The 51,470-nt window shown below is 67.6% G+C and carries 58 protein-coding genes and 1 tRNA gene; 30 read left to right on the top strand and 29 right to left on the bottom strand.

Translation table 11 applies throughout. From position 1 onward, the window contains the following. On the top strand, positions 1-206 hold a 206-nt coding region (locus tag ACZ5ZX_RS40525; RefSeq protein ID WP_465507308.1), incomplete at its 5' end, for a hypothetical protein. A 214-nt stretch (positions 207-420) separates the two neighbouring features. On the opposite strand, the gene ACZ5ZX_RS40520 is transcribed toward ACZ5ZX_RS40525, so the two are convergent. The 6 genes from ACZ5ZX_RS40520 to ACZ5ZX_RS40495 form a co-directional block, all read right to left on the bottom strand. Continuing rightward, on the bottom strand, positions 421-1,005 hold the full coding sequence (locus tag ACZ5ZX_RS40520; protein WP_465507307.1) for a hypothetical protein: 585 nt from the start codon (positions 1,003-1,005) through the stop codon (positions 421-423). A gap of 796 nt (positions 1,006-1,801) precedes the next feature. Continuing rightward, positions 1,802-2,497 carry a hypothetical protein gene (locus tag ACZ5ZX_RS40515; RefSeq protein ID WP_465507306.1) on the bottom strand — a complete coding sequence of 232 codons (696 nt, stop codon included), beginning with the start codon at positions 2,495-2,497 and terminating at the stop codon, positions 1,802-1,804. An 873-nt stretch (positions 2,498-3,370) separates the two neighbouring features. Continuing rightward, on the bottom strand, positions 3,371-4,390 hold the full coding sequence (locus ACZ5ZX_RS40510) for a hypothetical protein (RefSeq protein WP_465507305.1): 1,020 nt from the start codon (positions 4,388-4,390) through the stop codon (positions 3,371-3,373). A 366-nt stretch (positions 4,391-4,756) separates the two neighbouring features. After that, the gene (locus tag ACZ5ZX_RS40505) at positions 4,757-4,897 is read right to left on the bottom strand and encodes a hypothetical protein (RefSeq protein ID WP_465507304.1); all 141 of its coding nucleotides are present in this window, start codon (positions 4,895-4,897) and stop codon (positions 4,757-4,759) included. Positions 4,898-5,320: 423 nt separating this feature from the next. Continuing rightward, positions 5,321-5,752, bottom strand: coding sequence for a hypothetical protein (locus ACZ5ZX_RS40500; RefSeq protein WP_465507303.1), 432 nt, complete (start codon positions 5,750-5,752; stop codon positions 5,321-5,323). Positions 5,753-6,027: 275 nt separating this feature from the next. Continuing rightward, positions 6,028-6,104, bottom strand: a tRNA-Leu gene (locus ACZ5ZX_RS40495). 171 nt (positions 6,105-6,275) lie between these two features. Here ACZ5ZX_RS40495 and ACZ5ZX_RS40490 point away from each other — a divergent pair. After that, complete coding sequence (locus ACZ5ZX_RS40490; RefSeq protein ID WP_005157321.1) at positions 6,276-6,887, top strand: ANTAR domain-containing response regulator; 612 nt, start codon at positions 6,276-6,278, stop codon at positions 6,885-6,887. Positions 6,888-6,941: 54 nt separating this feature from the next. On the opposite strand, the gene ACZ5ZX_RS40485 is transcribed toward ACZ5ZX_RS40490, so the two are convergent. Next, positions 6,942-8,159: an alkaline phosphatase gene (locus tag ACZ5ZX_RS40485; RefSeq protein WP_465507302.1), complete on the bottom strand. Its 1,218-nt coding sequence runs from the start codon at positions 8,157-8,159 to the stop codon at positions 6,942-6,944. A gap of 238 nt (positions 8,160-8,397) precedes the next feature. On the opposite strand from ACZ5ZX_RS40485, the gene ACZ5ZX_RS40480 reads away from it, so the two are divergent. From ACZ5ZX_RS40480 to ACZ5ZX_RS40455, 6 genes are all read left to right on the top strand, one after another. Next, complete coding sequence (locus ACZ5ZX_RS40480) at positions 8,398-8,862, top strand: Asp23/Gls24 family envelope stress response protein (RefSeq protein ID WP_465507301.1); 465 nt, start codon at positions 8,398-8,400, stop codon at positions 8,860-8,862. A 41-nt stretch (positions 8,863-8,903) separates the two neighbouring features. Further along, a complete protein-coding gene (locus ACZ5ZX_RS40475) occupies positions 8,904-9,080 on the top strand; it encodes a hypothetical protein (protein ID WP_465507300.1) in 177 nt (58 codons plus the stop codon). A gap of 5 nt (positions 9,081-9,085) precedes the next feature. After that, complete coding sequence (locus ACZ5ZX_RS40470) at positions 9,086-9,472, top strand: Asp23/Gls24 family envelope stress response protein (RefSeq protein ID WP_465507299.1); 387 nt, start codon at positions 9,086-9,088, stop codon at positions 9,470-9,472. Beyond that, positions 9,469-9,996, top strand: a complete 528-nt coding sequence (locus ACZ5ZX_RS40465; RefSeq protein WP_465507298.1) for a DUF6286 domain-containing protein — start codon at positions 9,469-9,471, stop codon at positions 9,994-9,996. Before ACZ5ZX_RS40470 ends, ACZ5ZX_RS40465 begins: the two co-directional genes overlap by 4 nt. Further along, positions 9,993-10,559: an alkaline shock response membrane anchor protein AmaP gene (locus ACZ5ZX_RS40460; protein WP_465507297.1), complete on the top strand. Its 567-nt coding sequence runs from the start codon at positions 9,993-9,995 to the stop codon at positions 10,557-10,559. Before ACZ5ZX_RS40465 ends, ACZ5ZX_RS40460 begins: the two co-directional genes overlap by 4 nt. A gap of 70 nt (positions 10,560-10,629) precedes the next feature. Further along, positions 10,630-11,565 (top strand): SDR family NAD(P)-dependent oxidoreductase, encoded by a 936-nt coding sequence (locus ACZ5ZX_RS40455; protein ID WP_465507296.1) that lies wholly within the window; start codon positions 10,630-10,632, stop codon positions 11,563-11,565. On the opposite strand, the gene ACZ5ZX_RS40450 is transcribed toward ACZ5ZX_RS40455, so the two are convergent. The 5 genes from ACZ5ZX_RS40450 to ACZ5ZX_RS40430 all read right to left on the bottom strand — a co-directional run bounded on the left by ACZ5ZX_RS40450 (position 11,562) and on the right by ACZ5ZX_RS40430 (position 14,334). Next, complete coding sequence (locus ACZ5ZX_RS40450) at positions 11,562-12,281, bottom strand: anti-sigma factor (protein ID WP_465507295.1); 720 nt, start codon at positions 12,279-12,281, stop codon at positions 11,562-11,564. The two genes, ACZ5ZX_RS40455 and ACZ5ZX_RS40450, sit on opposite strands and share 4 nt — an antisense overlap. Beyond that, positions 12,278-12,874 (bottom strand): ECF RNA polymerase sigma factor SigK, encoded by a 597-nt coding sequence (gene sigK, locus ACZ5ZX_RS40445; RefSeq protein WP_465507312.1) that lies wholly within the window; start codon positions 12,872-12,874, stop codon positions 12,278-12,280. The genes ACZ5ZX_RS40450 and sigK overlap by 4 nt, the downstream gene beginning before the upstream one ends. 195 nt (positions 12,875-13,069) lie before the next feature. After that, positions 13,070-13,276: a CsbD family protein gene (locus ACZ5ZX_RS40440; RefSeq protein ID WP_016335858.1), complete on the bottom strand. Its 207-nt coding sequence runs from the start codon at positions 13,274-13,276 to the stop codon at positions 13,070-13,072. Between the two features lie 98 nt (positions 13,277-13,374). Further along, positions 13,375-13,791, bottom strand: a complete 417-nt coding sequence (locus ACZ5ZX_RS40435) for a VOC family protein (RefSeq protein ID WP_465507294.1) — start codon at positions 13,789-13,791, stop codon at positions 13,375-13,377. A gap of 42 nt (positions 13,792-13,833) precedes the next feature. Continuing rightward, a complete protein-coding gene (locus tag ACZ5ZX_RS40430; RefSeq protein WP_465507311.1) occupies positions 13,834-14,334 on the bottom strand; it encodes an ATP-binding protein in 501 nt (166 codons plus the stop codon). Positions 14,335-14,518: 184 nt separating this feature from the next. On the opposite strand from ACZ5ZX_RS40430, the gene ACZ5ZX_RS40425 reads away from it, so the two are divergent. Then, complete coding sequence (locus ACZ5ZX_RS40425; protein WP_465507293.1) at positions 14,519-15,130, top strand: LysE family translocator; 612 nt, start codon at positions 14,519-14,521, stop codon at positions 15,128-15,130. 11 nt (positions 15,131-15,141) lie between these two features. Beyond that, the gene (locus ACZ5ZX_RS40420; protein ID WP_465507292.1) at positions 15,142-15,792 is read left to right on the top strand and encodes a B3/B4 domain-containing protein; all 651 of its coding nucleotides are present in this window, start codon (positions 15,142-15,144) and stop codon (positions 15,790-15,792) included. Here ACZ5ZX_RS40420 and ku read toward each other — a convergent pair. Together ku and ACZ5ZX_RS40410 are read right to left on the bottom strand one after the other, a co-directional pair. Continuing rightward, positions 15,779-16,741, bottom strand: a complete 963-nt coding sequence (gene ku / locus ACZ5ZX_RS40415) for a non-homologous end joining protein Ku (RefSeq protein WP_465507291.1) — start codon at positions 16,739-16,741, stop codon at positions 15,779-15,781. The two genes, ACZ5ZX_RS40420 and ku, sit on opposite strands and share 14 nt — an antisense overlap. Before the next feature lie 62 nt (positions 16,742-16,803). Next, entirely contained in the window at positions 16,804-17,082 is a 279-nt protein-coding gene (locus ACZ5ZX_RS40410; RefSeq protein WP_465507290.1) for a YggT family protein, read from the bottom strand. 431 nt (positions 17,083-17,513) lie between these two features. On the opposite strand from ACZ5ZX_RS40410, the gene ACZ5ZX_RS40405 reads away from it, so the two are divergent. From ACZ5ZX_RS40405 to ACZ5ZX_RS40390, 4 genes are all read left to right on the top strand, one after another. Continuing rightward, on the top strand, positions 17,514-20,447 hold the full coding sequence (locus ACZ5ZX_RS40405; protein WP_465507289.1) for an AfsR/SARP family transcriptional regulator: 2,934 nt from the start codon (positions 17,514-17,516) through the stop codon (positions 20,445-20,447). An 80-nt stretch (positions 20,448-20,527) separates the two neighbouring features. Then, on the top strand, positions 20,528-20,650 hold the full coding sequence (locus ACZ5ZX_RS40400; protein ID WP_465507288.1) for a hypothetical protein: 123 nt from the start codon (positions 20,528-20,530) through the stop codon (positions 20,648-20,650). A 110-nt stretch (positions 20,651-20,760) separates the two neighbouring features. Next, the gene (locus tag ACZ5ZX_RS40395) at positions 20,761-21,783 is read left to right on the top strand and encodes a SagB/ThcOx family dehydrogenase (protein ID WP_465507287.1); all 1,023 of its coding nucleotides are present in this window, start codon (positions 20,761-20,763) and stop codon (positions 21,781-21,783) included. A 179-nt stretch (positions 21,784-21,962) separates the two neighbouring features. After that, positions 21,963-22,214 carry a hypothetical protein gene (locus tag ACZ5ZX_RS40390; RefSeq protein WP_465507286.1) on the top strand — a complete coding sequence of 84 codons (252 nt, stop codon included), beginning with the start codon at positions 21,963-21,965 and terminating at the stop codon, positions 22,212-22,214. A gap of 379 nt (positions 22,215-22,593) precedes the next feature. On the opposite strand, the gene ACZ5ZX_RS40385 is transcribed toward ACZ5ZX_RS40390, so the two are convergent. The 4 genes from ACZ5ZX_RS40385 to ACZ5ZX_RS40370 all read right to left on the bottom strand — a co-directional run bounded on the left by ACZ5ZX_RS40385 (position 22,594) and on the right by ACZ5ZX_RS40370 (position 25,387). Further along, entirely contained in the window at positions 22,594-23,814 is a 1,221-nt protein-coding gene (locus ACZ5ZX_RS40385) for an HNH endonuclease signature motif containing protein (RefSeq protein ID WP_465507310.1), read from the bottom strand. Between the two features lie 170 nt (positions 23,815-23,984). Continuing rightward, entirely contained in the window at positions 23,985-24,572 is a 588-nt protein-coding gene (locus ACZ5ZX_RS40380; RefSeq protein WP_465507285.1) for a DUF305 domain-containing protein, read from the bottom strand. A gap of 47 nt (positions 24,573-24,619) precedes the next feature. Further along, positions 24,620-24,997, bottom strand: a complete 378-nt coding sequence (locus ACZ5ZX_RS40375) for a DUF6153 family protein (RefSeq protein ID WP_465507284.1) — start codon at positions 24,995-24,997, stop codon at positions 24,620-24,622. Between the two features lie 18 nt (positions 24,998-25,015). Continuing rightward, the gene (locus tag ACZ5ZX_RS40370; protein WP_465507283.1) at positions 25,016-25,387 is read right to left on the bottom strand and encodes an ArsR/SmtB family transcription factor; all 372 of its coding nucleotides are present in this window, start codon (positions 25,385-25,387) and stop codon (positions 25,016-25,018) included. 75 nt (positions 25,388-25,462) lie between these two features. Between ACZ5ZX_RS40370 and ACZ5ZX_RS40365 the strand changes: the two genes are divergently transcribed. After that, positions 25,463-26,449, top strand: coding sequence for a cation diffusion facilitator family transporter (locus ACZ5ZX_RS40365; protein ID WP_465507282.1), 987 nt, complete (start codon positions 25,463-25,465; stop codon positions 26,447-26,449). Further along, positions 26,446-27,384: a winged helix DNA-binding domain-containing protein gene (locus ACZ5ZX_RS40360; RefSeq protein WP_465507281.1), complete on the top strand. Its 939-nt coding sequence runs from the start codon at positions 26,446-26,448 to the stop codon at positions 27,382-27,384. The genes ACZ5ZX_RS40365 and ACZ5ZX_RS40360 overlap by 4 nt, the downstream gene beginning before the upstream one ends. On the opposite strand, the gene ACZ5ZX_RS40355 is transcribed toward ACZ5ZX_RS40360, so the two are convergent. Then, entirely contained in the window at positions 27,377-28,534 is a 1,158-nt protein-coding gene (locus ACZ5ZX_RS40355) for an epoxide hydrolase family protein (protein WP_465507280.1), read from the bottom strand. The two genes, ACZ5ZX_RS40360 and ACZ5ZX_RS40355, sit on opposite strands and share 8 nt — an antisense overlap. 68 nt (positions 28,535-28,602) lie before the next feature. On the opposite strand from ACZ5ZX_RS40355, the gene ACZ5ZX_RS40350 reads away from it, so the two are divergent. Beyond that, positions 28,603-28,995 carry an NUDIX hydrolase gene (locus tag ACZ5ZX_RS40350; RefSeq protein ID WP_465507279.1) on the top strand — a complete coding sequence of 131 codons (393 nt, stop codon included), beginning with the start codon at positions 28,603-28,605 and terminating at the stop codon, positions 28,993-28,995. A gap of 5 nt (positions 28,996-29,000) precedes the next feature. Here the strand turns inward: ACZ5ZX_RS40350 and ACZ5ZX_RS40345 are convergent, their stop codons facing one another. Continuing rightward, complete coding sequence (locus tag ACZ5ZX_RS40345; RefSeq protein WP_465507278.1) at positions 29,001-30,209, bottom strand: MFS transporter; 1,209 nt, start codon at positions 30,207-30,209, stop codon at positions 29,001-29,003. An 80-nt stretch (positions 30,210-30,289) separates the two neighbouring features. On the opposite strand from ACZ5ZX_RS40345, the gene pdxR reads away from it, so the two are divergent. From pdxR to ACZ5ZX_RS40325, 4 genes are all read left to right on the top strand, one after another. Then, the gene (pdxR, locus tag ACZ5ZX_RS40340; RefSeq protein ID WP_465507277.1) at positions 30,290-31,717 is read left to right on the top strand and encodes a MocR-like pyridoxine biosynthesis transcription factor PdxR; all 1,428 of its coding nucleotides are present in this window, start codon (positions 30,290-30,292) and stop codon (positions 31,715-31,717) included. A gap of 155 nt (positions 31,718-31,872) precedes the next feature. Then, positions 31,873-32,316: a single-stranded DNA-binding protein gene (locus tag ACZ5ZX_RS40335; RefSeq protein WP_465507276.1), complete on the top strand. Its 444-nt coding sequence runs from the start codon at positions 31,873-31,875 to the stop codon at positions 32,314-32,316. A gap of 27 nt (positions 32,317-32,343) precedes the next feature. After that, a complete protein-coding gene (locus tag ACZ5ZX_RS40330; RefSeq protein WP_465507275.1) occupies positions 32,344-32,652 on the top strand; it encodes a cupin domain-containing protein in 309 nt (102 codons plus the stop codon). A 92-nt stretch (positions 32,653-32,744) separates the two neighbouring features. Continuing rightward, positions 32,745-33,371: a TetR/AcrR family transcriptional regulator gene (locus tag ACZ5ZX_RS40325; protein WP_465507274.1), complete on the top strand. Its 627-nt coding sequence runs from the start codon at positions 32,745-32,747 to the stop codon at positions 33,369-33,371. Here the strand turns inward: ACZ5ZX_RS40325 and ACZ5ZX_RS40320 are convergent. The 3 genes from ACZ5ZX_RS40320 to ACZ5ZX_RS40310 all read right to left on the bottom strand — a co-directional run bounded on the left by ACZ5ZX_RS40320 (position 33,361) and on the right by ACZ5ZX_RS40310 (position 36,585). Further along, positions 33,361-34,311, bottom strand: coding sequence for a hypothetical protein (locus ACZ5ZX_RS40320; protein WP_465507309.1), 951 nt, complete (start codon positions 34,309-34,311; stop codon positions 33,361-33,363). The two genes, ACZ5ZX_RS40325 and ACZ5ZX_RS40320, sit on opposite strands and share 11 nt — an antisense overlap. Positions 34,312-34,506: 195 nt before the next feature. Then, a complete protein-coding gene (locus tag ACZ5ZX_RS40315) occupies positions 34,507-35,376 on the bottom strand; it encodes a hypothetical protein (protein ID WP_465507273.1) in 870 nt (289 codons plus the stop codon). Positions 35,377-35,397: 21 nt separating this feature from the next. Beyond that, complete coding sequence (locus ACZ5ZX_RS40310; protein ID WP_465507272.1) at positions 35,398-36,585, bottom strand: OmpA family protein; 1,188 nt, start codon at positions 36,583-36,585, stop codon at positions 35,398-35,400. A gap of 290 nt (positions 36,586-36,875) precedes the next feature. Here ACZ5ZX_RS40310 and ACZ5ZX_RS40305 point away from each other — a divergent pair, with 290 nt between their 5' ends. Genes ACZ5ZX_RS40305 through ACZ5ZX_RS40295 form a run of 3 tightly spaced genes read left to right on the top strand, consistent with a single transcriptional unit; the run spans position 36,876 to position 39,862 of the window. After that, a complete protein-coding gene (locus ACZ5ZX_RS40305; RefSeq protein WP_465507271.1) occupies positions 36,876-38,366 on the top strand; it encodes a PfkB family carbohydrate kinase in 1,491 nt (496 codons plus the stop codon). After that, positions 38,359-38,958, top strand: coding sequence for a GTP cyclohydrolase II (locus tag ACZ5ZX_RS40300; RefSeq protein ID WP_465507270.1), 600 nt, complete (start codon positions 38,359-38,361; stop codon positions 38,956-38,958). The genes ACZ5ZX_RS40305 and ACZ5ZX_RS40300 overlap by 8 nt, the downstream gene beginning before the upstream one ends. 22 nt (positions 38,959-38,980) lie before the next feature. Continuing rightward, on the top strand, positions 38,981-39,862 hold the full coding sequence (locus tag ACZ5ZX_RS40295) for a hypothetical protein (protein WP_465507269.1): 882 nt from the start codon (positions 38,981-38,983) through the stop codon (positions 39,860-39,862). 26 nt (positions 39,863-39,888) lie between these two features. Here ACZ5ZX_RS40295 and ACZ5ZX_RS40290 read toward each other — a convergent pair whose 3' ends face one another. Further along, complete coding sequence (locus ACZ5ZX_RS40290; protein WP_465507268.1) at positions 39,889-40,434, bottom strand: hypothetical protein; 546 nt, start codon at positions 40,432-40,434, stop codon at positions 39,889-39,891. Positions 40,435-40,491: 57 nt separating this feature from the next. Continuing rightward, on the bottom strand, positions 40,492-41,004 hold the full coding sequence (locus tag ACZ5ZX_RS40285) for a mycothiol transferase (protein ID WP_465507267.1): 513 nt from the start codon (positions 41,002-41,004) through the stop codon (positions 40,492-40,494). Between the two features lie 99 nt (positions 41,005-41,103). Here ACZ5ZX_RS40285 and ACZ5ZX_RS40280 point away from each other — a divergent pair, with 99 nt between their 5' ends. Both ACZ5ZX_RS40280 and recQ read left to right on the top strand, forming a co-directional pair. Then, positions 41,104-41,454, top strand: coding sequence for an ArsR/SmtB family transcription factor (locus ACZ5ZX_RS40280; RefSeq protein WP_465507266.1), 351 nt, complete (start codon positions 41,104-41,106; stop codon positions 41,452-41,454). Between the two features lie 10 nt (positions 41,455-41,464). Beyond that, positions 41,465-43,300: a DNA helicase RecQ gene (gene recQ / locus ACZ5ZX_RS40275; protein ID WP_465507265.1), complete on the top strand. Its 1,836-nt coding sequence runs from the start codon at positions 41,465-41,467 to the stop codon at positions 43,298-43,300. On the opposite strand, the gene ACZ5ZX_RS40270 is transcribed toward recQ, so the two are convergent. Beyond that, positions 43,297-43,515: an antitoxin gene (locus ACZ5ZX_RS40270; RefSeq protein ID WP_016335889.1), complete on the bottom strand. Its 219-nt coding sequence runs from the start codon at positions 43,513-43,515 to the stop codon at positions 43,297-43,299. The two genes, recQ and ACZ5ZX_RS40270, sit on opposite strands and share 4 nt — an antisense overlap. A gap of 162 nt (positions 43,516-43,677) precedes the next feature. Here ACZ5ZX_RS40270 and add point away from each other — a divergent pair, with 162 nt between their 5' ends. Beyond that, positions 43,678-44,652 (top strand): adenosine deaminase, encoded by a 975-nt coding sequence (gene add / locus ACZ5ZX_RS40265; RefSeq protein WP_465507264.1) that lies wholly within the window; start codon positions 43,678-43,680, stop codon positions 44,650-44,652. Between the two features lie 48 nt (positions 44,653-44,700). Beyond that, positions 44,701-45,522, top strand: coding sequence for a lytic transglycosylase domain-containing protein (locus tag ACZ5ZX_RS40260; protein WP_465507263.1), 822 nt, complete (start codon positions 44,701-44,703; stop codon positions 45,520-45,522). Here ACZ5ZX_RS40260 and ACZ5ZX_RS40255 read toward each other — a convergent pair. Genes ACZ5ZX_RS40255 through ACZ5ZX_RS40245 form a run of 3 tightly spaced genes read right to left on the bottom strand, consistent with a single transcriptional unit; the run spans position 45,519 to position 49,216 of the window. Next, complete coding sequence (locus ACZ5ZX_RS40255) at positions 45,519-46,871, bottom strand: vWA domain-containing protein (protein ID WP_465507262.1); 1,353 nt, start codon at positions 46,869-46,871, stop codon at positions 45,519-45,521. The genes ACZ5ZX_RS40260 and ACZ5ZX_RS40255 overlap by 4 nt on opposite strands. Beyond that, a complete protein-coding gene (locus tag ACZ5ZX_RS40250; RefSeq protein ID WP_465507261.1) occupies positions 46,868-47,749 on the bottom strand; it encodes an AAA family ATPase in 882 nt (293 codons plus the stop codon). The genes ACZ5ZX_RS40255 and ACZ5ZX_RS40250 overlap by 4 nt, the downstream gene beginning before the upstream one ends. Positions 47,750-47,770: 21 nt before the next feature. After that, a complete protein-coding gene (locus ACZ5ZX_RS40245; RefSeq protein WP_465507260.1) occupies positions 47,771-49,216 on the bottom strand; it encodes an MFS transporter in 1,446 nt (481 codons plus the stop codon). A 62-nt stretch (positions 49,217-49,278) separates the two neighbouring features. Here ACZ5ZX_RS40245 and ACZ5ZX_RS40240 point away from each other — a divergent pair, with 62 nt between their 5' ends. Together ACZ5ZX_RS40240 and mgrA are read left to right on the top strand one after the other, a co-directional pair. Continuing rightward, positions 49,279-50,250 (top strand): helix-turn-helix transcriptional regulator, encoded by a 972-nt coding sequence (locus ACZ5ZX_RS40240; RefSeq protein WP_465507259.1) that lies wholly within the window; start codon positions 49,279-49,281, stop codon positions 50,248-50,250. Beyond that, on the top strand, positions 50,247-51,278 hold the full coding sequence (gene mgrA, locus ACZ5ZX_RS40235) for an L-glyceraldehyde 3-phosphate reductase (protein ID WP_465507258.1): 1,032 nt from the start codon (positions 50,247-50,249) through the stop codon (positions 51,276-51,278). Before ACZ5ZX_RS40240 ends, mgrA begins: the two co-directional genes overlap by 4 nt. The last annotated feature ends 192 nt before the right edge of the window (positions 51,279-51,470 follow it).

Here is a 51,470-nt window from a genome sequence, read left to right as displayed (position 1 = left end):
GAATCGGCGTCGGCGAACCAGGCATGATCGGATTCACGCTACCGGAGATCCGACGCCTGCTCACCAAACTCATCCCGCGTGTCACCGACACCGCCGAACACATCTGGCACTGGTCACACTTCCGCCGCCGACGACAACACCAAGCCCGCCTCGGCCACTACAAACGACGCGGCTACCCACTCACCAAACTGCCGTTGCAGTACTAAGGGTGCTTAGTATGCGCAGGTCAAGCCCCTAGGACAAGTGGTCATCAGTCGCCGGATACAACAACCTGGCCGGCGTCGACCAGGTCTTCACCCTGTTCGCCAGGGGCAATCAGGTCCTGACCGACTTCATAGCCGTGCAGGCGACGCTGAGTGCAACACTGATGGGCATGCAACGGCAACTGTGAACACCCCCGGAACCGCCAGAGAGATGCCTTCAGGGAATGATCGAACCGAACCAGGGTGTCAATCCGACGACAAGGATCAGCAAGGTATACACCCAGAACGAGCGATCGACAGGCACTTCCTTGGGGGCTTGCGCAGGAAGATCGACGGCGTGTGCGGCCGCCATGGCTTCCTGCAGCACCTGCTGGTGGCGGTCAGCCCTGCAGGCGTAACGAGGGAACAGTTTCGATAGCAGCCATGATTGATCGAACTCCCAGGACACGGTTTCCACGCTCGTGATGAGGTTGATTCGGTTGCCTGCTACCTGGATGTCGTTGATGTCATGCCAGTTGATATGTCGATTGCGAAAGGCATAGACCAAGTCGACACCGTGAGAGTTCCATGTCAGGCGTGCGCGCAGGCCGCCTCGTCGGATGAGTTCCAGTAGCACCACTGCCAACGTGAGCGATATCAGGAGAGGCGGAACCGCAAGTCCCTCGAGAGCGTGATCATAGGGAACGTACGAAGCCAAGATGGCGACGATAGCGGCAGCCAGCCAGTTGATGAGCCGGCTTCTCCTGATCTGACCGTTGATGTCCATACCAAGGTTCAATTCGCACCCTACCGACGTGATCATCCTTACGTCGGTGCTCGGGGTGTTCGACCGCGTCGAGCACCCCGAGCACCGATTCGTCATGTTACCTGCCGAGTCTTGCGACGAAGACCTACCTGAAGGCGATACTCAGGTCTCCGCTTACCGGTAGCGGTTCTTGAATTTGACCTGTTTCCGGTGCCGGAAGTACCTGCCTACCACCCATAAGCGGGACGGGCTGAAGCTCCTCTTGGCGTTGCCATACCTGGATACGAAGCCACCACGGGCTCCATGGCTCGCAGCGACGGGGAATTTGACTTGTGCGAACCGGGAGATCCCGAATCCCATCGCTCCGCATACGGCGTCACCGAGAATATGCCGGACCGGGCTTTCGCTGCGGTGGTTCGCTGCCCAGTTGGCGGCACCGAGCCCGGCTCCGGCCAGTGCCCCGGCGCCGACCGCGATACCCCGGACCCATGGGTTGTCGAGTGCCTTGCGGCCGAAGTCCGCCGCTTTCTCGAGCCAGGACCACCACTGGCCATTGAGGTCCGTTTTGTTGATGGGGTCGGCGATGACGTAGTCGTAGGCACTTCCCGACCGAGCAGGGTCCCGCAGACCGGGCACGCCACAGCATCGCCCTTGTTCGATGCCCGCACCACGACTACATCGCCCACTTCCTCGACGCCCTCGACCGCCGAAAGTCCCGAGAACACCACATCGACCAGCATCGCCACCAAGATGCATGGAATCCCGGCACCGCAGGTAGAGGAGTTCGACGTCGGAATTCTCGATAAAGTGGAAACGCGCCGCCATGTTGCACGCAACCGCGGCTGGATGGTTTTCAGCCGCGGTTGCGTTCGTGTGCCTTGGTCAGCACGGTAGACAGTCTTGAGACCTCATCGTCGGAGCCGCTCAGGTTCGGAGCGACGGCCTGGACGGACGTAAATCTCCCTCCACCGCAGGTTTGTCCGTTGATGGCTTTGGGGTTCTCCCGAGTGGGAATCAGATTCACGGTGCGGGAGCTGCCGGCCGGTAGCCCTTGGACCTCCAGCAGCGTAGAGAACAGCTCACAGGCACGATCCGGCGTGATTCCCTTGCCTGAGGCGATCAGGTCGCGAGCCGCTTCCAGTTTGCGAGTCGTCTCCGGATCGTCGAGCAGTCCTGACCTCTTCACCTGCTCTATTGCTGCGGGCAATTGCGTTGCCCATGTTTCTGCTGACGTACCGATCACCTGGACGCGACCCCCGGCAGGAATCTCCCAGTGGCACGCGGGCAATCCGCCGACAGCCAAAGACTTCGGCTCGGACACCTCTCCGGCAAGCATCGACAGCTCAGCCGCTGTGAGAAGTGCACACGAAGCGTCCGGAGCGGACGTCTTCGTCGCCGGGTCAGCGGACGACGGGGCCACACCCTCGGCGACCTTGCCTTGCGGCGCCGAAGCAGACTTGTCCGACGAACACCCGACCAGCCACAGCATTGCCGACGCGGCGACAAACACTGCAATTCGACTGGCCCTCAGATAGCCGAGGCGCTCCACGTTTGGCATCTTGCGCTCATCTCCCCCATCCAAAGAAGACAGAGGCTACCAGGACCGCAGTTGCGAACAGGCCGAGAACGTGTCGGCGACAAGCGAAGAGGATGATCGCGTGTCCGACGACCACCTGTGAGTGATGTGACGCCAACAGGAGCGGAGTTGCCCACCGCCGCGGACAAGAACCTGCCCAGACTCGACGGCAGCCTAAAACCGTTCTTCATCAACAGAAACCGTCTCCGGCGAGGTCGAGGAGCCTCGGCTCCGCCTTCGCCCCGCTGGCCGGTTCCGCACTCCTGGAACACACCGACAGAATCTAGCTGGGAGTGAGCGTCACAGCAGCCGGGCCCATGCTCTTCCTGGCACAGCGAACTGTTGCCGGAGCGCTGCGCAATCGTCGAACCAGCCGACCTGCGGCCACACCAGCTTGTCCAGCCGTGGAAGCCCCCACCACAGCGGTTGTGACAAGGAAGCAGAAAGGCTGCTACACCACCAACCGGCCCCGCAGAGCACACCGGAGCAAACGGAGACATAACGGAGCCCAGCCACGATCGACGCCAAGGCGAAAATGCCGCCAAAGGACCAACGTTCCTGCAGGTCGGAAGCGATGTCGACGTTGTGGGCCGGGTCGGGCTCGAACCGACGGCCAAGGGATTATGAGTCTGCAGGTGACGACTCATCTAACGATCATTCGTCTTGACAGGCATGTTTGCCGACTGACTCGCACCTGCGCGTGATCACCATCTAGTCATTCGACACGGCGGTAATCCGCGTGCCGACGGTCTGACGGCCCGGCCTGTCCGGTCCAAGCTGGCTGGGTCACCTGCAAGCGACGTATCGCTGCCGCGTCCGGCACTCTCGTGTGCGATGCTTCGCCGATCAAGTGGCAGCCCGCTCCTTCTTCTTACTACGCCCGACCACTAAGGCCGCGACGACCGCCAGACTGAACCCGAGCACTACGAGAGCCACAGGTTTCGCCTTACCCGCAGCCTGGACGGCTGGGACTTTCGCTGTTCCGGGAGAAACGTTTCGACATGGGGCTGGTTCCAGGGGCCGTGGCATGCGGAAGAGCAGCACCCAGAGCATGGTCGCCAAGGCAACGAGAGATGCTTCGACGACGATGACGAACGCCGCGTATACATGCCAGCCGAAGATGTGTTCGGAGGGAACGAGTGCGGAAAGCGCCATCACTTCACCGAGACTGAGGATAAACACGGCGAACACGACGACCGGCCGCTGGCTGGGGTCTGTCGCGGCTTCCCGAAAGAAGCCCACCTCAAGTCCTAAAGCGACGATGAGCAGAACGATGACCTGTGTCATCTGCGCGAAGAACTCTTTGTCAACCTCACCACCCAGTTGGTACTCCCACCACGTGGTCGCATAGTAAGCGGCGAGCGTACCGGCCAGAAGAGGAATGGAAGTCCGGAGACGGACCCACTCGCTTTGGTCGCTCTCCCGAGCCTTCCGGCTCACCAACATCGCCGGTCTGGCATCCAAGGTGGTCGACAGGATGAGTGCCAACCCCGCCAGGTAGGCGAGCGGGGTTACCAGATCGAGCCACAGTCTCGTCAAGTCACCGGGAGAGGTCCTAGGAGCGACGACCACTGTGGTCAAAAGATCGAGCGCCAACGTCGCCAAGGCGCCAACGAACCACCAGGCCAATACTGAGGTTCTCTTTGCACCTCCGATCCGCCGTCTGAACAGGCTCTTCGTCAGCAGTACCGCAGCCAAGATGGCGAGGTCGATCGGGGCCAGCAGCCAATCCCACCTGTGGCGCAGTTCTAACTCTTCGTCGAACGCACCCAGGAATTCGTCACTGAACGCGAGTACGACGAGCACCATGAAGACCGCAGTGATGGGAACGACCGCGTTCGAGGGAGAGCGGCTGGGTCTGGTCACGTTCGACAGTCGTCTGTTACAGCCGACGCGTTACCCGAGAGGTATCCCCACCCCGACGTCGCCGCCTTTCCAAGGTCCAAACCCTGGTTCATTCATCCGGCCGTCCAGCGATCGCTGTGCGCAACGGGGGGCGGTCGAAGTAGGTGCACTGTGCACCGCATCCGGCGAAACCAGGTGCACGCTGCCGTGGCGAACCCCCGCCGACCGAATCGCCTCATCCGGGAGCAGGGCAGACCGCCATCACACCCGACGCCCTAACGGGTGATCCCATCCACACGGCGTCAACCAGCTCTGCCCTGCTCTCAGACACATCATCACTGCCCACTCAGACGCTAGGACCACAACGCCCCTGCTTCAGGTCACGCCTCATCCCACCTGACCGCCGGCGTTCTGCAGCAGCCCAAAGGCCGGGCGGCCGAGCTCATCCAGCACGACGACCTCGCCATCGAGCACCGCCTGGCGCCGCGACCCGCTGCGCCGTCCGTTCATCTGCCTCGGAAGCGACACTCAGCGGGCTGTGTCCTGTGCCGAGCAGATCCGGCTCAGCTGCGCGAGGCTGAAGCCGAACAATGGGACACCGAGCGGAACGTGGACCGCCGCCACGGGCGCGATCCTTGGCGAAGCCGCCGCACGGCCGCCACAAGAGGATCGCGATGAGCGGGTGCAACGTTGAGACGACGAACAGCGTGTACGCCGTGGCGCTGCGCACGAGTGAGTCTCCGGAAACGTGCCAGCTACAGAGAATCCTCATCACCCGAGGACTTGAGCTCGCGCCACTTCTTGATTCTTCTGGCCCTCCAGCGCCGGATTGACGTCTCACGGACCTCCTGAGAACCCCAATGGACCCACTTCGTGACATCCCCGACAGAGACGGTCATGCACATGCGATCGGACAGCATGTCCTCGGGCGACACGTGGGAAATCTCTTCCTCACTCACCGCGATCGCCGCACGAATCGCGGTACGTATCTCGGCGCGGGGTGGGCCGACACGCGAAGCAGAGACACCCAACACGCATCCGGCTACCGCCAGGACCTATCTGTTCCGCGGGCGGCTCTTCCATGGATTCGGCAGGCGCTTGGTCGGGGTACCGCGGCACAAACGGGCGTACTACCTCTGCAGGCCCAGCAACAACAACCACGGCCGCTCGGACAGGTTCACCGACCACGAGAACGCTCTCTATCTTCGCGAAGACGCCCTGCTGGACGCCGTCGCCAGGTTCTTCGCCGACCGCGTGTTCGGCCCTGACCGTCGCACGGTCCTCGAAGCCGACCTGGCCGGTTCCGACGATCACGCCACATCTGAACGAGAGGAAGAACGAGCCCGAATCCAGCGACAGCTCGCCGAGATCGCCAAGAAGCAAGCATCGATCCTGAAGCAAGCACAGCAAGGGGACCCGGACGACCCCTTTACAGCCGCTTTGCGAGGCAGCTACAACGAACTAGCCAAGGGCGAGAAGCAACTCCACGCCAAGATCACCGCTCTGGACGAGGCGGACTCGGCTACACCTCGGGGCATGACAGCCGACGAACTGCCACTGATCGACGCGCTTCCCTATCTCGCCGTCAACCTCGCAAAAGTGCCAGAACCGTATCTACGGGCGGCGCAGCGCGCCGGATCGGCTTGTGAGGTTCCTGTTGGTGCCCCCGGTGAGATTCGAACTCACACTGGACGGGTTTTGAATCCGTTGCCTCTGCCAGTTGGGCTACGGGGGCGTGCGGGGTGAACTTTACGGGATCGCGGCCGCGCCCTTTTCGCCGGGCCCGGAGTGTGATGCCCGTCTGACGTGGTGAACGCCATCTCGCCGACTGGATCGTTCCCGGTAGGCTTCAGGTTCGCGGACTGACCGCGAGCCGAACTGCCCGACGACCTTCAGGAGGACCCCGGTGACCGAGCAGGCTGCCGAGGCCAATGGTGCCGTCGCCGCACCCCAGCGGCGGGTGCTCGTGGCCGAAGATGAGGCCCTCATCCGTTTGGACCTCGTCGAGATGCTCCGTGAAGAGGGCTACGAGGTCGTCGGTGAGGCGGGTGATGGCGAGCAGGCCATCAACCTGGCCACCGAATTGAAGCCCGACCTGGTGATTCTCGACGTCAAGATGCCCAAGCTCGACGGTATCGAGGCCGCATCCAAGATCACCGGCGACCGGATCGCGCCGGTCGTCATCCTGACCGCGTTCAGCCAGCGCGACCTCGTCGAGCGGGCCAGGGACGCCGGCACGATGGCGTACCTGGTCAAGCCGTTCGCCAAACGGGATCTGGTGCCCGCCATCGAGCTGGCCGTGAGCCGGTTCGCCGAGTTGCAGGCGCTCGAGTCCGAGGTCGCGGGCCTGACCGATCGGCTGGAGACCCGCAAGGTCATCGACCGGGCCAAGGGGCTGCTGATGAGCCGCCAGGGGCTCACCGAGCCGGACGCTTTCCGCTGGATACAGCGCACCGCGATGGACCGCCGAACCACGATGAAGGCGGTGGCCGAGGCCGTCGTCGAGAGCATCGGCTGACGGACCCGGCCAAAGCCGCGAAGGCCACCTCCATCCCGGAGGTGGCCTTTTCGCTCAGAGACCGCTTGCCGCCCGCATCACTCGATAGACGTCGGTGTTCTCGACCGTGCCACCCAATCGGGCGGAACCGGGCCCCTCGGCGGTGACCGGGGTGTCGGAACCGGTGTGGTCGTGCGTCGTCCAGTCCACGGTGAACTGGAGCTTCGAGCCCGGTACGCCGAACGGGCCGTCCTGGTCGGGATCGGTGTCGGAGGCGTCGTAGTTCTCGATGCTCAATCCGCCGGTCTCGTGGTCGCCGCCGATGATCACCAGCGTGTCGGGATGCGCGCGGACGAAGCGCATGACCTCGGCGATCGTGGCGTCCAGTGCCCGGCCCGCGTCGATCACGCCGTGCGCGTTGTTCTCGTGTGACATCCCGTCGGTTCCTTCTTCCTCCAGGAACAGGAAGAAACCGCGCGGGTTCTTCGACAGCGTGTCCAGCGCCTTGCGCGCCATCTGCTGGAGCGGCACTCGTGGCGCGTACTTCCCGACGCCGTCCGGGCCGTAGTCGACCATGTCCTCGTTCGCGAACAGGCCGAGGATCCGGTTCGCCCGCGTGTTCCGCAGTTCGTCGCCGTCACGCACGTAGGTGTAGCCGGTTCGCCGCGCGCGTTCGACGAGGTCGCCGTAGGGACTGCGGCTCTCCTCCCCCGGCTTGTCCGGCCAGAGACCGGGATTCCCCCTCGGGTACCACCAGTCCTCACCCCCGCCGAGCAGAACGTCCGGGCGGCTGTCCTCGATGTACTGCTTCGCGATGTCGCTCTGCGAATCCCGGCTCGGAACATGCGCCGCGAAGGCGGCGGGCGAGGCGCCGGTCACCTGCGCGGTGGTGACCAGGCCGGTCGACTTCCCCGCCCGTTTCGCCCGTTCGAGGATCGTTTCCACCGGACGGCCGTGGACGTCCATGCCGACGGCGCCGTTGCGGGTCTTGTGCCCGGTGGCGAGGGCTGTGGCCGCCGCGGCCGAATCGGTGACGATCTCGTCCGGGTCGTCCGGGGCCGTCCGCACGAGGCCGGTGACCGCGAGGCCGTCCATCGCCAGTTCGCCGCTTTTGCCCTTGAGCGCCAGCCGAAGCAGGTCGCGCTGGCCGAGGCCGAGGCCGTCGCCCTGGATGTAGATGATGTTGCGCGCCACCCGCGCCCCGGACTCCGCCGTCGTCGTCTGCGCGACGGCGGCCGAGCCACCGCACAGGACCACCAGAACCGTCGCCGCCGCCAGACCGCGTCCCCGCATGTCGCCTCCCGTTAGTTAGGAACCTTTCCTAACAGAGAACCGAGACGAAGGCCAGAGGCCGAGCGGCCACGCGAGCCGCGAGAACCATCCCGGAGGGATACCCACGCGCGGTGAGATCCAGACCACACGATCGGGTCGTGACGATCTTGGTACGGCTGGGTCTATGGAGTGTGGGACAGAACGGGATGACCCGCGAACTTCCGCCACAGGCAAGGAAATCCGAATCAAGGAGACTGCGATGACGAGCACCACCGCCACCACCAAGCCGAACACCAACTCCTCCGCTCCCGCCGAGAACAGCGCACTCGTCACGACGCAGGGCGTGACCACGATCGCCGACACCGTCGTGCAGAAGGTCGCGGGCCTCGCGACCCGTGAGATCACCGGGGTCCACGCGCTCGGCGGCGGCGCCGTGCGGGCGTTCAACGCACTGCGCGAGCGCATCCCGGGCGCCACCGCGTCCGCCGGACAGGGCGTGTCCGTCGAGGTCGGCGAGCGCCAGGCCGCCGTCGACCTGCAGATCGTCGTCGAATACGGCGTCGCGATCGCGGATCTCGCCAAGTCGGTGCGCCGCAACGTGATCGGTGCCGTCGAGCAGATGACCGGGCTCGAGGTCGTCGAGGTCAACATCAACGTGTCCGACGTGTACATCCCGGGTGACGACGAAGGCGACGAGAACACCGAATCCGGCCGAGTCCAGTGACCACCGGCGCCGAACCGCGCCCTACCGCAAGGAGAACGTTCATGAACGCCACTCATCTCGGCCTGCTGACCGGTCTCGTGCTCGGCGTGGCAGGCGCCTTCGGCGGCTTCGGCGCCTTCCTCGTCGTACTCGTCCTCGCCGGCCTCGGCCTGCTGGTCGGCCGGTTCCTCGACGGCAAGCTCGACCTTTCGGCCCTGGCCGGCCGCGACAGGGGCTGACCACCATGACGACCATGACCGCCGCCGCGCCGGAAACGGACGGGCGCGGCGGGCTCACCGTGGCCGGCGGTGCCGTCGAACGGATCGCCGCGCAGGCGATCACCGAACTCGACGGCATCGGCGGCTCGGCCTCCCGGGTGCTCGGGATCGCGGTCGGCGGTGAAGACCTCGACCAGGGCGCCAAGGTGAGCGCGAACGTCACCGGCACCACGGCCACTTTGGCCGTCCGGCTTTCGGTGAAGTACCCGCTTTCGGTCCGCGCCACCACCGAAACCGCGCGGGAGCACCTGATCCGCCGTGTCGGCGAACTGTCCGGCCTGACCGTCACGCAGGTCGACATCACCGTCACGGCCCTGCATTCCGCGGAACCCGAGACGAGGAGGGTCCGATGAAACGGCGCCCCCGCCGCAGTGTCCCGGCCGTGCTCGTCGCACTCGTGGTGCTCGCCGGATGTGTACTGGCCGCCGCCGTCGCGGTCCAGACGATCATCGGGGAGAAACCGTGGGTCAGCTACGACGCCGTCGCGTCCGCGCTGCACGGAACCCGATGGAGTGACCTGCTTCCCGCGCTCGTCGGCGGTGGTGTCGCGCTGATCGGCCTGCTCCTGCTCGTGAGCGCGATCGTCCCGGGGAAGCCGACCGTGCTGCCGCTCGAAGGCGGCCCGGACTCCGGCGCCTCCCGGCGCGGCTACCGGTCGACGCTGCGCGCCGCCTCGTCCACTGTGGACGGCGTCTCGGCGGCGAAGCTGAAGGTCAACCGGCGCAGGATCGTCTCGGTGGTGACCACCGGGCGGACGAACACCGCCGGACTCGCCGACGCCGTCCGCGCCGCCATCGAGCACCGCATCGCCCAGATCGGTCCCGCCACCGTCCCGGCCGTACGAGTCCGGGTCAAGGCAACCAGGAGCGCGTCATGACCGACCTCAACCGTCCCGCCCGGCTGAACCGCACCTTGCTGGTACTCACGGGACTCGTGCTGCTCGCCGCCGGCATGTTCGCCGTCGGCACCCATTTCGGCAAAATTCCCCTGCTCGAACCCGGCGCCGCGCTCGTACCCGGCACGGCGATGCCACCCGGATGGGCCTGGTACGTCGTCGCCGGAGCCGCGGTCGTCGTCGGACTGCTGACGCTGCGCTGGCTCATCGCGCAGCCCGTCCACAAACCCAAGTCCCGCACCTGGCGTTTCGACCAGGACACGGGCCGGACCACACTGGCCGGGAGCACCGCTGTCGAGCCGTTCGCGGCGGAGGTCGCGACCTACCCCGGTGTCCACGCCGCGCACGCCACGCTGGGCGGCACCCAGGACGCGCCGGTGCTGGCCGTGGTGCTCAGCGCCGAACAGGACGGCGATCTGGTCGCCATCCGCGAGCGCGTCGCCGGAGAGGGGCTGCCCCGGCTGCGCCAGGCACTGGACCTCGACGAGCTGCCGATGACCATCGAGTTCCGTTTCTCCGCCAAGGCAGGCCCCCGCATCCAGTAGCGAGGTTTCCGGGGTGCCTGGATCGGGAAGCCGGTCCAGGCACCCCCGCCCCGATCCAGAGGAGTCCCGCATGTCCGCCGTGACCAGGGCAGCCGACACCTTGCTCGACCGGACCCTGCTCGGGTACAGCAGCCTCGGGCACCACCTGCGACGGCGGTGGTGGCCCGAGGATCCGGCGCCGGACGCGCTCGCGGGCAAGGTCGCCGTGGTCACCGGCGCGAAAGCCGGTCTGGGCAAGGCGACCGCCATCGGGCTGGCGAAATCGGGCGCGACCGTCCGGATCGCGGTCCGCGGCGACGGCGAGGCCGCCCGCACCGAGATCGAGCGCGCCGTGCCCGGCTCGCGGATCATCGTCGACCACTGCGACGTCAGCCTGACCTCGTCCGTGCGCGACTACGTGAAAGACCTCGACGGCGAGATCGACGTCCTCGTGCACAACGCCGGCGTGATGCCCACCGAACGAACGGAAACGGCCGAGGGCAACGAAGTCATGCTGGCCACGCACGTACTCGGGCCGCATCTGCTCACCGCGTCGCTCCGGCCGCGGTTCGCCGACGGCGCGCGGGTGATCTGGGTCAGCTCCGGGGGCATGTACGGCCAGCCCCTGCGCACCGACGACCTCCACTATCTGCACGGCGACTACCGGCCCGCCGCCGGATACGCGCGTACCAAACGCATGCAGGTGGTGCTGGCGGAACTCTGGGCGGACGAATTCGACGGTTCCGGCGTCATCGTGCACAGCGCCCATCCCGGCTGGGCCGACACCCCTGGGGTCGCGAACTCCCTGCCGACGTTCCGGAAGCTGACGCGGCCGATCCTGCGGAACCCCGAGCAGGGGGCGGACACCTTCGTCTGGCTCGCGGCGGCCGAAGAACCGGGTCGGTACAACGGGATGTTCTGGCACGACCGCGTCCCCCGGCCGACGCACTACCTCGGCAAGACCAGGGAAACCGCCGCGCAGCGCCAAGAACTCTGGCAGGCCTGCGGGCGGCTCACCGGCCTCTAGCCGAGGGGGACCATCGCGACCGCGGGGGTGGACGGCGTGCGCGAACCCCCGGCGGGTTCGACGGTGATACCGACCCGGTCGATCCCGCCGGGCAGATCCGCGAGCACCGGCCTGGTCCGATGTGGACCGTCGGAAGCGAGCAGCCCGGCAGAATGCACGCCGCTCGCTCCGATGAGCCAGACCTGATACGCCTTGCCGGGCGCCAGCGTCGGCAGGTCACCCGCCAGTACGACGACCTTGCCGTGACTGCGCGAGGTCACCACTGTGGTGGCGTCACGCTCGGGCCCCTTCACCGTCGAGGCGTCAGGAGCGGTGAGCACGGAATTCACCGAGGCGAGCCGCTGTTGAGCCGGATCCGTTCCCGGTTCGGTGTTCGTGGTGACCAGTCCGAACACCAGCGCGCCGGCGGCGGCCGCGGCGGCACCCCACAGGGCGATCCGCACGGACGGCTTCTTCGACGGTTCGACGCGCCGGACGGCGGCGATCAGAGGCGGCCATTGGCGGGTCTGGGCGGCCTGGGTGAGCGTCGCTTCCCTCAGCCTCGGAGGCGGCACCGAGGCCATCGCCGACCCCAGCCGCGCCGCGGTCTCCCGCAGTTCCCGGACCTCCTGACGGCAGGCGGAGCAGCCCCGCAGGTGCCGCTTGAACGCCGCGGCCTCCTCCGGGACGGCGTCCAGCGCGTAAGCCCCGGTGAGTGTGTGCAGTTCGACCGTCATTGCCCGACCCCCAGGCAGTCGCGCAACCGGATCAGGCCGTCGCGGATGCGGGTCTTCACCGTGCCCGGCGCGGTTTTGAGCACTTCCGCGACTTCCGGATAGGTGTAGCCGTTGTAATAGGCCAGCACGACGGATTCCCGTTGCAGATCGGTCAGCGCGGACAGGCATTGGCGCACCCGCTGCTGCTCCAGATTGCTGATCGTCGATTCGGCGACCTCGTCGAACGGGCGCCGGAAATCGAGTCTGCCCGCCCGGTCGTCCCGGTCGAGTGCCGCCTGATGCGAACGCACCCGGTCCACGGCCCGCCGGTGCGCGATGGTGAGCACCCAGGCCAGGGTGCTTCCCTTGCCCGGTTTGAACCGCGCCGCCGTCCGCCACACCTCCACCAGGACCTCCTGGGTCACTTCTTCGGCGAACGTGCCGTTGCGGACGACCCTGTTCACCACTCCCCACACCGGCCCCGACACGACGTCGTACAGGTCGGCGAACGCCTGTTCGTCACCCGCCGCGACCCGTTGCATCAGGCTTGTCTCGGCGGGCTCCGCTCCGGTGCCGCCGTTTTCGCGCAGACTCGTCCGCACACCCTCGACCATCAAGCTGCCTCCACCTCACCCGACGCCCGGCTACGCGGTTGCCATGACGTCTGAGAGGCATTCGGAGCCGACGGCGCCGCGGACTGGTCCGTGCCGGGAAGAGCGTCGGTTTCCTGGTCGCGCGGCTGACCATCCCTTATGCCGAAAAAACGGGCCGGGGCGCGGAAATCCGCTGCCCCGGCCCGGAAAACCGGACTACTTCTTGAAGGTGTCGCGGATCTTGTCCGCCGCGTCACCGACGGCGTCCTTCACGTTCTCGACGGCGCCCTTGAGACCGGCCTTCGCCTGATCGGCCTGGCCCTCCGCGCGCAGCTCGTCGTTGCCCGTGGCGTCGCCGGCGGCCTCCTTGGCCTTACCGCCGAACTCCTCCGCCTTGTTGCTGATCTTGTCGCCCAACGACATCGGGTCCTCCTCCGTCCGTGGCGCCCGGATCGTGCGCCGTACACGGTAAGGACAACCCTTGATCAGGATTCGTCATGCACACGGACGGGTGATCACGCTCACGCCGTGCGCCACGGCATGTGCTGCAGCGTCCAGGTGTTGCCGTCGGGGTCGCTGAAAGCCGCGTAGTAGACGCCGCCGATGTCCTCGACCGGACCGACTTCGGCCCCCCTGGCGATGAGCGCGGCGCGTGCCTCCTCGATGTCGGCGACCACGAGATGGAGCCCTCGCAGGGTCCCGACCGGCATGTCCAGTGACGCGAGCCCGGTGGTCAAGGTGATCGAACAGGCCGAACCGGGCGGGGTGAGCTGGACGATCCGGACCCCGTCGGCGGGTCGCACGTCGACGTCGACCTGGAAACCGAGCCGTTCGGCGTAGAACTCCTTCGCCCGGTCGATGTCACTGACCGGCACCGGGACCAGTTCGAGCAGGAACGTCCCAGGCGGAACGGGCGGCACGGGCTGGGAATCGGTCACGGACTTTCCTTTCGCCGGAGGGAGCCGATCCTTTCACGAGGATCAGCCGGACCAGCCGCTCAACCGGGACAAAAGCCGCTCGAGAACCTCGGGATCCGCGCCGACGGGCTCACCGGAGACGGGCTCGTCCACCAGCGTCCGGCGGTCGCCCCGGCGTGGCAGGCGTACCTGCCCGGCGGACAGGCCACCGGGCAGCGGCAGCTCACACCACGTGGTGACCCCGCCGGTCTCGCTCGGCGCCACCCCGGTCCGCTCCCCCGGCGCCGGCGTCGGCGTGGGAAGACCGTCCAGTTCGTGGTCGACCTCGATGACCAGGACGTCCGACCGCAGCCGCAGTCGCAGTGTGAAGAACGGCGGCTCCTTCGGATCGGCCGCGTCGACCAGCACACCCACCAAGCGGGCGGCGGCCGTCTTCGCCTGATCGAGCAGCGGCCGCAAGGACCAATCCGAGAGGATGAGACGGACGAAGAGCTCGGAGCACAACAGGGCGTTCGGTTGTGCCACCAGCCGGAGGTCGTCCATCTGCGAGGTGCGCGCGCTCAAACCTTGGCCTTCCTCGTCGACGTGCGAGCGTGCATCATGCCACCCCATCCGGTGACGGACTCCGACCGCCTCGACACCGTAGGCGATCTTCCCCGCGCTGTGGTCCAGACAAGACTTTTGGTCCACTGGAGTGATACAGCTTTGGCTCTGTCCATCGGGCCAAAGAACGCGCAGAGTGGTCGGCGTGAGCATCGCCTTCCTGATCACCACGCTGGTCGTGGTCGCCACGCCCGGCACCGGCGTGGTCTACACCCTCTCCGCCGGACTCGCCCGCGGGAGACGCGCGAGCGTCATCGCCGCGACGGCCTGCACCCTCGGCATCATCCCGCATATGGTCGCCGCGATCACCGGCCTCGCGGCACTGCTGCACGCGAGCGCGGTCGCGTTCGAAATCATCAAATACCTCGGCGTGGCCTACCTTCTCTACATGGCGTGGGCGACGCTGAAAGACCGGGACGCGATCGTCGTGGAGGGTGATCCCGAACCGAAGTCGGCGCTGCGGACGATCACCTCTGGCGTGCTGATCAACGTCCTGAACCCAAAGCTGACACTGTTCTTCTTCGCGTTCCTGCCCCAGTTCGTCCCGGCGGGCGAACCCGGCTCCATCCCCCGGATGCTGCTGCTGAGCGGGGTGTTCATGCTGGCGACTTTCGTGGTGTTCAGCGTGTACGGCGTCCTCGCCGCCGGGGTGCGCCACCATGTCATCTCCCGGCCGCGCGTACTCGCCTGGATGCGGCGGATCTTCGCCGGTTCCTTCGCCGCGCTCGGCGCCAAACTCGCGTTCACCACCCAGTAGACAGGTTTCGTATGCGACTCCAGCACAACCCCGGCGTCCGCGCCGAGCACCCCGGCCTCGCCGTCGGCACGCTTTCGGCCAGCGGAATCACCCCCGCGACACCGGTCGACCTCGACAAGTTCCTCGCGCGGGCGGTGCGGCGGCTGGCGGACGGCCCGGAATCGGAATTTCCCGAGATCCAGGCGTGGCGCCGGGCCTTCGCCAAGATGGGGCTGAAGCCGACGCAGTATCGCTGCGCGTCGGAATCACTGCTGCGCCGTCTGCGGAAGGAAGGCACGCTTCCGCGCATCCACCCGGTGATCGACCTCTGCAACGCGGTCTCGGTCGCGTACGCCATCCCGGTCGCGGTGCTCGACGTCGCGAAGATCAGCGGTTCGCTCGAAGTCCGCCACGCGCGGGGCGACGAGAAATACGTGACCTTCGCGGGCACCGTCGAGCATCCGAATCCCGGCGAGGTGATCTTCGCCGACGAGGACGATCAGGCCCACGCGCGGCGGTGGACGAACCGGCAGAGCGGGCACTCCGCGGTCTCCGCCACGACGTCCGACGTCCTGATCGTCGCGGAAGGACTGCACGCCACGGCGGCCGAGGACGTCCGGCTGCTGATCGAGGCCATCGACGGCGAGCTGGCCGCGGCGGGCGTCCAGGTCACGAGGCCTTGAGCGCCTTCTCCAGCCCGGCGCGGGTCATCTTCGACCGCCCCTTGATGTCCCGCTCACGCGCCAGCTTCTCCAGATCCGCCTTCGACAACGAAGACAGATCCTTCTGCGCAGGCGCCTTCTTTGCCGGGGACTTCTTGGCCGTTCCCGCCTTAGCGCCGGAGCTCTTCTTCTTGGCCTTCCCGTTCTCGACACTCTTCGAAAGCGCCTCGAACAGGTCGACGACCTTGGTCGGCTCGCCGGGTTCGGTCGCGGGCGTGATGGTCTCGCCCTTCTTCTTGGCCGCGATCAGCTTCCGCACGCGGTCGGTGTAGGTGTCGTGATACTCCTCGGGCCGCCAGTCGTCGCTCATCGCGTCGATCAGGTTGAGGGCCATGTCGAGTTCCTTGCCGCGCGCCTGCGCCTTGCCCGGCAGTTCCGGCAGCTGCTCGGCGGGATCGCGCAGATCGGCGGCGAAGTGCAGGGTGTTGAGCACCATGACGCCGTCACCCGAACGGACCAGTGCCAGGTACTCGCGGCCACGCATGACGAATTTCGCGATCCCGGCGCGGCCCGACGACCGCATCGCCTCGAGCAGCAACGCGTACGGCCGCTCGAATTCCGCTTTGGCGGGCGCGAGCCAGTACGTCTTGTCGAAGAACATCGGGTCGATGGCGTCCAGTTCGACGAAGCTCTCGATGTCGAGCGACTTCGACCGGCCGGGGGCGATCTCGTCCAGTTCTTCGGGTTCGACGACCACGTATTCGCCGCTGTCGAGCTCGTAGCCCTTGACGATGTCGTCGTAGTCGACTTCCTTGCCGGTGCGTTCGTTCACCCGCCGGTACCGGATGCGGTCCTCGGTCCCGCGCTGGAACTGGCGGAAGTGCACCGTGTGGTCCTCGACCGCGCTGTAGAGCCGGACAGGCACCGTCACCAGACCGAGCGAAAGCGAACCGCTCCAGACCGGGCGCATGGGCACTCCTCACTCTCTCCTTCCTCGCCCGGGTACCCGGAATCGCGGGCGATCACACCTGGTCAGAGGTTGAACGCGACCGACTGCAGGACGACCACCGCGACGAACACGATGGTGAAGGCGAGGTCGAACGCCACGCCGCCGGCCCGCACCGGAGGGACCACGCGGCGGACGGGCGCCAGCACGGGTTCGGTCAGCCGGTGGGTGATCCCGCGGGCCCGGAACGACCAGGACGGCAGCCGGGAGGCGAGATTGACGGCCCAGTCCAGCACCATCCGGGCGACGAGCACGATCAGGAACAGGGTGAGCAGGAAGCCCAGCAGATCGCCAAGAGCACTCATAGCGGCACACTCCTCTTTGCTCCAGTGTGCCGTGCCTTGCTGGGAACAGCCTGTGACGGGAAAGGGCTCCCAGGGCGGTTGGCCACCCCCAGTACGAAGGCCAACCGCCGCGGAGCCCCTGCATACGATTCGGCGCGCTGCCCCGTCGCGCCGAACCTGTCAGCTGTGCCTTTCAGCTTTCCAAGGCCCTGCATCGGAATTACATCGGCTCTCCACCGGCGGGCATCCGCGCAGTTCAGGGACCGCCGGGAGTAGAATGAGACCCGTTCCAAGGCAGGCGCTTGCCCGCCCGTTAGGCCGAATGCCGCACGGCGTACCCCGCGCCGACCTGGCTGGAGGCCACCGCGGTGGGTTAGGGTGCCGGTCACCCGGCGAGCGGACTGGGAGGTAGTGCGTGAGCACGCTCACGGTCTCGGACGACATAGTGGCATATGACCGCCGGTCCGTTACCTGAATCGGCGGGATCGCCCCGAACCCCCGGCGATCCGGCACAAACCGGTCATCCTTCTCAGCTCAGCTTCTTCGTCCTCGGCCCGCTCGAAGCCCAGGTCGACGGCGTCCCCGTCCGGCTCGGCGGACGCCGTGAACAACGTCTGCTCGCCTGCCTGCTGATCAACGCCGGCCGGCTCGTCCCGGCGTCGTACCTGGTCGGCACGATGTGGCCGGACAGTCCGCCGAAGACAGCGGTCCGCCAGGTCAGCAACGCGATCGCGCGGCTGCGGCACGATCTCGGCGTCGCCCGGTCCGCCGTGGTCACCACCGGTTCCGCCTACCGCATCGTCACCAGCAGCGCCTCGGTCGACTCCGTCCGCTTCGAAGCGGACTACCGCCAAGGCGCCGAACTCCTGGCCGCCGGGCTGATCTCCCAGGCGGCGGCGAAGCTCACGGACGCGCTCGCGCTCTGGCGAGGCCCGGCCTTCGACGGGCTCGAAGGCGACGCCATCGAGCAGACGGCCCGCCGTCTCGACGAAGAACGCCTCGCCGCCAGTGAACTCCTCATCGGTGCCAGGCTCAGGCTCGGCGAGACCGACGCGGCGGCCGGTCAGGCCTTCGACCTCGCCGCCTGGCATCCCACCCGCGAGACCCTGCAGCGACTGACCATGCTGGCGCTCTACCGGGCGGGCCGTGGCGCCGACGCGCTCCGGATGTTCGATCGGAGCAGGATCGCGCTCGCCGAGGAACTCGGCGTCGACCCCGGTACCGAACTGAGCGCGCTCCATCAGCAGATCCTGCGCACCGACCCCGAACTGATGGAGGACGGCGCCCTCGTCCGGTACGGCGTCGGCGGGCTCCGGGCGGGGACGGACACCGTCGGCCGGCGCGAGGACGCGGACGCGCGAAAAGCGCTCTTCCCCCGGCCCGCACAGCTGCCCGCAGACCTCCCCGCGTTCGGCGGTCGCGCCGCGGAACTGCGGACCGTCCTCGAAATCGGCCGGGACGGCTCGCTGGCGGGTCCCCGGCTCATCGCCATCGACGGGATGCCCGGTGTCGGCAAGACCGCGCTGGCCGTCCACGCCGCGCATCTGCTCGCGCCGCTGTTCCCCGACGGACAGCTCTTCGTGAACCTGGAAGGGTTTTCGCCTGCCGGCGACCCGGTCGACCCGGCCGCGGCACTCGAGGCGCTGCTGCGCTCGCTCGGCATCCAGGGTTCGGACATTCCCGCCGGAACCGGCCAGCGCGCGGCGTTGTTCCGCAGCTGCCTGGCAGGCAAGCGCGTCCTCCTGGTGCTGGACAACGCCATCAGCGCGGCGCAGGTGAGCCCGCTGCTGCCCGGCTCGGCCAGCTGTTGCGTGCTGATCACCAGCCGGACCCGGCTCGCCGATCTCGACGGCGCGGAACTGCTTTCCCTGGAACCGTTCAGCCGGGCGGACGCGGTGGACCTGCTCGGCCGGATCGTCGGGCCGTCCCGGCTGAGAAGGGAATCCCCCGACGCGGCCGACCAGGTCGCGAGCCTGTGCGGCGACCTCCCGCTCGCGCTCGCCGTCACGGCGAGCAGGCTGCGGGCGCGGGCTTCCTGGACGCTCGACTTCGTCGCCAGGCAGTTGCGCGACGAACGGAACAGGTTCGGCGAACTCACCGCCGGGGAACGCGACGTCGCGGGCGCGTTCCGAGTGTCCTATCTGAACTTGACCGAAGCCGAACGTCGGGTGTTCCGACGTTTGAGTCACCATCCCGGTGCCGCCTTCGATCTCCATTCGACGGCGGCGCTGGCGGAGGTGAACCTCGCCGAGGCCCGCCGCCTGGCCGAACGCCTGGTCGACGTGAATCTTTTGCGGCAACCGTCGATGGACCGGTACGAAATGCACGACCTTCTCCGCAGCTACGGCCGTGAACTGCTGCTGACGGAGGAGCCGGAACACCAGCGCGAAGCGATGATGCGACGGCTGTTCGACTACTACCGCTGCACCGTCGCCGCCGCGATGGAATTCATCGACCCGGATTCCGAAGAGGAGTCCGGTGGCGGCCTCGAAGTCCCGAAGAGCGAGTACGGGCAGTCCTTCGCCGACTACGACCAGGCCGCGCATTGGATGGACGACCACTGGCAGAACGTGCTGCCGGTGGCCGTCGCGATGAACAACCACCAGCACTATTCGGACCTCGTGCCGTTCTGCTCGTCGGTCTGGCGCTACTTCGACAACCGCGGCTATTACCGCCAGGCCAGGGAACTGGAGACCCTCGCCCTGTCCGCCGCGCGGGTCACGGGGAGCGTCGTCCTCGAATACCAGGCCTTGCACATGTACGCGCTGACCCTGTGGCGGCTCAACGAATTCACCGAGGCGAACCGGCTGTTCAACGAGGTGTTCGAACTGGCGGCGACCACCGGCGACGTGCGGATGCAGTGCCGGGCCAGGGGCAATTCGGGGGTCACCCACTGGCTCAAGGGCGAGTCGGACGAGGCGATCGAGCACCTCGGCTGGGTCCGCGAGACCGCCCATACCCACGGCAGCGTGCTCATCGAAGCCCGCGCCAGGCATCGGATCGGGCTGATCCACACCGAGAACAGGCGCTATCTCGAGGCCGCCGAGGAACTCGACCAGGCACTTCGGCTGGCTCACGACAACGAATCACCCGATCTCGAGGCGGAATGTTTTCTGGCCCTCGGTATCAATTCGCGCGAACTCGGCGACGCCGCACTCGCGGTCACCCAGTTCACCACCGCGGTGGAAGTACTCGACTCGACCGGGAATCGCAGCATGCTGCCCATCGCGCACAAGGAGATGGCGACCGCGTTCGACATTCTCGGTGAGCGATCGAAAGCGGACCGTCATCGCCGGTTCGCTTTGCGGTTGTACACGGATCTGGGCATTGCGGACTCCGCCGACGTTCGTGAACTCAAACAGCGCCTGAACGATCACTCGGCGTAATTTGTCGTACTGCTCCGGTACTCTGTTGGTGTCGGTAATTCACTTGACCGGACCAACCGTTCACGGAGAGGATCGGCCGTATGCACGACGAAGACGAAGACGAGTTCCTGCTCGAACTCGAAGCGGAGTACAAGGCACAGAGCACTTGGGGCGGGTTCGAGCCGCCGCCGCACGGTGGCCCTCCTTTCCGCTCGCGACACTGAATGACCGGGCATATTCGGAACGTATTCACTTAACTGGGGACTGGGGCGAAAGACATTCGATGCTGGTAAGGGTTTCCTCTTGCGGAACGCTCTACTGGTCCAATGGTGACGTGATCTGGGACGATCACCTCGGACATCGCCAGCTCAAACTCGCCGAAGGAACCGAACGCGTCCTGCGCTGGTTCAGTTCTTGGCGAGAACCGGAATCGATACGTGAAGCGGACGAGAATCCCGAGACAGGGGAAAGGCTCGTCCGCATCACGCGAGCGATGCTCCGGTACGACGTGCTGGTGGCCAGAGGGTCTTCCCGTCAGCGGCGGGAAGAAGAGATCCTTCGGGATTGGGGCCCTTGGGGGACGTCCGCGCGGGCGTTCCACTTCGGCACCCGTTCCTTGCGTGAGACCGAGTTCACGGCCGGCGAAACAACCGCGAAAACCTTGCTGGAGAAGGCGAAGGCCAGCCCTCCGCCTTCTCCGGTGAGGCCGCCGGGCGAGTACGACGCGATACCGCTGCCCGAACCGTCGCCGGAACCCCTGAACGCGATCAGCCTCGGCGAAGCGCTCGACAAGCGCAGGAGCACGCGCGAGTTCGGCGAAGAACCCGTGCGGCTGCGCGATTTGAGCGCCCTTCTCACCGCGGCCCGGCCGACCAGGCCGGAGACGCATCCCGACATCCCGGCCACCGGCAACGTCTTCAAGACGAGCCCGTCGGGCGGGGCGAGGCATCCGACCGAGGTCTACGTCTACGCGAGGAACGTCGAGGGCCTGGATCGCGGCGTGTACCACTACGACGGCTTCCGGCACGGGCTCACGCCGCTGGACGGCAAGATCGAAGACGACGAACTGGTCGCCCTCGCCGGCGATCAGCAGTGGACCCGAAACGCCGGCGCACTGCTGATCTACACCAGCGTCATCGAGCGGAATCAGTGGAAGTACCCGATAAGCCGGACATATCGGGTACTGCTGATGGACGTCGGGCATCTCAGCCAGACCGTCTACCTGCTGGCGACGGCGCTCGGGCTGAACATCACGTTCACCGCGGCACTTCGCGACGAACTGGTCGAAGACCTCATCGGCTGCGACCCGGCGAACGAACTGGTGTTCGGCATGTCCGTGCTCGGTACCCGCGTTTGAGGTCGCGCGTGGCCGTCGCCGTTTTCCGGCGATGACTCGGAAGTGGTTCCTCGGCTCGGGGTGCGGCGGCGAGTCGCCGCTGTGCGCACACGGTGCTGGAGTGTCACGACTGACTCGTGGGTTGTCTGCTGCGACGCGTGTTGCGTAATGCGTTCCGGACGCGCGCCCCCAGAAGCTGAATGGCAACCGTGAAGCAGAAGACCGCGAACCCCACCAGACCGGTCCAGCCACGGCCCGGCAAGTCCCACCGCGGTCGCGGCCAAGGTGAACGCGAAGGCGACGAACGCCGGGACGTGGACGAAGGACAACGCGAGGTCCGCGCCCAGAACGGCGGTCCAGGTAATGGCTGTGGTGACGAACCAGCCTGCCCGGCGGCCGACATGAGAGAACACCACGGCGAACACGGCAAGCGATACGAGCCCGAGCAGTGAGGAATTCGCTGCCCCGGTGACGAAGTCCGCGCCGTGCTGTCGGTAGGTGATGAACAGAATCGGCCCGGCCACGATCGGGAGTCCGACGAGCACGCCCGCGACAGCCTGCCCCCATCGGCGGCCGGCCAAGGTGGACATCACGACCAGCAGGGGCGCCAGGAACAGCTTCAGCAGTAGGAGGTCCACTTGCCAGTAGTCTGCCAGAGGTTCCGCCGTCTGTGAGGCTGGCTGTCACCCGCGCTCATGAGCGAAGAGCCTCGTACTCCGCGACTGCCGGATCGGTCCGCACAGCAGCGACCGGACCAGGTGGTCCTCGCGCCGGTCTTGTTGCGGCGAGGTAGTGGGCGACGGCAATCCTTCGCCGATTTCCGGCAATGACTCAGTACGGCGGCGGTTCCGCGTCCACGCGCGGCTCATGCAGTGGCGGAGGCGAGCTGTCATAACTCTGCCCCGTCGGCGTCGTCACCGTGAGAGTGCCGTCCGAGGCAAGCCGGTAAACCCAGCCGGGTTCGTCTTTGAGCCGGTGGTCGCGGCGGCAGAGGTCGACCAACTCATCAGCGCTGGTATGACCACCGAACTGCCACGGCACCACATGATCCAGATCGCAGGCCTGCGCCGGACGCCCGCACCCCGGTCTTCGGCACTCACGATCCCGCACCCGCACAAACTCACCCAACCCCGCCGACGGCCGATACCGATCCCGCCCCAAATCCAGCACCTGCCCCGACAACGGATCCGTGACGATCCGACGCAACACCGAGTCCGGCCCCGTCGCGATCCGCCGCGCCAACCCCGCCGGAATATGCCCATGCCCCGCCAGCTCCGCCGGATCATTATTCACCCCGAGATAAGTGAACAAATCCATGTACAGGAACACTTCGGTGCGTTCACTCGTGCCGCCCTGCCCACCGAGCAGGAGATCGAGCGCGACATCCGCGCGCAACTGATCCAGCGTCCGGGTCTCCCCATCCTTACGCAAGGCCCGAGCCTCCCGGTCAATCCGCCGATAGGCGGCCGTGACCTTCTCCACCGGCCCGTCCTCGACCTCGATCGAGGCGACCCCGAGCTCACCCTGCCGCAACCGCAGACGACGCCCCTCCCGATTCCGCCGAGCACGCCTATCCGCACCATCACGATCAACGGTGCCCGCCGCATGATTCGCCGCCTTCCGGATCTGCTCCGAGTTCCTTCCCTCCAAGCGGTCTTCCAACAACGCATCCACGGCACGCGCGTTCTCATCCGAGAGCCACGACGTCGCCGCGGCGACCTTCATCGCCCCGAAACCATCCACCACCCCGCGATCCATCAACCCGAGCGTGCAGGGCAGCCGGGTGGTCAACGCCACCGCCGTGGTGACCAGGGAACCCGCACGTTTGTCCACAACGGACAAGGCGAACGCCACCTCCTGCACCACGCTCGACGCACCCTCACGATGCCGAGCCAACTGCGCGATGGCGCGGAACCGGACCGCCTCCAACCGCGCGATCCCCTCCGACGCCGCCACAGCTACATCCACAGCATCCTTGTCCCCCAACATATCCAGCGAACCATTGACCTCCCCCAGCACATCCGACTCGGTAATTTCCTTTAATAGCGCCAAAGTGGCGTTGGAAGTATCCACACGCAGAACGTACAACGGGCCACCGACAATTTCGGAGGCTCACAACCGAGGAAGGACGAGCCAGCACCCAGAGCCATGTTCTTCGTCATGAGGAATCCGGCGCCCGGCAGACGGTGGCGCGGGCCGCCTGACCCGCGCCACCGTCCCACTCAGCCGAGCAGTGCCCGCATCTCGGCGATCTCGGCCTGCTGACCGTCGATCACCTTCTGCGCCAAAGCCTTCACCTCGACGTTGCTTCCTTGCCGCAGCACGGTCTTCGCCATCTCAAGCGCACCTTCGTGATGTTCGACCATCATCTCCAGCCACTGCCGGTCGAAGGCGGCGTCCTTGGCCTGACCGAGTTTCGCGAGATCCTCTTCGGTCATCATGCCGGACATCGAGCCGTGCGCGGAGTGCTCGCCCGACGGCGCCACTCCCCAACCTTTCAGCAATCCGGTCAGCTGCTGGATCTCCGGATCCTGCGCCTTCCGGATCCGCGCGGCGAGATCGGCGACCTTGGCGTCGCGAGTGCGGCCGTCGACGAGTTTCGCCATCGCGATCGCCTGTTCGTGGTGCGGGATCATCCCTTGCGCGAACGTGACGTCGGCTTGGTTGTGCCCGGCCTGCCGCGGGGCGGGCACACTCATCGTGGACATCGCGTGCCCGCTGGAAGCGGTGTCGGAGCTCGCGCATCCGGTGAGCACGGCGAAGGAGGCCAGGGTGGCGAGCGCCGCCCCGACCAGTTTCCTGCTGGTCATGGGTTCTTCCTCGGATCGTTTCGGGTAGGGCGGGACGAACCCGCCTGTCACACCCGCAACACGCAAAGGAAGGACAATCTCTCGGGTACCGGTCTCCACCGTGGCGGATCCCGCCCCGAGGCCGAACCGCCCGACGCTCGCGCTCGCCACGCCACCTCGGTCCGTCCACTTCGGACGAGCAGCCAGGTGATGATCAGGAGCACGGCCGCGGCGAGTACCGCGAGACACAGATGCAACCCGCTGTGGCCGCCGTTGTCGTGCGAAGGAGCGTCCGGACAACACGGGTCCGCCATCGCGACGGCGGAGGTCTCGTGTCCCGCGCCATGGCCGGATTCGGCGATGACGTGGTGCATGCCGACCAGACCCAGTGCCACCACGCACAACAACAGCCACCGCAGGGCGGCCGGGTAGGAGGACTGGGTCACCGCTCAACCGTAGCCGGATCAGGGGGCCGCCGGCCGGTGGGGTTTCGCCGTCGAATGCAGGGCGGGGATGTCACGATCGATGTGGTCGGCGTGGAACAGTGCCTGCGCGAGCAGCCCGCGGACATGGTCGTTGGCCGCCGAGTAGTACACGAACGTCCCCTCACGACGTCCCTTGACCACTCCGGCGAGCCGCAGTTTCGCCAGATGCTGGCTGACCGCCGTCGGCGCCGCGCCCGCCAGATCCGCGAGACAGGCGACCGAGGACTCGCCCTGCAGCAGCGCCCAAAGGACTTTGACCCGCGTCGGATCGGCGAGCAGCCGGAAGGTCTCCGCGGCCAGGTGGACCTGCTCCTCGGTGGGCATCTCGAAATCCGGAACCGACTCGTGCATGCCAGGAGGGTACCGGCTATCCTTCTGCCTGCGTACCTGCATGACTGCGCAGGTAGCATGACAGTGAGGTGGGAGATGACCGGACACGGGCATGGTCACGGGCACCAGCCGGGGAAGAGCCGTCTCCGCCATGTGCTGACCCCGCACAGCCACGACAGCGCCGACCGCGTCGACGCCGCGCTCGAGACCAGCAAACGCGGCGTCCGGACGCTGATCTGGTCGTTCGCCGCACTGTCCGTCACCGCCGTCGCCCAGCTCGCGCTCGTGCTGGTCACCGGCTCGGTCGCCCTGCTCGGGGACACGATCCACAACTTCGCCGACGCGCTGACCGCGGTCCCGCTCGGCATCGCCTTCCTGCTCGGCCGCCGCGCCGCCACCCGCCGCTACACCTACGGACTCGGGCGTGCCGAAGACCTCGCCGGGGTGCTCGTCGTCCTGCTCATCGCCGCCTCGGCCTTCCTCGCCGGATACGAATCGATCCTGCGGCTGCTCGACCCGCGACCGGTTCAGCATCTGTGGGTGGTCGCGGTGGCGGGGGTCATCGGCTTCGCGGGTAACGAACTCGTGGCCAGGTACCGGATCACGGTCGGCCGCGAGATCGGGTCCGCCGCGCTGGTCGCCGACGGGCTGCACGCGCGGACAGACGGTTTCACCTCGCTCGCGGTCGTGCTCGGCGCGGTGGGGGTCGCGGCCGGTTTCCCGCCGGCCGATCCGGTCGTCGGCCTCGCCATCACGGTCGCGATCCTGTTCGTCCTGCGCGATGCCGCCAAGGAGGTGTTCGGCCGCCTGATGGACGCCGTGGACCCGGCCGACGTCGATCGCGCCGAACGCGCGGCCGCCGAAGTCCCCGGCGTACTCGGCACGCGGGATCTGCGGATGCGCTGGATCGGCCACAGCCTGCGCGCGGAACTGGCGGTTTCGGTCGAGGCCGGGCTGACCGTCACGGAAGCGCACCACCTGGCCCATCGCGTCGAACAGCGGCTGCGCGAGGTACTGCCGCGGCTCGCGGAAGCGGTCGTGCACACGGAACCGGCGAACGCCCATGAGATCGTCAACGGGTGACGCTGTCCGACGACGACATCCGCGCGGTCCGCGCCCGCAGCCGGAGGCTGACCTCGTCGGACGTCGACACGTCCCGTGAGGTGAGCCGCACCTGGCTGATGCGCAAAACGCTCCACCTCGTCCCGACAGCCGATCTCCGCTGGCTGAACCGGCTGTTCGGCGCACGTAACGCTCAGGCAGGCCAGGGACGACGCAAGCAACTGGCGCTCACCGACGAACTCTGCGAACGCGCGCTGAAGAACCTCCAGGTTCTCTTGTCCGGCAGGGCGCTCACCCGGCAGGAGATCCTGAAGGGCTTGGCGGCCAACGGCATCGTGCTCGACGCGACGTCACAGGCGCCGCCCCACCTGCTGGCGTACGCGGCCAACCGCGGCTTGATCTGCCGAGGCCCGGACAGCGGAGCGGAGCCGACGTACGTTCTCCTCGACGAGTGGACCGCGGAAGGGAACGACCCGGCCGACCCGCACGCGGAACTCGCCCACCGCTACCTGACCGCGTATGGCATCGCGACGGCCGAGGACTTCAGCACCTGGTCCGACCTGCCGCTCGGTCTCTGCCGTAAGGCCTTCGCCGCACTGGACCTCGTACCCGCCGGTGGCGGCTTCGCCCTCCGGGAGACCGATCTCTCCGCTCCCCCTTGCCCTCCGCGTCTGCTCGGCGCTTTCGACACCTGCCTGCTGGGCTACCGGGACCGCGATCTGCTCCTCGACCCGGCAGACGCGAAACGCGTCAACTCCGGCGGCGGGATGATCGCGCCCACCGTACTGGTGGACGGCCGGATCGCCGGGACCTGGCGCGTCAAGCGAACCGCGAAGCAGACGAAGGTCGTCATCGAACCCTTCGCCGCGCTTTCGCGGTCAGCCATCGCCGGACTCGAGTCCGAAGTGGACGATTACGGCCGCTTCCTCGGCGAAGCGGCCGTAATCGTCATTTGAGGGACCGGAAGAACTCCCGTACGTCCGCGATCAGGATCTCGGGCTCCTCCAAGGCGGCGAAGTGCCCGCCGCGGTCGACATCGGTCCACCGCACGATCGTGTGCGCGTCCTCCGAGTAGCGCCGGATCCCGACGTCGTGCGCGAAGATCAGCGCCGCCGTCGGTACGCCGGAGTTCTTCTCGACGGCTCCCCAGGTTTCCGCCTGCGCGTAGCCGACGTACGCGGACGAAGCCGCCGTGCCGGTGAGCCAGGTGAACATGACGTTGGTCAGCAACCGGTCCCGGTCGATGATCTCTTCCGGCAGCGTCGGACGCGGGTGCGTCCACTCGCGGAACTTGTCCATGATCCAGGCCAGCTGCGCGACCGGGGAGTCCACGAGCCCGTAGCCGAGGGTCTGCGGCCGCGTCGACTGGATCGCGATGTACCCGAACTCCTCCCGCATGAACGCTTGGATCCGCTTGACGCGGTCACGTTCGATGTCGGTCAGCGACGCGAGTTCCTCCTCGGACAGGGACATCGGGGGCATCGGCGTCAGTCCGCCGTTGACGTGCACACCGATCACCTTGTCCGGCGCCGCCCTGGCCACCTCCGGAGACACGGAAGCGCCGAGGTCACCGCCCTGGACGCCGTAGCGTTCGTAGCCGAGCCGGCGCATCAGCTCCGCCCAGGCACGGCCGATCCTCGGCATGGTCCAGCCGGACTCCGAGACAGGGCCCGAGAAACCGAAGCCGGGCAGCGACGGGATGACGAGATGGAACGCTTCCGCCGCGTCGTCACCGTGCGCCTTCGGGTCGGTGAGCGGTCCGATGACGTCGAGGAACTCCACCACCGAACCCGGCCAGCCGTGCGTGAGGATCAGTGGTGTCGCGTCGGCCTCGGGCGAGCGGACGTGCAGGAAATGAATCCGCTGACCGTCGATTTCCGTGGTGAACTGCGGAAAACGGTTGATCTCGCGTTCCGCGGCACGCCAGTCGTAGCCGTCGCGCCAGTACTCGGCGAGGCCGCGCAGCCAGGCCACCGGCACCCCCGTGTCCCAGCTGTCGCCAGGGAGCGGAGCGGGCCAGCGCGCGGCGTCGAGCTTCGCGTGCAGTTCGTCCAGCTGCTCCTGAGGGATGTCGAGGCGGAAGGGGCGGATCTCCGTGTTTTCCATGACGCTCACGCTACGAGGAATTGCGGACAGGTTCGGTCCTCGATGGAAAGAGTCCCTAAGATGCGCTGGTGACGGACAAGTACTTGGCCTACGGCAGGCTCAGCCGAGGCGGGAAGATCCTGTTCATCCGGCGGCGGCCGGGTTCCTTTCTCGGTGGCCACTGGGAATTGCCGGGCGGGACCGTCGAGCCTGGCGAGCCGCCGTCGGACACCGCGGTCCGCGAGTTCGCCGAGGAGACCGGGCTGACCGTGCGGATCACCGGCGAACGTGGCGCCCACAGCTGGGACGACGTCGAAGGCAGGCCGATGCGGATCCACGCCACGGTGTACGCGCTCGCCGAAGACGAGCCTGGCGAGGTCGTGCTCGACCCCGACGAGCACGACGCCTTCGCCTGGTGCACCCCGGAAGAGGCGGTGATGCTCGATCTCGCCGCGCATTTCCGGCGGTCGCTCGAAGACTGAGGAGCTCACACCCCGGCGAGCGCCGGGGCGGATCGGGCGCCGCGGGTCCGCTCGGCCCAGCGGACCACGGGCCCGATGAGCGCGCCCGCCAGCAGGAACAGCGCGCCCAGCACGATCCAGCCCACCGCACCGCCCACCAGGATGAGGCCGGTCAGCAGCACCGGACCGAGCATGCGGGCGATGGCCGTCCCGGCACCGAAGAGCCCTTGGTACTGACCCTGTTTGCCGTCGGGCGCGAGACCGAAGCCGATTTCCCACGAGCCCGCCGCCTGGGCCATCTCCCCCACCACCTGCAAGGCGGCACCCGCGAGCAGGACCAGCGCCGCCGTCCATGCCGAACCGCTCATGGCGGAGACCGAGAAGACCAGGCAGGAGACGAAGAGCAGTGCCCCCGCGTACCGGGCGTAGCGAGAGGCGCTGCGCAGACCGGTCACACCACGCGCCACCCGCACCTGGAAGACCACGACACTGGCGGTGTTGAGCACCAGCATCGCCGAAACCAGCCAGCTGGGAGCCGCGGTTCGCGTCGAGATCCACAGCGGCAGGACAAGGCTGAACAGCGGCATGTAGAGCAGCATGATCATGTTGAGCAACGCCAGCAGGGCGTACGGGCGGTCGCGGAGAACGGCCACGGACGGCTCACCGGTCCGCACGGGTACCGGAGCGACCGAAGGCACCTTGCGAAGGACCAAAGCCGCCGCGACGAAGCTCAGCGCGTCGATGACGAAGACGGTCAGGAAGGCCTCGCGCGTACCGATGGCGAGTGCGATCCCGCCGAGGGCCGCGCCGGTCGCGATCCCGGCGTTGGACATCGCCTGCAACCGGGCACGGAAGGTGGTGCGCCCGGCCGGATCGACCAGCCCGGCGAGCAGTGCCTGCCGCGCCGCGCCGAGACCGCATTGGAAGCAGGCGTAAACGCAGGCCGCGATCACGAAGGCCACGGCCGAACCGACGAAGAGGAACGCGGTGACGGACGCCGCCGTCCCCAGCCCCAGTAACACGGCGATCCCCTTCGGCCCGCGCCGGTCGGCCAGCTGTCCCAGCGCGATCCCGGCGACCGAGCCGGCCGCCCAGCCAACGGTGAGGCCGAGACCGACCTGTGCGGGCGAGAGCCCGACGATCAGGGTGAAGTACAAGGCGGAACCGACGTAGTAGGCACCATCGCCGACGGAACTGATCAGCTGGGCCAAGGCCAGTCGTTTCGTGGACTCCATGCCCTCAAGTTAGGCGCCGTATTGGCCACATCCCAGTTCCAATTTCGCACGGTTTGATTGGGCCAATGTAGGCTCGGTGGGTGCCGTTCCACATCAGCCTCGACGGCCACACCGACCTGGCCGCGCGGATCTACCGGCAACTCCGCGACGGCATCCTCGACGGACGCCTGCGGCCCGGGGAACGCCTGCCGCCGACCAGGGAACTGGCCCGCGAACTCGACGTCTCGCGCAACACCGTCGCGGTCGCCTACGAACGGCTCACCGCGGAGGGCTTCCTCAGCGGGCACGTCGGACGCGGGACGTTCGTCAGCGCGGATCCCGTGGCGCGGGCGGACCGCGCCGCCCCGGCGGGCGCCGGAGTGCGGCCGTCCGCCCGGTGGCGCGCACTGTCGGCCCCGCTCGGCGCCGACCGGTCCGTGCCCGGCTTCGATTTCCGCGTCGGGGCCCCGGACCCGGCCCTGTTCCCGTTGCGGACCTGGCGGCGGCTGGTCGGCCAGGCGCTGCGGCCCTCGTTGCTCCCGCGCTCGGGATACGCCGATCCGGCCGGGCTCGAAGCACTGCGGGTCGCGGTCGCCCGGCATATCGGCGCCGCCCGGTCGGTGCGCGCGAGCGGCGAGGACGTCCTGATCACCCAAGGGGCGCAACAGGCTCTCGACCTGATCGGCCGGATCCTGATCGAACCCGGCACGCGCGTCGCCGTCGAAGACCCCGGCTACCCGCCGGCCGAGCGGCTTTTCGCCTCCCTCGGCGCCCGGATCACGAAGGTGCCCGTGGACGCCGAAGGTCTCGACGTCACGGCACTCGCCCGAGACACCCGTCTGATCTACACGACGCCCTCCCATCAGTTCCCGCTCGGCACGCCGATGTCACTCGCCAGGAGGACGGCGTTGCTGACGTGGGCGGAGCGGAACGACGCGGTGATCGTCGAGGACGATTACGACAGCGAGTACCGGTTCTCCGACCGGCCGCTCGAACCGCTCCAGAGCCTGGACCACCACGGCCGCGTCCTCTACGTCGGATCCTTCTCGAAGACGCTGCTTCCTTTGCTGCGTATCGGTTTCCTGATCGCGCCCGCGTCACTGCGGCCGGCTTTGCGCCAGGCGAAGCAACTGGCGGACTGGCATGGCGACCTCGTCACCCAAGCGGCCATGGCGAGTTTCATCGACGAAGGCCTGCTCGCCCGGCACGTCCGCAAGGCCACCCGGGAGTATTCGGTGCGGCGCGAACGGATTCTGGCGTTCGTGCGCGACGGACTGCCGGACCTTCTGGAGATCGTGCCTTCGAGCGCCGGGCTTCATTTGTGCGCGCCTGTCGCTCCACATGCGACGGTCAGTGTGGACGATGCCGTCACGGCGGCGGCGCGCGCCGGGGTGGCCGTCGAAAGCCTGTCCAAGTACGGGGGAACACGCGCCGGTCTGGTGATCGGTTACGGGCTGGTCGGTTCCGAGCGGATCGACGAAGGGCTTTCCCTGCTCGGCGCGTGCGTTTCGGCCGCCCGGCTGTCGTGAGAGGGAACTTCACGGCACTTTCCGGCTTGAACCTCCCTTTCACGCACTCCGAGCGCCGCGGGCGTGGAGAAACTGTCGTACCCCGGTGGTCTCCTCTTCCCAGGCGACAGCGGGCCCCGGCCGGGGCCCGCGCGCGGAAACGAGGAGGCAGTCCCATGGCCGGAGAAACGGTGCTCACGGTGATCGGCAATCTGACGACCGACCCGGAACTGAGGTTCACCCCCTCAGGTGCGGCGGTCGCGAACTTCACGGTCGCGTCGACCCCGCGCGTGCTGGATCGCGCGAGCGGGGAATGGCGAGACGGCGACCCGCTGTTCCTGCGCTGCACGCTGTGGAAGCAGGCCGCGGAGAACCTGACCGAATCACTCACCCGGGGCACCAGGGTGATCGTGCAGGGCAGGTTGAAACAGCGATCGTTCGAAACGAAGGAAGGCGAGAAACGGACGGTGGTGGAACTCGACGTCGACGAGATCGGCCCGTCACTGCGCTACGCCACGGCGAAGGTGAACAAGGCGGGCCGCAGTTCGGGCGGCACCCCGTCGGACGGCGCTTGGGAGCGAACGCCGGTGACCGCCGGGAGCCCGGAACCGCCGTTCTGAACCCCGCGCCGGGGTTAAAGTGGCCGGATGAGCACCGAAACCCTGGAAAACGTCGAAGGCCGCGACATCGGCTCCGGGATCTCGATCATCCGCGAGCGGACCGACGTCGACGGTGCCGGACCGCGGCTGCACCGGCATCCGTACGGCGAAACGTTCGTCATCCTCCGCGGCCGGGCGAGGTTCACCATCGGCGCGGCCGAACGCGAGGGTGGCGCGGGTGAGGTCCTCGTCGTGCCCGCGGACACCCCGCACAAGTTCGCCGTGATCGGACCGGAGGTCTACGAAGCCGTCCACATCCACGAAAGCGACCATTTCATCACCGAGTGGCTCGAATAAATTCTGTCGCACACAAGAAAACCGTTCCGGGGCTAGACTCCGACGACGTGCTCGTGGCCGGCGGGCACCCGAGGCGACGGGAACCGGGAACTGTGACCGACGTGGCGGACCGTAGCGGTGACCGAACCCGCCAGGTGGACAGATTCGACCAACGACGTGCACAGCTGGCGATGTCGGCACTGGTCACGTTGTCCGAACTCGGCTATGCCAGGACGAGCCTGCGGGAGATCGCGCAGAACTCCGAGTTCTCCCACGGTGTACTGCACTATTACTTCCGGAACAAGGTCGAGCTGATCACCTACTGCGTCAAGCAGTACAAGGCCGAATGCGTCACCCGGTACGACCGGATAGCCGAGACCGCGAAGACAGCGGAAGAACTGAAGCTGGCCTTCAGCACCGCGATGGTGGCCACGCTGCGCGAAGACGCCCGGCTGCATCGGCTCTGGTACGACCTGCGCAACCAGAGCCTTTTCGAAAAGGTGTTCCGGGCCGACGTCCTGGCCATCGACGAGACACTCGAAGGAATGATCTGGCGGATCGTCGCCCGGTACGCGGAACTGCTCGGCAAGCCGCTGGATCTGACTCCGTCCACGACGTACGCGCTCTTCGACGGCCTGTTCCAGCAAGGCCTGCTGAAGCACCTCGCCGGCCGGCCAGACGCGGCGAAGTGCCTTCAGGATTCGGTCGAGCAGGTCCTGGCCAAGATCTTCACCACTTGATGGTCGGGTACCAGATGACACCGGTCCGGCCCAGCACCCGCAGATCCCAGTACAGCAGGGTGAACGTGCCGGCGATCAGCAGCGCGGCGCCGGTCACCACGGCGATCCTGGCGGGCTTCGCGAGCATCCACCGCTGCAGGCGCCCTCCGGTGCCATGGGTCAAGAGGAGGAACAACAACGACATAACCAGGATGTTGCCGACCGACTGCAGCGCGAAGGCGGCGGCGCCGTAGAGGACGTTGTGGCTTTCGGCCGCGCTGCGGAACATGATCCGGAACAGCGGGAACGGGCGGCCGATCAGGAATCCGCCGATGAGCGCGCCCATCAGGACGAGTGGCGCGGGCGGGAAGCGGCGCGTGAGACCGGCGATCGGGTTGCGGACGATACCGACGGAAGCCAGGCCCAGCACGATGAACACGATCCCGATCACGCCGTAGACGATCATCGACTGGATGTTGCGCGGGGTGAGCCCGCCCGGTGAGGAGGCGGTCGAGAACTGCGGCATCCGGGTGCCGACGAGCGCGACGATGACGCCGTACACCACCGAAACGGTCAGCGTGCCCGCCGCGATCCAGCCCAGCGGCTTCACCGTGTCGACGAACTTCGGCCGCCCGGCGGTTTTTCCGCCGACGAGCGGGGCGACGGCGCCGAAAGCGGCGATGTTGCAGGCGGTGAACGTTCCGGCGAGTCCAGAGACGAAAGCGAAGAACGTCCCGGCCAGCACTCCGCCGATCGGGGTCTCTTTGGCGTTGTGCCCCAGCAGGGTGTTGGCCACGCTGTCACCGATCACACTGTCCACAAAGGGCGCGGACCAGACCACCGTCAGCAGGAATCCGGCGAGGACGGACCAGCAGACCACTCGCCACCGGTGTTCCGGATAAGGGCCGGAACCGAGGAAATTCGCCTGTGGGGCAACGGGAACGCGTTCGGTGACGGACACTCGGACCTCCAGCGGCAGATGACTTCCCCCGGGATCCGCGATCCCGGTACCCATCGTTGTTCCGCCGTCGGCGGCGCGCCACCTCCAAAGTGCCGATCCGGGTTTGGTCCGATCGCCTGGCGGGCGACCGGTGATTCACCGGTACGGCGGGTGCCACCGAGCGAACCGATCCGCTACGGCGGCCCCCGCGGCACGCTAGGTCGTGTCCACCTTGGTGCGGAACGGATACTCGCCTTCGAGCCGTTGCAGTTGTGCCGTCAGCTCGCCGATGCGGACCTCGTACTCGCGGCGCAGCGATTCGCAGCTCATGATCATCGAGCTGTAGCACCGCAGATCGTCCTGTTCCAGCGAACCGTCGCGGAACGCCGTCCAGAACACCAGCGCGGCCGAAATGAGCATCACGAAGGCGACCAAAACCGCCAGCAGGAAGGCGAGACTGTCGAGCCCGCTCAGCTCGCCTTCGGTGTAGACCCGGACGAACATCACCGCCGCGATCAGCGCCACCAGCACCACCGCGGCCAGCATGCTGAGCTTCGACCCGCGGGACAGCGTGCGCCAGGTGAGCCGCCGCCGGTCGTCCTTGTTCTCCCGCTGGTTGTGCCCGAGGTGGTACAGCGCGGTCGCCGCGCCACCGGTGGCCAGCACCGAGATCACGAAGCTGATCACCAGTTGCAGGCCGAGCGGGTTCGTCCAGTCGACGTTGAACACCGAACTCGCCAGCCAGAGCATCACCGGGAAGTCGACCACCACCAGCCCGAAGAGGGTGAGTGCCTTCGCCGATCGCGACACCCGGTAGTGCCGCAGGCTGCCGCGCAGTTCGTCGGTGTCGATCTGCTCGGTCAGCATCTCCGCGCGGTGTTTGGCCTCGTGCACGGTCATGAACTGCCCTCGTGGCCCGATCACCGGGGTGCGCAGGACGCGGTCGGCGGCGAGCTTCAGTTCCGTGATCCGCGCGCCCAGCCGCCCCCGTGTCCCGGCGGCCGCCCGCTGATAGTCGTCGTGATATTCCTCCACCGCCGCCCGAGGTTGGGGCAGCCGGGGCGTGATCCGGTCCAAGCCGTCCATGACAGTTTCCTCCCTCTTTGCTCAGTACGTGATGTCGACCCGGCGCATCTTCACGGCGACGCCTTCGTCGAAAGCACCGCCGGACATCGCCGTCATTCCTGGCGCGGTCCCCCCTCCACTCGAATCGATCGAACCTTCCACTCCGGCCGCCCGCAGCGCGCCCGCCACCGCGTTCGCCCGCGCGGCGGACAGTTCGGCCCTGCCCTGTTCGGTCGAACCCGGCGGATCCGCCGTGAACCCGCGGACGACGACCTTCGCCGACGGCCGCTCGGCCCGTTTCGCGACGATCCTCGCCGCCAGTTCCGCCAGAACACCTTGTGCCGCAGGGGAAAGCGCGGCCGAATCGCCGCCGAAACCGAGGACGTCGTTCGACAACGTCGTCTTGGTCGTCCCGTCCGGCCCGCTGACCGAGACGATCCCCGGCACCGGGACCTCCGGGGTCGGGACGGTCCCGTTCGGCGGGCTCTCCTGGGGCTTTGCCTCGTCGATGACGCATTCGGCGGCGCCCGCCGCGCGGCAGATCTCCCGCCAGTACGCGGCGAGCCGTTCCCTGGTCGGCAGGGACAGCGGCGCCTGACGGCCCGCGGTGGCGCCGAGCCCGGTCATCACGAACCGGTGACCGTCGAGCCGCGGCAGGAGACCGCGTGTTTTCAGTTCCGCCGCCAGCGCGGCCGGTTCGATCTGCCATCCGGTGCGCCGCAGGTCGAATCCGCCCGCGGTCGACAGCCCGCTGCTGATCACGACGAGTGTCCCGTGCCCGGCGCCGCGGACGGCGTTGTCGATGCCCGAAAGCAGGTCGACGCCGGAATGCGTGGCTGCCAGTCCCCCGACGGCCTCGGCGACCCGCCGGACGTTGCCCTCGATGAGGCTTTCCCGCTGCAGCCCGTGCTCGACGGCGCCATTGGCCCGGCGCGGCGTCAGCGGGAGGGTCCGCGCGGTGTCACCGTCTGCCGTGGTCACCATGGCGAGGCTGCCCTTGCCGTTCTTCCCGTCGGTGGCGTCCCGGCTGTGGGCGGCCTCCTCGAGAAGGCTTTCGATCCCCCGGGGCAGCGACGGACGAGGCTCGTTCGAGCTGGCCGAGGCGAGGATGACGATCCGCTCGCCGTCGCCCCCGGCCGCTCCCGCCCGGGTTCCGCAGGCGCTGACCAGCGACGTCACCAGCGCGGTGAGGATCAAAAAGATCGGTGGTGCGGCTTGCGAACGCTTCATGACGACCTCCCCGACTTTGAAGGCAAGCCCAGTGTGGCAGTTGCCGGTAACAAGCGTCAATTGCCAATCGATACAGGCAGTTGGCAGATATGAACTTGAGAGATACCCACCCCAGCCCCGAGTCACACTGGTTCGAATGAGTGAACAAGCCCTGCAGGGAGTCGCGACCGGTCCACCAGAGCTCGGCGGTATGCTCCCGCCGAGAACTACCAGGAGTAATGTGCGGCAATAGCCACACAGCAGGCCCAGCGCGATGGCAACTGCCGATGCGAACGGAGTAATCTATTCCGATGAGTGGTCCGGTGCCCGGCGTGGACGGTGTCCGCAGCGCCCTCGTGAGGCTGCGAACGCGGACCGGACTGAGCGCGGAAAGGTTGCGCTCCACCGAGGTCGGGGTCCGGCCGATCCTTGATCTCCCGGTGGTCCGGCAAATCGTGAACACCACGGACAAATCCGAACCCGAGGCCGCGCTGGAAGCGGTGCGGAGGATCGCCGGTCAGCTCCCGACCGAAGACCTCGTGATCGTCGACATGGCACTCTCCCTCGGCCTGCTCGCGAAGCGGTTCCCCGACGAGCCCGAGATCGAGACCCTGTACGCGGCCGACGTCGGTGAACGCCGCGAGCGTCTCGTGGAGCTGTGGGAGCCGATTCACCGGCTACTCGGCGTCAGCGTCCCGGAGCGGCATCTGACCGTGCGGGCGCTCCGCTCCACCCTGGAAAGTGCCGCCATCGCCAAGCTGGCCGAACTCTGTGTCAGCAGTTCCGTGCTCGACGTGGCCTTACCCGAGCCCGGCACGTCGAAGGACGTCACGACCCGCGCGGCGACCGTGAGCGTGATCGGCTCGGCCGTGGTCGACCACATCTACGTCGTGGACCACATCCCCTCGCCAGGGTCGTCGACCCCGCTGATCTCCTACGAGACCCACCCCGGCGGCAAAGGCCTCAACCACGCGGTGGCCAACGCCAGGCTGGGGATGGACGTGCACATGATCACCGCGGTCGGCGACGACGACCCCGGTCAGATGCTGCTGGACTACATGACCACCGAAGGCATGCGGCTGAACCTGGTCAAGGTGGTGCCGAACGCCAAGACCCCGGTGGTCGGGGTGTTCATGACCCGCAACGGCGGCGCGGTCCTGCTGCCGTGGATGAACGAAGGCGAGATCCGGCTCGACCCGGCCGACTTCCACACCCACTCGCTGCGGAGCGTGCTCGAAGCCTCGGACGCCGTCGTGATCACCTTCGAACAGCCCATCGCGGCCACCCGTGAGGTGCTGCGAGTGGTCAGCAGCCTCAAGAAGAAGCCCCTGATCGTGGTCCGGCCGTCCCCGCCGATCGCCAGCCCTCAGTTCCTCTACGAACATTTCTCCGACATCGACTACCTGGTCGGCACCCAGTGGGAGCTCCGCGAGCTTCTTTCGGGGGCCAGCGACGAGATCACGACGGAGTCACTGGCCGCGAGCCTGCTCATGCTCGGCGTGCACGGCGTCTGCATCACCGAAGAATTCGGCTGCATGGTGCGGTCGGAACATCTGCGGGCGGACATCGCCCGCTTCCCGACCGCCTTGCGGGACACCCCCGGAGCGCGGGAGGCCTTCAGCGCCGCGTTGATCCACCGCTTGCTGCAAAAGGATCGCAAGATCGACCAGTCCGATCTCGAATGGGCGACCGCGGCCATGACCGCCGCCCAGTCGTTCGGCGGGGTCGCGGATTCGATGCCGCTGGCGCAACAGGTGGACCGCGTCCTCAAGGTGACCCCGGAGCATGAGACCGATGACTGAACAACTTTTCGTCGAGCATTCACTCAGCCGGACCGGTGGCACCGGTTTCCGGGTCCGGGTCCTCGACAACGAGCCGGCCGCGGACAATCCGCCGGTGGCCGCGATCTACGGCGAACCTGCCGACGATTGCCTGGTCAGGATCCATTCGCGCTGCGTCTACTCCGAGATCCTCGGCTCGGTCGACTGCGACTGCCACGACCAGGTGCAGCAGGCGAAGGAACTGATCACCGCCGCCGGTACCGGCGTGATCATCTACCTCGACCAGGAGGGGCGCGGAGCCGGCCTGCTCGCCAAGGCACGCGGATACGTCTACAGCCAGCTGCACCAGGCCGACACCTTCGCCAGCTACCGCGCGCTGCACCTTCCCGCCGACTCCCGCGACTACGCGGCCGCCGCCGATCTGCTGGAAAGCCTGGGCTTGACCCGGGTCACCCTGCTGACCAACAATCCCGAAAAGGTGAAGGCGCTGGAGTCCCGTGGGATCATCGTCAAACGTGAGCCGTCGATCGTGCCGGTGAGTGACTCGGCTCGCGCGTACCTGGAGGCCAAGCGCGAGCAAGGCCACCTGATCCCGAGCCTGACCGACAGCTGAGCCACCGGATCCGCGGAGGACGATGGACTTCGACGAGGTCGCGGACGAGCTCTACGCCGGCGATCCGGCCGAGTTCGTCAAGGTGCGCAACCAGCGGGCGAAAGAGGCCAAAGCGGCGGGTGACGCCGCCTTGGCCGAACGTATCCGCGCGCTGCGGAAGCCCACGCTCGCGGCCACGATCCTCAACCGCCGGGCGGATTCCCCCGAACTGAAGGAACTGGCACAGCTGGGCGAAGAGCTGCGCAAGGCGCATTCGGCGCTGGCCGGAGCGGAACTGCGCAAACTCACCCGGCGGCGTCAGGAACTGGTGAACCAGGTCCTGCACGACGAACGCTCGATGAGCGAACCGGTCGCCCGCGAAGTCGAAGCGACCCTCGAAGCCGTCGTGGCCGACCCGGAAGTGGCGGCGCTGGCCTTGGCCGGACGGCTGAGCACCGGCGCGGACAGCGCGGGCGACCAGTGGCTGACGAGCGGGTTCGCCCCGCGACCGAAGCGGGAACCGGTCCCGGAGCGGGAAAAGCCCGCCACCGTGTCGCATTTGGACGATCGGCGGAAGGCGAAGCAGAAGGCCGCCGCTGACGCCGCGTCGAAGGCCGAAGAGGAGCGGACCGCGAAGGCCCGCGAAGAGGCCGAACGCGAACAGAAGCGGGTGGCGGAGTTCAACCGGCTCCGGCGCGAGGCGGCCGACCTCGCGAAAGCCTGCAAGCAAGCGGAAATCGACCTCGCTCGCGCCGAACGCCGCGCCGAGAAGAGCACGGAGAAGGCGAACGATCTCCGGCGTCGGCTCGCCGACGCCGAACTCGAGGAAGAGGCGGCGAACGGCGAGACCACCGCCGCCCAGACCACTTTGGACGATCTGCGCTCTGAAGCGAAGCGGATCGACGAGGAACTCGAACGGTTCTAGAGTGCCGTGGGCGGTGTTCCGGGCGGCTATCGGGCGACGGCGGTCACCCGCCGCCCGTACGGCGTCTTCCCACCCGGCTTGTACACCGACAGCACGGTCATCGTCAGATACATCGTCGTGGACACGATGATCGGATAGAACCCGTCCGGACGCCGTCCCATCTCGACGAACACTCCGTCCACAGTGGACTCGGTGAGCGCGGCGAGTTCCCGGAGCCCCGGCAGCAGCGAGAACAGGGTCAGCCCTACCGCGACCAGCGTCAGCACCAGTTTGATCGCGACCCATTTGTACCGGATCAGCCCCCATTTCGTGCCGACGCTGAGCACGAGCCCACTGACCAGGGCGATCAGGCTCACCGGGAGCAGCAGATAACCGCCGATCCGGTCCATCATCAGGATGGCCGCGTGCTGGAGACGAGGGTCGCCGGTGAACACGGAGGTGCAGGTCAACACCGCGTTCACCAGGGTGATCCCGAGCCAGCCGACGGACGAGACGACATGGACGACGAGGACGGGTTTCCGCCACCGCGGGGTGAGCGTCATCGGCGGTCGCCGCACTGTGGAAGTACTCATGCGGCCAGTGTTTCCGCGCGCGGAGCCCCCGTCGTCCGTCGTGGAGCGGCACCTGTCCTACGCAGCGCGGAGTACGAGTCCCCGGACGTACGCGGCCTGCCCGGCGTGCTGGAGATCGTCGGAAAGGACGCTGACCAGGCGCACCCCGAGGGTGACCGGCGGATCCCACGCCTCGTCGACGATACGGTCGAGAGCGGCTTCGTCGAGACCCGCCACCCAAGCCGTCGTCGCCTCGTGGACCTCGTCGTAGTACCCGGTCAGCAGATCGGCGGAGTCGACCCGGACCGCCTCGACGTCCTCGGGGCGATGTCCGTACCCGATGTCGGCCGCCGGGAACGGCAGCCCGAACCGGTCCAGCCAGCCCCGCGAGGTCCAGATCTGCTCGGTGCCCATGAGATCGGCGACGTGATCGTCCTGCACCCGTGCCAGATGCCAGACCAGCCAGGCGATCGTGTTCGCCTCCGGCGCCGGGCTCGCCGCCAGCTGCTCGGCACTCAGCCCGTCGACGGCGGCGTGCACGACCTCTTGGACGCGGCCGAACCCGTCGGCCACCACTTCGGCCAGTTTCATCGAATCCCCTTCCTGCGTCTCCCGCCCACGATGCCACCGCCAGGTGCCCCCTGCCTTACCACCTTGACTTATATAAGCCCAGGCCGTGATAGTTGCCGGATGCACGCGTTCGACGTCCTCGGGGATCCGGTGCGCCGCCGGATCCTGGAACTGCTGGCGGGCGGGGAACAGAGTTCCGGCGACGTGACCACGGTGGTCCGCGCCGAGTTCGGGATCTCGCAGCCCGCGGTCTCCCAGCATCTGCGCGTCCTGCGCGAGAACGGCTTCACCACCGTCCGCGCCGAGGGCACGCGGCGGCTGTACTCGGTGGATCCCGCCCCGCTCAAGGAGATCGACGGCTGGCTGGAGCAGTACCGGCGCTTCTGGACCGGGCCGCTCGACGCGCTCGCCACGGAGATCGCGCGCGGCCGCCGCGATGTCGCCGGAAAACGTGTCGGACCCCGCCCCTAGAATCAGCCGGGTGCCAGCCCCCGACATCGGTACCTCGGAAGCCCTCGAAACGCTGAACCGCGTCTTCGGCTATGACAGCTTCCGCGGTGACCAGCAGGCCATCGTCGAACACGTCATCGCAGGCGGTGACGCGCTCGTCCTCATGCCCACCGGCGGCGGGAAATCGCTGTGCTACCAGATCCCCGCCCTCGTCCGGCCCGGCGTCGGCGTGGTCGTGTCGCCGCTGATCGCGTTGATGCAGGACCAGGTCGACGCGCTGCGCAACCTCGGCGTGCGCGCGGGTTTCCTCAACTCGACGCAGGACTACACCGAGCGCAACCGGGTCGAGGCCGCGTTCCTCTCCGGTGATCTCGATCTGCTGTACCTGGCACCGGAACGGCTGTCGGTCGAATCGACGGTGCGGCTGCTCGATCGCGGCAAGATCTCGCTGTTCGCGATCGACGAGGCGCACTGTGTCTCCCAGTGGGGCCACGACTTCCGGCCCGACTACCTGATGCTGTCCGCGGTGCACGAACGCTGGCCGGACGTGCCGAGGATCGCGCTCACCGCCACCGCCACGAAGACGACGCACGCCGAGATCGCGTCCCGGCTCAACCTCGAGGACGCACGGCATTTCGTCGCGAGTTTCGACCGGCCGAACATCCAGTATCGGATCGTCGGCAAGAACTCACCGCAGCGCCAGCTGCTGGAACTGCTGCGCACCGAGCACAAGGGTGACGCGGGGATCGTCTACTGCCTGTCCCGGAACTCGGTGGAGAAGACCGCGGACTTCCTGGTGGAGAACGGGATTCCGGCGGTGCCCTATCACGCGGGGCTGGACGCGCGGACGAGGGCGAAGCATCAGTCGCGGTTCCTGCGCGAGGACGGGCTGATCGTCGTCGCGACGATCGCGTTCGGGATGGGCATCGACAAACCGGACGTGCGGTTCGTCGCGCATTTGGACCTGCCGAAGTCGATCGAGGGCTACTACCAGGAGACAGGCCGCGCGGGCCGGGACGGGCTGCCGTCGACGGCTTGGCTGGCGTACGGCCTCCAGGACGTCGTTCAGCAGCGCAAGATGATCGACATGTCGGAGGGGGCCGAGGCGTACAAGCGGCAGCTGAGCGCCCACCTCAACGCGATGCTGGCCTTGTGCGAGACGGTCGAATGCCGTCGAGTGCAGGTGCTGAGCTACTTCGGGCAGCGAAGCGAGCCGTGCGGCAACTGCGACACCTGCCTGGCGCCGCCGGAAACCTGGGACGGCACGATCCCGGCGCAGAAACTCCTCTCCACCATCGTCCGGTTGCAGAACGAGCGGCGGCAGAAGTTCGGTGCGGGGCAGATCATCGACATCCTGCTCGGCAAGTCGACGCCGAAGGTGACGCAGCACCGGCACGATTCACTGAAGGTCTTCGGGATCGGCACGGAACTGAAGGAACCCGAGTGGCGGGCCGTCGTCCGGCAACTGCTCGCGCAGGGACTCGCCGCCGTCGAAGGCGACTACGGCTCGCTCGTGCTCACCGAGGGCAGCGCCGAGGTCCTGAACGGGCAACGGAAGGTCCAGCTACGGCGCGAGCCGGAGCGGGCGGCCAAGGCGGCGGCCCGGTCCAGCTCGAAGAAGGCCGCGGCCGCCGACATGCCCGCCGAAGCGGCACCGGTGTTCGAACTGCTGCGTTCGTGGCGGGCCGCGGCGGCGAAGGAGCAGGGAGTGCCCGCGTATGTGATCTTTCACGACGCGACCCTGCGTCAGATCGCCACCAAACGGCCCGCCACGCTGCAGGAGCTGGGTACGGTCAGCGGCGTCGGTGAGAACAAGCTCGCGAAGTACGGCGAGCAGATCCTCGAGACGCTCTCAGCCGGGAACTAGTGCTCGTAGGGGCGACGGGGCGGCCGTCCGGTCATCCCGTCGACCTTGCGTACCGCACCGTCGATCTGGCTGTGGTACTTGCCCTTCGTCTTGTGGTCGACGAAGGTCGCGGCCTTGTTCACGACCTTGGAGACCTTCTCGGGGTTCTTCCGCACGTAGGCGCGCACGGCCCCGGCGGTGCCGGCCAGGGCGGTCAACTTCCGCAGTAGAGGCACTGTGGTCCCTTTCCTCGGGGTCGTCTGGTGTCCTGCTCAACGACCGGTGACGGTCATCGGGTTCCCCGTAGCGCGCCAAATCACTCATTTCGGATACTCCTGCTGGTCGGGCCGCCGGAAAACGGGGCGCGCGAGGGGGCCGGTAGCGCTAGGTTCGGGCTCATGCGGGATCTTTCGCTGCTGCCCAAGGCGCATCTGCACGTCCATCTCGAAAGCACTATCCGGCCGGACACGCTCCGTGACCTCGGTGACGCGAACGACGTCGCCGTCCCCGCCGAACAACCCGTGTTCGACGGATTCCGCGCGTTCGGTGACTACAACGGGCTGATCCGCTCCTGTCTGCGGCGGCCGGAGGACTTCGAACGGGTGGCGCGCGAGTTCTGCGAGGACCAGGTCGCGGACGGCGTCCGCTACGCCGAGGTCACCTTCACGGCGGCGGCACACGGCGAACGGCTCGGCGAGCCGGACATGCCGCTCGCGTCCGTCCTCAAAGGACTCTCGATCGGCGCGGCCGAACACGGGCTGACCACCCGGGTGATCCTGGACCATTCGCGCCGCCGGTCGATCGAACGCGCGCGCCGCACCCTCGACCTCGCCCGCCGGTACGCCCCGGACGGAGTGATCGCGATCGGCCTTGCGGGCGAGGAGAAGTATCCGCTCGCGCCGTTCGCGGGGATCTGTGACGAGGCCGAGGAGGCCGGACTGCATCTGATCCACCACGCCGGGGAGGACGCGGGCCCGGACAGCATCCGCGAAGCGCTCGACCTCGGGCACAGCGAACGGATCGGACACGGCATCCGGATCCTGGAAGACGTCGCCCTGGTCGCCGAGGTGCGGGAACGCGGTATCGCGCTGGAGGTCTGCCCGTCGTCGAACGTGACGCTCGGGCTCGTGCCGTCGTTCGAAGAGCATCCGCTTCCCCGGCTGGTCGACGCCGGACTCGTGGTCACCCTCAGCACCGACGTCCCGTCGGTCACCGGGACCACGCTGACCGACGAGTTCCTGCGGACCCGGGAGGCGTTCGACTACGACGACCTCGCGCTCGCGCGTCTCGCACGGGCTTCCGTCGACGCGTCCTTCGCGCCCGCCGACCTGAAGCGCTCGATCCATCAGGAGATCGACGCCTGGCTCGCCTGACGCGTGGGCTTCACAACTTCTCCACAAGCGTCACGTACCGTGGAACCGGTGACCGCTTCGTCCCCTTCGACCCTGGACCTGATGGACCAGTGGCAACCGGCGCCCAAGAAGCGCGGCCCGCGTGGCTGCGTGATGCTCGCGCTGCTGGTCGTGGGCGCCCTCGTGGCCGGTGCCGTCTGGGTGGTGGTCAGCATCAGCGACCGCGAGCCGGTGCCGGTCAAACCCGAATTCGTCGTTCCCGCGCTCAAGCCCGCGCCGCGTTCGGCGATCCCCGGTGACGCCGGACCGCTGCCCGCCGAGCCCGCGAAGGACGCCTGGATCGCAAAGGTGTCGGAGAACACGGACGTCCCTTCGCGCGTGCTGCGCGCCTATGTGAACGCGGCCGAGAAGACCGCGTCCACCACGCCTCGCTGCGGAATCACCTGGGCGACCATCGCCGGGATCGGCCGGACCGAGTCGCAGCACGCCCGGCATGACGGCTCCCGCGCCGGCGAAGACGGCGTCGTGACCCCGCCGATCATCGGCATCCCGCTCGACGGCTCGCCAGGTGTGCTGGCCGTCGTCGACACCGACAAGGGCGCCCTCGACGGCGACCCGAAGTGGGATCGCGCGGTCGGCCCGATGCAGTTCCTGCCCGCCACCTGGAAGCGGTACGGCGTCCGCGCGAGCGGTGACGGCGCCGCGCCGGACCCGCAGAACATCGACGACGCCGCGATGACGACAGCGCGCTACATGTGCGCGAAGGGCGGCGACCTCGGCAAGCCGACCGGCTGGTGGAACGCGGTGCTGACGTACAACAACTCCGCCCAGTACGGGCAGGAAGTGTTCAGCAACGCCGACGCCTACGGCAAGGCCGCGCTCAAGCCCTAGGCGGGCAAGAGCCGCGTGACCAGCTTGGTCAATTGGTGCACGTTCCGGCATTCGTGCACCTCGACGACTTCGGCATAGGAGTGCGCCTCCGAGTCCCCTGTGGACCACAACGCGGTCCGCTCGGGATTGAGCCAGTACGTATGCCTTGCCGCGGCGGCGATTCCCCTCACGGCAGCCAGATTCGGGTCGCCACCGTTGGTCCTGGCGTCACCGAGGATCAGTACGGACGTCTTGGGCCCCACCGCGTCCGAGTACCGCTCGGCGAACTCCCCCAGCGCGTGTCCGTAGTCGCTGTGACCGTCCCATCGGGTGAGTTCGGCGTCGGCGAGGATCCGCGCGCCGAGATCCTCGGGGTCGGCGGCGCCGGTGTCGACGAGATGGGTGATCTCGTCGCACGCGTCGATGAACGCGAAGACCCGCACCTTGCTGAACTGATCCCGCAGAGCCTGGACGAGCAGCATGGTGAAGTTGGCGAATCCGGCCACCGAGCCCGACATGTCGCACAGCAGCACGATTTCCGGGCGCCCGGGCCGGTGCCGCCGGTACGACGGCCGCATCGGGACGCCGCCGGTGGACAGCGAACGCCGCAGCGTCCGGCGCAGGTCGATCTGCCCGCGCGCGTGCCGTCGGCGGCGAGCGGCCAGCCGGGTGGCGAGCTTGCGCGACAACGGCTGCACGACGCGGCGGAGTTCGGCGAGTTGCGCGCGGCTGGCCAGCAGGAAGTCGACGCGGTCGGCGGCAGGCGGGACGGCGTGCCGCGAAACCCGTTCCCGGCCACGGACTTCCGCGACCCTGCGCCGCGCTTCGGTCCGCACCATGCCACGGAAGCCCTCGACCCGGCGGCGGACGTCGTCGCGGTCGAGTCTGTCGGTGAAATCGTTCAAAGCTCCCGCGCGGATCGCTTCGAGCACGCGGACCACGAGCGTCTGCGGCTGAAGCCGTTCCAGGGTCTGGTGCGCCGACCAGCCACCGGACCCCGCCGTACCGCTGCCGTACTCCCCCAGCATGTCGACGGCGAGCCCGGCCAGTTGCGTCAGTTCCGTCTGATCGTTGGCGGCGAGCGCCGAGGCGAGCCGATCCCGCAGCGCGGCCAAATCTTCGACGGGGTCCTGCGTCGGCGCGCCGACGCCGAGCGGGAAGTAGATGTCGAAGGTCGCGTCGAACACCGCGCGCTGACCGCCGCGCCGGACCAGCGCCGCGGCGAGCCCTTCCCGCATCTGCTCGCGGGAGGCCAGTCCCAGCACTTCGAGTGCCGCGGCGGCGTCGACCGTCTCACTGGGACCGGCGGGAATCCCGTGTTCCCGCAACGCTTCCACGAACTCGACGAGCCTGCCCGGCACGCCGCTCACGAGTCGAGGACCTTGCCGAGTTCCAGCCGCGCGTCCGCCTTCACGACGTCTTCCTGATGTTTGAGGATGACACCGAGGCTCGCGCGGACGACGTCCTCACCGAGGCTGTCCGCGCCGAGCGCCAGCAGCGTGCGGGCCCAGTCGATGGTTTCCGCGACCGACGGCGCCTTCCGCAGTTCCATCGCCCGCAGCGCGGTGATCACCTTGATCACCGACGCCGCGAGCGCGTCGTCGACGCCGGGCACCTTGAGGCGCACGATGCGCTGTTCCAGTGCCGCGTCGGGGAAATCGATGTGCAGGAACAGACAGCGCCGCCGCAGCGCCTCGGAAAGCTCCCGGGTCGCGTTCGACGTCAGCACCACGAACGGCTTGCGCCCGGCGGTGATCGTGCCGAGTTCCGGGACGGTGATCTGGAAGTCGCCGAGGACCTCCAGCAACAGGCCCTCGATCTCGACGTCGGCCTTGTCGGTCTCGTCGATGAGCAGGACGGTCGGCTCGTCGCCCTTGATCGCCGTCAGCAGCGGCCGCGCCAGCAGGAATTCCTCACCGAAGATGTCGTTGCGGGCTTCGTCCCACGTCTCGTCCTTGCCGGCGGTGATCCGGAGGAGCTGCTTCGCGTGGTTCCACTCGTACAGCGCGCGGGACTCGTCGACGCCTTCGTAGCATTGAAGCCGCACGAGCCGGGAGCCGCTCGCCTCCGCGACCGCCTTGGCCAGTTCGGTTTTGCCGACCCCCGCGGGGCCCTCGATCAGCAACGGCTTGCCGAGGGCGTCCGCGAGGAACACCGTGGTGGCGACGGCCGCGGAGGCCAGGTAGCCGGTGTCGGCGAGCTTCGCCGTCACGTCTTCGACGGATGTGAAGTACCCGGTCCCAGCCACGCGGCCTCCCAGCTCGATCGCCTACCCGGCCGACTCTACGTCGCGGATCCGCTTGGGCAGCAGGAACCCGACCGCGAAGGTGAGCAGCACCATCACCGCGACCACCCAGAACGTCCGCCGCGCCGCGTCCGTCGGGTCGGCGGTGCCCGCGTCGAAGAACACCGTGCCGAGCAGCGCCATCCCCAGCGCGCCACCGACCTGCTGAAGCGAGGTCAGCGCGCCGGACGCCGATCCTGCCTCCGGCGGCTCCACTCCGGACAGCGCGATCTCGAAGTACGGCCCCATGATCAGCCCGGAACCGACCCCGACCACCAGCAACGCGGGGGCGATCAGCCACGGACCGGTTCCCGGGCCGAGGAGCAGCAGCAGCGCGACCACGCCCGCGGCCATGATCAGCGCGCCGGTGTGCAGCACCTTGCGGCCGTGCTTGCGCACCACCTGCACCAGGCCCATCCCGACGATCATCCCGAGCGACATCGGCACCCCGGTCAACCCGGCCTTGAGCGGGGAGAAACCGAGCCCGAGCTGCAGGTACAACGTGAACACGAGACCGAAGCCGGAGAACGCCGCGAAGTAGATCGTCCCGGTCGCCATCCCGGCGAGGAAGCTGCGTTTGCGGAACAGGCTCGGTTCGACCAGCGGGGCACCGCCGCGACGGCTCTTGCGCTTCTCGAACCAGGCGAAGACCGCGAACACGCCGATCGCGGCCGCCATCATCGCGAACGTCCACAGCGGCCAGCCGTACTCGCGGCCCTGGACCAGCGGGAAGACGATCAGCAGCGCACCGGTCGTGGCGAGCAGCGCACCGGGGATGTCGAGGGTGAGCGAACCGCCGGAACGGGACCCCGGCAGGAACTTCAGCGCGGCGAGCACGGCGAGCGCGCCGATCGGGAGGTTGATCAGGAAGATCATCCGCCAGCCGGTGCCGAAGAGGTCGGCGTCGACCAGCCAGCCCGCGAGGATCGGGCCGCCGATCGCGGCGAGCCCCATGACGGGGCCGAACATGCCGAACGCGGACTGCAGCTCCTTGCCGGAGAACATCTCCTTCATCATGCCGAGGCCCTGCGGGACCATCGCGGCGCCGAACAGGCCCTGCACCACCCGCGCGGTGATGATCATTTCGGGGCTCACGGCGATCGCGCAGAGCAGCGAACCGGCGACGAAGCCGATCGCGCCGATGAGGAACATGCGCTTGCGGCCGAAGATGTCGCCGAGCCGTCCGCCGGTGAGCAGACCGGACACCATCGCGAGGGTGTAGGCGACGCCGAGCCACTGGATCATCGCCGTCCCGCCGCCGAGCGAGGCCCGCATGACCGGTCCGGCGATGCTCGTGACCGTCATGTCGAGCAGCTCCATGACCGAACCGGTCAGGATCACGAACAGCGCGGGCCAGCGCCAGCGATACGGCGTTGCCGCGAGGGTGTTTTCCGAGGTCACGACGCTCGGGGTGTCCACTGTCATCGTCATGGGGACAACGCTAAAGTCAATTCCGGCCACTTTCTGACCGGAATCGGAGCGAATCTGGATTCATGGCGAATACGAGTGCGCGGATGCTGCGGCTGCTGTCCCTGCTGCAGACACACCGCTTCTGGTCGGGAACCGAACTGAGCGACAAGCTCGAAGTGAGCGAGCGGACACTGAGACGCGACGTCGAACGGCTCCGTGAGCTGGGCTATCCGGTCAACGCCAGCCGCGGCGTCGCGGGCGGCTACCAGCTGAGGTCGGGCACGGTCATGCCGCCGCTGTTGCTGGACGACGAGGAGGCCGTGGCGATCGCGGTCGGCCTGCGGACGGCGGCGAGCGGCTCGGTCGAGGGCATCGAGGAGACGTCGGTCCGGGCGCTGACGAAGGTCGTCCAGGTGATGCCGCCCCGGCTGCGCAGACGCGTCGACGCGCTCCAGGCGTACACGACACCGGCGGCCGTCACGGGTCCCCGCGTCAACGCGGCCAGCCTGACGGTGATCGCGCAGGCTTGCCGGGACGACGAGCGGCTGAAGTTCGACTACGCGGCACGAGGTGGCGAGGAGTCCGCGCGGCTGGTCGAGCCGCACCGGCTCGTCTCACTCGGCCGCCGGTGGTACCTGGTGGCGTGGGACCTCGACAGGGTCGACTGGCGCACCTTCCGTGTCGACAGGCTCAGCGAGCCGCGCACCACCGGTGCCCGCTACCGGCCGCGGGAGATCCCCGGCGGCGACGCGGTGAAATTCGTCGAAGCGCAGATCAAGGCCAGGCCGACCACGCATACGTTGACGGTCCGGGTCGACGCGCCGAAAGCCGAGGTCGAAGCGGCGGTGCGGTATCTCGGCGGCGCGCTCGAAGCCATCGACGAGGAGTCCTGCCGCCTCACGATGAACGTCGACACCTTCGACTGGCCCGTGCTGATCCTCGCCGCCATCGGCGCGCCCTTCGAGGTCGAGCGGCCTTCGGCCTTCAAAGATCACTTGGGCTCGGTCGCCGCGCTCTTCTCAAGGGCGTCCGGACAGCTAGCATCGGGCTCGTGAGCACCTATGTCGCGGCCGAGGGCCGATACGAGAGCATCCCGTACCGCCGCACCGGGCGCAGCGGACTGAAGCTGCCCGCGATCTCGCTGGGCCTGTGGCACAACTTCGGGCACGACAAACCGCTGGGCACCCAGCGGGACATCGCGCGGCGGGCGTTCGATCTGGGCATCACCCATTTCGACCTCGCCAACAACTACGGGCCGCCCTACGGTTCGGCCGAGGAGAACTTCGGCAGGCTGCTGGCATCGGACTTCAAGCCGTACCGCGACGAACTGGTCATTTCGACCAAGGCAGGCTACGACATGTGGCCCGGCCCGTACGGCGAATGGGGCTCGCGCAAGTACCTGCTGTCCTCTTTGGACCAATCGCTCGGCCGGATGGGCCTGGACTACGTCGACATCTTCTACTCACACCGCTTCGACCCGGAGACCCCGCTCGAAGAGACCGTCGGCGCGCTCGACACCGCCGTCCGCTCCGGACGCGCGCTCTACGTCGGCATCTCGTCGTACTCGTCGGAGAAGACCGCCGAAGCCGCCCGGCTCCTGCGGGAACTTGGTACGCCGCTGCTGATCCACCAGCCGTCGTACTCGATGTTCAACCGGTGGCTCGAAGGCGACAAACTGCTCGACACCCTCGAAGCCGAAGGCGCGGGCTGCATCGCGTTCTCGCCGCTGGCGCAGGGCATGCTCACGAGCCGCTACCTCAACGGAATTCCGGAGAATTCCCGCGCGGCACAAGGGAAATCGCTCAACCCGGAGACGATCACCGAGAACACTCTCGGAAAGATCCGAGCGTTGAACGAGATCGCCCAGCGGCGCGGGCAGACGCTGGCGCAGCTCGCGCTCGCGTGGGGCCTGCGCGACCCGCGGATGACGTCGGTGCTGATCGGCGCGAGCAGTGTGGCGCAGCTGGAGGACAACGTCGGCGCGCTGAAGAACCTGCATTTCACCAACGAAGAACTGGCCGAGATCGACCGCTACGCCACCGAAGCCGACATCAACCTGTGGAAGCGGTCCACCGACGCGTGATGGCTATTTGAAAGGTAAGTCGACGTGGCTTGATCGGCTCACTGCCGTGAAGGCCTCCTTACCTACCCTCAAGGTAGGGAAGGAGGCCTTCACTACCTTGACGGGGGTCGTGCGCGTGGAGGCCAACATAGAAACGCACATCCGAAGGCAGGGGGGCATGACGCGCAACCCGGGGGTCTGGTGTGGACGGTG

Source organism: Amycolatopsis sp. NPDC033938 (assembly GCF_055575975.1).
Note: the sequence above shows the minus strand (reverse complement) of the source record. Positions and strands in the feature narration are given on the sequence as shown.

Excerpts from the sequence above, each read along its gene's own strand:
- ACZ5ZX_RS40470 (WP_465507299.1), top strand. The coding sequence starts at position 9,086 with ATGACGACCATGACCGCCGCCGCGCCGGAAACGGACGGGCGCGGCGGG.
- ACZ5ZX_RS40400 (WP_465507288.1), top strand. The coding sequence starts at position 20,528 with ATGCACGACGAAGACGAAGACGAGTTCCTGCTCGAACTCGAAGCGGAG.
- ACZ5ZX_RS40480 (WP_465507301.1), top strand. The coding sequence starts at position 8,398 with ATGACGAGCACCACCGCCACCACCAAGCCGAACACCAACTCCTCCGCT.
- ACZ5ZX_RS40475 (WP_465507300.1), top strand. The coding sequence starts at position 8,904 with ATGAACGCCACTCATCTCGGCCTGCTGACCGGTCTCGTGCTCGGCGTG.
- sigK (WP_465507312.1), bottom strand. The coding sequence starts at position 12,874 with ATGGTCGAGGGTGTGCGGACGAGTCTGCGCGAAAACGGCGGCACCGGA.
- ACZ5ZX_RS40455 (WP_465507296.1), top strand. The coding sequence starts at position 10,630 with ATGTCCGCCGTGACCAGGGCAGCCGACACCTTGCTCGACCGGACCCTG.
- ACZ5ZX_RS40345 (WP_465507278.1), bottom strand. The coding sequence starts at position 30,209 with ATGGAGTCCACGAAACGACTGGCCTTGGCCCAGCTGATCAGTTCCGTC.
- ACZ5ZX_RS40520 (WP_465507307.1), bottom strand. The coding sequence starts at position 1,005 with ATGATCACGTCGGTAGGGTGCGAATTGAACCTTGGTATGGACATCAAC.
- ACZ5ZX_RS40285 (WP_465507267.1), bottom strand. The coding sequence starts at position 41,004 with ATGAAACTGGCCGAAGTGGTGGCCGACGGGTTCGGCCGCGTCCAAGAG.
- ACZ5ZX_RS40355 (WP_465507280.1), bottom strand. The coding sequence starts at position 28,534 with ATGGAAAACACGGAGATCCGCCCCTTCCGCCTCGACATCCCTCAGGAG.
- ACZ5ZX_RS40420 (WP_465507292.1), top strand. The coding sequence starts at position 15,142 with ATGCGACTCCAGCACAACCCCGGCGTCCGCGCCGAGCACCCCGGCCTC.
- ACZ5ZX_RS40315 (WP_465507273.1), bottom strand. The coding sequence starts at position 35,376 with ATGGACGGCTTGGACCGGATCACGCCCCGGCTGCCCCAACCTCGGGCG.
- ACZ5ZX_RS40380 (WP_465507285.1), bottom strand. The coding sequence starts at position 24,572 with ATGACCAGCAGGAAACTGGTCGGGGCGGCGCTCGCCACCCTGGCCTCC.
- ACZ5ZX_RS40310 (WP_465507272.1), bottom strand. The coding sequence starts at position 36,585 with ATGAAGCGTTCGCAAGCCGCACCACCGATCTTTTTGATCCTCACCGCG.
- ACZ5ZX_RS40280 (WP_465507266.1), top strand. The coding sequence starts at position 41,104 with ATGCACGCGTTCGACGTCCTCGGGGATCCGGTGCGCCGCCGGATCCTG.
- ACZ5ZX_RS40405 (WP_465507289.1), top strand. The coding sequence starts at position 17,514 with ATGACCGCCGGTCCGTTACCTGAATCGGCGGGATCGCCCCGAACCCCC.
- ACZ5ZX_RS40300 (WP_465507270.1), top strand. The coding sequence starts at position 38,359 with ATGACTGAACAACTTTTCGTCGAGCATTCACTCAGCCGGACCGGTGGC.
- ACZ5ZX_RS40465 (WP_465507298.1), top strand. The coding sequence starts at position 9,469 with ATGAAACGGCGCCCCCGCCGCAGTGTCCCGGCCGTGCTCGTCGCACTC.
- ACZ5ZX_RS40440 (WP_016335858.1), bottom strand. The coding sequence starts at position 13,276 with ATGTCGTTGGGCGACAAGATCAGCAACAAGGCGGAGGAGTTCGGCGGT.
- ACZ5ZX_RS40460 (WP_465507297.1), top strand. The coding sequence starts at position 9,993 with ATGACCGACCTCAACCGTCCCGCCCGGCTGAACCGCACCTTGCTGGTA.
- add (WP_465507264.1), top strand. The coding sequence starts at position 43,678 with ATGCGGGATCTTTCGCTGCTGCCCAAGGCGCATCTGCACGTCCATCTC.
- ACZ5ZX_RS40485 (WP_465507302.1), bottom strand. The coding sequence starts at position 8,159 with ATGCGGGGACGCGGTCTGGCGGCGGCGACGGTTCTGGTGGTCCTGTGC.
- ACZ5ZX_RS40410 (WP_465507290.1), bottom strand. The coding sequence starts at position 17,082 with ATGAGTGCTCTTGGCGATCTGCTGGGCTTCCTGCTCACCCTGTTCCTG.
- ACZ5ZX_RS40240 (WP_465507259.1), top strand. The coding sequence starts at position 49,279 with ATGGCGAATACGAGTGCGCGGATGCTGCGGCTGCTGTCCCTGCTGCAG.
- ACZ5ZX_RS40290 (WP_465507268.1), bottom strand. The coding sequence starts at position 40,434 with ATGAGTACTTCCACAGTGCGGCGACCGCCGATGACGCTCACCCCGCGG.
- ACZ5ZX_RS40335 (WP_465507276.1), top strand. The coding sequence starts at position 31,873 with ATGGCCGGAGAAACGGTGCTCACGGTGATCGGCAATCTGACGACCGAC.
- ku (WP_465507291.1), bottom strand. The coding sequence starts at position 16,741 with ATGCGCCCGGTCTGGAGCGGTTCGCTTTCGCTCGGTCTGGTGACGGTG.
- ACZ5ZX_RS40365 (WP_465507282.1), top strand. The coding sequence starts at position 25,463 with ATGACCGGACACGGGCATGGTCACGGGCACCAGCCGGGGAAGAGCCGT.
- ACZ5ZX_RS40390 (WP_465507286.1), top strand. The coding sequence starts at position 21,963 with ATGGCAACCGTGAAGCAGAAGACCGCGAACCCCACCAGACCGGTCCAG.
- ACZ5ZX_RS40245 (WP_465507260.1), bottom strand. The coding sequence starts at position 49,216 with ATGACGATGACAGTGGACACCCCGAGCGTCGTGACCTCGGAAAACACC.
- ACZ5ZX_RS40295 (WP_465507269.1), top strand. The coding sequence starts at position 38,981 with ATGGACTTCGACGAGGTCGCGGACGAGCTCTACGCCGGCGATCCGGCC.
- ACZ5ZX_RS40305 (WP_465507271.1), top strand. The coding sequence starts at position 36,876 with ATGAGTGGTCCGGTGCCCGGCGTGGACGGTGTCCGCAGCGCCCTCGTG.
- ACZ5ZX_RS40330 (WP_465507275.1), top strand. The coding sequence starts at position 32,344 with ATGAGCACCGAAACCCTGGAAAACGTCGAAGGCCGCGACATCGGCTCC.
- ACZ5ZX_RS40370 (WP_465507283.1), bottom strand. The coding sequence starts at position 25,387 with ATGCACGAGTCGGTTCCGGATTTCGAGATGCCCACCGAGGAGCAGGTC.
- ACZ5ZX_RS40450 (WP_465507295.1), bottom strand. The coding sequence starts at position 12,281 with ATGACGGTCGAACTGCACACACTCACCGGGGCTTACGCGCTGGACGCC.